Genomic DNA, 57,671 nt, shown 5'->3' with positions numbered 1-57,671 from the left:
TAAAGCATCAACGTCCAACCCTGAATCAGGCTCATCTAATAGTATCATTTCCGGTTCTAAAACAAGCATTTGCCAAATTTCGTTTTTCTTTCTCTCCCCTCCGGAAAACCCTTCGTTGATATTTCGTTGTAAGAAATGCTCAAAGGATGCAAATTCATAAGTCTCCGATACAGAAGACAATAACATATCGAATTCAACCTCTGCCATCTCTTCTTCTTGCCGAGAACGCCTACAAGCATTGTAGGCATCTTTTAGAAAAAGCCTATTATTCACCCCAGGAATTTCTGGAGGTTGTTGGAATCCTATAAACAATCCCATATGAGCTCGCTCTTCAGGAGCTTTTTCTAAAAGATCCTGACCCAATAAGCTTATTTCTCCAGAAATAATAGATAGACTATCATCTCCCGACAGCACTTTCGCGAAGGTAGATTTTCCTGCTCCATTAGGGCCCATAATTATATGTAATTCCCCCGGATGAATATGCAAATTTAAATAATCCAGGATTTTAACATCCTCACAACATACGTGTAAGTTTTGTATATGTAGCATTAACTACCCCACGCTATTTTCCAACTTAACAAACAATAATTTCGAAGCTTCTCGAGCAAACTCTAAAGGTAGCTGGTCGATAATTTCACGGCAAAAACCGTGAACTACTAAACTCACAGCCTCTTCAGTACTCAACCCCCTACTACGCAAATACATTAATTGATCTGCTCGCAATTTCGATGTTGTAGCCTCATGTTCAACAGACGATCGGGAGTTTTCTACAGAAATTTTAGGATCTGTATAAGCTCCACACTCCCGGCCAATTAGCATCGAATCACATTGTGTGTGATTACGACTTCCAACAGCTCCTTCAGAAATAGAAACAAGACTCCTAAAGGTGTTATGCGACTCCTCTGAAGAAATTCCTTTAGAAACTATTGTCGAAGTTGTTTTTTCCCCCACATGAATCATCTTCGTCCCAGTATCAGCTTGCATTTTTCCATTTGTTAAAGCGATAGAGTAAAACTCCCCTACACTTTCTTTCCCCCTCAAAATACAACTAGGATACTTCCAAGTAATTGCCGCTCCAACTTCAACTTGGGACCAAGAGATCTTTGATTTGTAACCCGCACACAACCCGCGCTTCGTTACAAAATTATAAATTCCACCCTTGCCAGTTCTCCTATCTCCAGAAAACCAATTTTGCACGGTAGAATAATGCACGACCGCTCGTTCATGCGCCACTAATTCTACAACAGCTGCATGCAGCTGATTCGAAGAATATGATGGAGCTGTACACCCTTCAAGATAACTCACATAAGAATCATCCTCAGCAATAATCAATGTACGCTCAAACTGACCCGATTCTTTGTCATTAATCCTAAAATACGTAGATATCTCCATGGGACAACGCACGCCCTTTGGAATATATACAAAAGAACCATCACTAAACACTGCAGCATTCAAAGCCGCGAAGTAGTTGTCCCTATAAGAAACAACCGAGCCTAAATATTTTTTTACTAACTCTGGATATTCTCGAATCGCCTCATTCATCGAGCAAAAAATCACACCCGCCTTATCCAAAGCTTCCTTAAATGTTGTTCCTATAGACACTGAATCAAAAACTAAATCTACAGCAACATTTTGAACGTTTAATAAACGCTTTTGCTCATCTAGAGGAATCCCCAATTTCTTAAAAGTTTCTAAAATTTCAGGATCAGCTTCTTCCAAACGCCCTAAAGGATTTTTTTGCTTTGGAGCAGAAAAATAGACTATGCTGTCATAATCTATCGGATGATAATTTAGTCTAGCCCACGCAGGCTCTTGTAGCTTTTTCCAATGTTGATAGGCTTTTAAACGGAAATCTAAAATGAAAGAAGGCTCATTGCGCAGCTGAGAGATTTTTATTATTGTTTCTTCACTCAGACCCCGAGTTAACCCCTCTGACTCTATAGGTGTGACGAAACCATAAGGATAGTCCTCATGATTATGTAAAAAATCTTCTATAGATTGGCTCATAATGCCCAGCCTCTGCGCTCGTAATATTATTGTGTAAAACTTCACAAGGGCTTAGCCAGATTAACAAATTTTCCATATTTTTCGAAGCATTAAAGAAAGCGTGAAGGAAAAAGCGAAGCTTTAACTTTCACGCTTGTTTAGAAAAGAATGTTCACAAAGACCATTCTTTTAGAGATCACACTACGTGCTAAACAAGACTTAAAGCCTTGAAGCACAAAACCATTGTAAGAATTCTTTGTTTTTATCCCAAAAGTTTCTGCTACTCTGTGATTTTTTCTATCTCAACAAGGTCCATCAGAATTAAAAAATATTTACTATAAGGCAGTTGAGTTTTTACGGAAAGACATCCAACTTAGGCTCAATTTGCCCAGAAGACACTGTTTTTTGTAGCAAAGGAGCGAATGTAGAGTCTTTTATAGTTAAAAAGGATAGTTCCTTTTCAGCTTTTTCAAACTGCCCTTCCATATGATAAAGATAGCCAAGAAGATAGTGTGAGCGCTCATGTTCTAGGTTAATACCAAGCGCACGATGGAAAGCATCGGATGCTTGGCGATTCTGCTTAAGATCCATATAGGCAAGTCCAACATAAAAGTGTGCGTCAGCATCTTCTTCATTTAAGAAAAGAGCCTCTTGGAAAGCTTTTAAAGCTAATCGTGTTTTATCTAAAGTGAGATAACATAAACCAAGATTATAATGACCGTCAGACAAATCAGGACGTAACTGCACAACTCTTTCGTAAGCTTCTGTGGCTTTATCCCACTGTTTGTGACACGAGAGTAAATACCCCAATTTTATCCAAGCTTTCCAATACAAAGGATTCTTACTTACCGTAGTCTCTAACAAAGCAATGGCTTCTTGCTCATTGTTCATATCTGTTAAAACAACAGCTTTATTATACAAACTTTGTGGGTTCCAAGGGTCTAACTCTAAGATTTTATCAAAACACTCTATAGCTTCAGTATACTTACCTAAACGATGATATACACCACCTAAGCTAAACCAACATTCTGCATCATCTGGATGTAAAACAATATAGGCACGATATTGCTCTACAGCTTCTTCACAACGATTATCACGATCTAAAGCCACCCCATAGCAATAACGTAAATAGCTATCCCCAGGTTCAGACTCTAATCCCTTTGTGCACCAGGTTAACGCCTCTGCAGTTCTTCCTGATTCTAAAGCAATAATACCCAAATAACAATAGGCTAGTGCTGCTGTAGGATCTAGCTCTAAAGTTTCTTTTAGCCTTTGTTCCGCCTGTTCGTATTCCCCGCTCAAAAAAAAGTTAATTCCTGAACAGAGAAATTCTTTCGCTAGATGTTTCGCAGCTTCTTCCATGAATCTTTCTCCTGGCACACAAGTTCGTTGACCTCGTGTTTTACAGGAGCAAAAAGCGTGCCAATCTTCAGTACATAGCTGAAAAATTTTCTTTTTTTCTTATTTTCTCCCACTTTTCGATCATCTTTACAGCTATGGGAGCCGCATCTCGTCCAAACTCCCCGAGGCGTAAATAGACAATAACAACAATATCCGGATGCATAAGTTCCTCATCTGAAAAACCAACTGCAGCAAACCACACGTGCTTCATTTTCATACTTCCGTATTGCCGATCTAAACCTACACGAACTATCGATTCTGCAGTGCTTGTCTTTCCAATGATGCGAGTTAATAATTCAGGGCTAAATTGATCACGAATACTTCGTGTTGTTCCATAATTTCCCCATATCACGTTATGCATACCTGATTTAAATAACTCCGTTATACACTCAGGCATAAATACATCTCTTTTCTTCATGGGAGGAGTCTGGGAAAACTCTTCACCATCCCATTCCCCTAAAACTAAACTAGGAACGTACAAAGTCCCTCCATTAACTAGGGCTGCCATCATGACAGCAGTTTGTAAAGGAGTCACAATAAGAGTATGCTGCCCTATAGCTGTGGCATACAATCCCGAACGATTGTACGCTACATCTTGTGGAACCGCTCCGGCATACTCTCCAAGCAAGCCTACCCCCGTTTTCTCCCCGAATCCAAATAAAGCAGCCGCATGGCATAAATCTTCAGGATCAGAGAGATACTCTCCCACAAGCAAAGAAAAATAAGGATTGCTGGACATTTCTAAAGCAGAAATAAGATCGATACGCCCACGACCAGAGTAATCATTCTTTGGTAAAATCCCTCCACGATAAAACGAAGGAATAGGCGTGCCATCTTTAAAAAAACCTACATGAGGCTTAGCACTAGTATACCCAAAAGACTTCCTGTCGATAATAACTAGCAATCGAGATAAATAATCCACATCGACATTACCCCGCATCACTTCTTGAGACAGAACAGAATAAGCAGAAACAAGTTTAAAAATAGATCCTAAAGTTGCTGCCTGCCCAAAAGCATGAGACCGCAAATACCCATAACCATAAGTAGGATAAAATGCTGCAGCAAGATCTTGTTCTTTTTGAGGAACATTCCTAGTAAGCATGGGGGCATAGTTGCCATATAGCGGCCTTTGCAACTCTGAAAACTCTCTAAAAGATAAAAACAAACGTAGCAAGTCTATAGAAGAATCTGAGAATTTTTGTTTCAAAAACTCGTAATGTTCATACCAAGGCAATGCCTGATGCGCACCATTTTCTAATTCTCTTTTCCATACAGAAAGAGCTTCATAGTAAGCTTTTTGGTGCTCTATATCTCCTTGTCCAGAAAGTAAATAAGCTAAAAACTTATCAAGATAACAACGACGAAAATCTCTATATTGCGCACGTTGTTCTTCCACCAAGTAATCCACATAAGGTGTGGGGTAACGCTGCTTTCTCTCGTTTTCTTCTTTACGTTTAACCTCTAAAAACTTAGCAAAATAGAGTTTCCGCCATTCTTTAAAATCTACTTCAGTGAAAATATCCTCTACTATCTTAGAAAATGCACTACGCAAAGCTACGTAATGTCCCTGACACTCGAAAAACTCTGATAAAGAAAAAGAAGCCACCGATGCAAGTAGCTCAGGATCAATTTTAGAAGGATCCACAACCATCTGAAAGAGGTCTACAAGTAAAAGTTTGTCGTAATTTGCCGAAAGTTCCGCAAAAAAGGGCTCTAGCTCTTGCTTAATCTCCTCTATTTCTTGTTCATGTGCCTTATGACAACGAGCTATCCATTGTTGCTGCTTTATAGAAATCACTCGCCCTACAGCGATATGCTCCTGCTCAATAGGAAACACTGCATCAAAAATAGAAGAACAAGAACAGTGCCCCTCAGAATAAGAAAATAAATCTAATAACCGTTCCATAGAATGCTGTATCTTAACAGCGTTATCCACAGTGCCATAACGTTTTATAACAGACTTAACCTCTGAGGTATTCGGCAAAATGAAATCTAAAAAATAATCAAAAGTAAGAGAAAGTTCCTCATCATAATACAAACCTGTAAGAGAACTTCTTCTTTCACGTCGCAAAGGCACTTTCCTATCATACACCTCTGCAATATGTTCGGTATTTTCCAACCAACGATATACCGCAGATCTAGCTTCAGAATCCGCATCCCGCATATCGATAAAATCGTTATTATGATACCTCGGAGAAGATGCCATAGCCAATATTTGGCCATTATTGGGATCTAAAGCGATAATCGCACCTCCCTTAATCCAAGGAAATAAAGGAGGTAGAAACTTTTGCTTTTTCAAAGACTGTGCCGAACGAAATTGTTCCGTTTTTTCATGATCTAAAAGCAATGCATCTGCGAATGCTTGTAACTCCGTAGATAAAGTCAGCTGTAACTTTTTGCCAGAAATTGCTTCTATCTCATTAAGACCTTGAATAAAATTGCCACGACGATCTACAAGAACCGTTTTTTTCCCTAATTGTCCTCTTAAACTCCCGTCGCAATAGGCTTCTATACCCACCTTCCCAACTAATGCATTTAAACTATAAGCATTGTTCTCCAAAGAATTTAATAAAGAACGCACTTGATCTATACTTGCTAAACCTTCAGGAAACTTCGGATTCTCACCCTCTTCATACGCTCGAACACATTCCCGCAACTTGCTTAACTCATGTGTCACTCTCTTATATTCTTGAGCACTAATCGGCCCTACATAACCTAAAATGTCTGATGCCGTCTTCCCCATAGGATAATACCGACGCACTGACGGTTCGACGTGTAAGCCCGGCCAATGTTTCATCATCATCTTCAATCTTAAATATGTACGCTCAGAAACATTTGCCTGAACTAAGTAGGGCACAGAACCTAATACAGAAGCTTTCGCATGAATATTATCTTCTATCGTATCTTTATCTAAATGTAACTCTTGAGCAAGAAGTTGTGCCAAACGTGCAATATAGTTTTTCCTAACAGGAATGAGCTCTCTAGTTCCATCTGCACGGGCATGCCATGCTCTAGCAGGCAAATCACGAATAGCACTATAAGCAACACTCACATCATATTGCATTTTATTTTCTGCTAATACTTTGCCGAAACGATCGCAAATAGTTGCACGTTCTATAAGCTCAGGAATCACCCTCTTCTGCGGTTTATAAGCCTCTTCTAACTTTTGATCATGTTGAACGACAGCAAGATGCCACAAACGCACAGATATTATCGCTAAAGCAACAATAATTCCTGACAATAGCCTGTTTGTCTTTTCTGGAACACTAAGGTAGGAACGACGTTTCTTCGGAGATTTCATAAAACAAATAGTAGGGTCTCACCCATTCTCTGGCAAGTGCTTCGACTGGTTAAAAACTGAGTTTTACAAGACTCAAATAAGCAGAAAAATAAACATGAATCTTGAAAACAGAAAATCATTACAAATAAAACATAGAAATGAAAAATACCAAAAACTTTAACGCTTTTTTAAACAATTTCGCTTTATCTTATTTACAAAAATAAAAAATAAGGCGTAATGATTCAAATATAAGAAAGCCTTTTTACACTCTTCTATGAGGGTAATTCCAACTTATTCTAAGTGGCATAAGAAATAAAAATGTGTACAAAAATCTAATAGCTCTCTTATTAGCAAACTATAAGGAGTTATTGCTTGAAATCTATGCCTGAAAACAGTCTTTTTTCTTATCGTCTTTACTATAATAAGAAAAGTTTGTTATGTTTTCGAATAATGAACTGTATGTTCATGCTTAAGGCTGTTTTCACTTGCAAGACACTCCTCAAAGCCATTAATTGCCTACAGGATATCTTGTCTGGCTTTAACTTGGACGTGGTGCCGCCAGAAGAGCAAATTAGAATAGCGAGCACAAAAAGAAAAGATACTAAGCATAATCTTTAGAGGTGAGTATGAAAAAACTCTTGAAATCGGCATTATTGTTTGCCGCTACGGGTTCCGCTCTCTCCTTACAAGCCTTGCCTGTAGGGAACCCAGCTGAACCAAGTTTATTAATCGATGGCACTATGTGGGAAGGTGCTTCTGGCGATCCTTGCGATCCTTGCTCTACTTGGTGTGATGCTATCAGCATCCGCGCAGGATACTACGGAGATTATGTTTTCGATCGTATTTTAAAAGTTGATGTGAATAAAACTTTTACCGGAATGGCAGCAACTCCTACACAACCTACAGGTAACGCAGCCAATACTGATAAGCCCGAAGCAAACGGCAGAGCGAATGTGGCGTACGGGAAGCATATGCAAGATGCAGAGTGGTTTTCAAATGCAGCCTTTCTAGCCTTAAACATTTGGGATCGCTTCGATATTTTCTGCACCTTAGGAGCATCCAATGGATACTTCAAAGCAAGTTCTGCTGCATTCAACTTGGTTGGGTTAATAGGGTTTTCAGCTACAAGCGCAGTTAATACCGATCTTCCAAAGCAACTTCCTAACGTAGCCATTACCCAAGGTGTTGTGGAATTTTATACAGACACATCATTTTCTTGGAGCGTAGGTGCCCGTGGAGCTTTATGGGAATGTGGTTGCGCGACTTTAGGAGCTGAGTTCCAATACGCTCAATCTAATCCTAAGATTGAAATGCTCAACGTAACTTCAAGCCCAGCACAATTTGTGATTCACAAACCAAGAGGCTATAAAGGAACCAGCTCGAATTTTCCTTTACCTATAACGGCTGGTACTGATGGTGCGACAGACACCAAATCAGCTACAATTAAATACCATGAATGGCAAGTAGGCCTCGCACTGTCTTACAGATTGAATATGCTTGTTCCATATATTGGTGTAAACTGGTCAAGAGCAACTTTTGATGCTGATACTATCCGCATTGCTCAACCTAAATTAAAATCAGAGATTCTCAACATTACTACATGGAACCCAAGCCTTATAGGATCAACCACTACTTTGCCCAATAATAGTGGTAAGGATGTTCTATCTGATGTCTTGCAAATTGCTTCGATTCAGATCAACAAAATGAAGTCTAGAAAAGCTTGTGGTGTAGCTGTTGGTGCAACGTTAATCGACGCTGATAAATGGTCCATCACTGGTGAAGCACGCTTAATCAATGAAAGAGCTGCTCACATGAACGCTCAATTCAGATTCTAAGGATTTAGTTTTATACTATCCTAACTTTTTGTCCCGCTATCAGAACCTAGGAGCCTCTGGGTTCTGATTTTTTTTGCCGCATTCTTTTTTAGAAGTTTCAAATCTCTTTTCTAAAATCCATTTGCACAAGCATTAACCCACTATCTAAAATTTTCTAGAAGCTTAAAACCTAGAGATTACAACCTTGCGTAAAAAGCTTTATTAAACTAACATCTCTATCTTTAGCACGCGCCCGTAGCTCAATGGTAGAGCTGTAGCCTTCCAAGCTACCGGTGTCAGTTCGATTCTGATCGGGCGCTTTCTGAACACCACCAAGACTGAAATCTTGACATCGGGTCAAGATGCCATTGTTAACATATTCAAGAAATAGAGGTACAAAGCTTGGAAGAACAACCGCTATGCAATCTTTCAGTTAAAGACTTAATGGAAGCGGGGGCTCATTTTGGGCACCAAACCCGAAGATGGAATCCAAAGATGAAACTTTACATCTTTGAAGAAAAAAACGGTCTTTACATCATCAATCTAGCAAAAACTCTTTATCAATTACGTAAAGCTCTCCCTCAAGTTTGTAAGGTTATTAAAGAAAATAAACCTATTCTCTTTGTGGGAACGAAAAAACAAGCCAAGTGTGTCATTAAAGAAGCTGCTATTGAAGCTGGCGAGTACTTTGTTGCTGAGCGTTGGTTAGGCGGCATGTTAACTAACATGACGACTATTAGGAACTCCATCAAAACATTGGATAAGATCGAAAAAGACCTTACTCAAAATAGTTCTTACCTTACGAAAAAAGAAATCGCCTTACTAGCTAAACGTCATCAAAAATTATTGAAGAACCTTGAAGGTATTCGCTACCTAAAGAAAGCTCCTGGTCTTGTTATCGTTGTTGACCCTAGTTATGAAAAGATTGCTGTTGCAGAAGCTAAAAAGCTCGGTATTCCCGTATTAGCTTTAGTAGACACTAACTGTGATCCAACTCCTATCGATTATGTTATTCCTTGCAATGACGATTCTTTAAAAAGCATTCGCTTAATCATTAGCGCCATTAAAGATAATATCATTGACACCAAGAAAAAACTTGGCATTGAGATTGTCTCTCCGATTAAAACTCTAAACGTACAAGATGGCGAAGATACAGACATCTATGCAACCGATGAGGACAATCGTCAAGAAGATCTATTAGCAAAAAAGTATGACAGTAATGAGGCTAACTAATGAGCAACTTTTCTATGGAAACCCTAAAACTCTTAAGACAGCAGACCGGTGTAGGGTTAACCAAATGTAAGGAAGCTTTAGCCGAGTGCAATGGAAATCTTGAAGAAGCTGTAGTTTACTTACGTAAACTAGGTCTTGCCTCAGCTAGTAAAAAAGAACATAGAGAAACAAGAGAAGGCGTGATCGCAGCAAAAAGCGATTCTTGTGGCACTGCTGTAGTTGAAGTTAACGTAGAAACGGACTTCGTAGCTAATAATGCAGTCTTTCGAACTTTCGTTGATAGTCTTGTTGAAGACGTCTTAAACCATAAAGTAGATAATGTTGATGCATTGCTACAACTTCCTTCATCGCAAGATGCTTCTCTTACAGTAGATGAGTTGCGTGCTGTAACTATGCAAACTGTTGGAGAGAATATCCGCATCAATAGAATTAAGTATTTGCCAAAAACAACTAATGAAAGTGTGGGCATTTACTCTCATGGTAATGGGAAAACCGTTTCTGTCACTATTCTTTCTGGAGTTTCTGATAAAGAAAGCCTCGCGAAAGATATTTCTATGCATATCGTAGCAGCTCAACCTCTGTTTTTAAATAAGGAAAGTGTTCCTGAAGATGCTCTAGCAAGAGAAAAAGAAGTCATTTCTTCTCAAATACAAGGAAAACCCCAAGCTGTTATTGATAAAATAATCAGTGGCAAGTTGGGAACATTCTTCCAAGATGTTTGTCTACTAGAACAAGCTTTCATTAAAAACCCTGATGTAACCATTCAAGGTTTGATTAATGAGGTCAGCAAAGCTAGCGGCAACTCCGTAGAAGTGAAGGAATTCATTTTATGGAAAATAGGAGCTTAATAAGCGAGAGGAAATATGTCTAAGCGAATAACACGAGTCTTATTTAAGATATCTGGAGAATCTCTCTCAACAGACAGCGGGAATCGAATTGATGAAGTTCGTTTATCCAGGTTAGTAGCGGAATTACGTGCTGTACGCAATTGTGATATTGAAACAGCTCTTGTTATAGGCGGAGGCAACATCCTTAGAGGACTTGCTCAACAAAAAGAGCTACAAATTAATCGAGTGTCTGCCGACCAAATGGGGATGTTAGCTACTTTAATCAACGGTATGGCTGTAGCAGATGCTTTAAAAGCTGATGATATTCCTTGTTTATTAACTTCTACACTGTCGTGCCCTCAACTAGCAGACCTATACACTCCTCAAAAGTCTGAAGAAGCTTTAAGCCAAGGTAAAATTGTAATTTGCACAACGGGAGCAGGATCTCCTTACCTAACAACTGATACAGGGGCAGCTTTGCGCGCTTGTGAGTTAAAAGCTGACATTCTGCTCAAAGCCACTATGCATGTTGATGGTGTATATGATAAAGATCCTCGGTCATTTAGCGATGCTGTAAAATACGATCGGATTAGCTTTAAAGATTTCCTATCTCAAGGATTAGGCGTTATGGACGCTTCTGCTGTATCTTTATGCATGGATTCTAATATTCCTATTCGTGTCTTTAGCTTTGTTAAACACTCTCTAGAGCAAGCTATTTTTGATGAGAATGTTGGAACATTAATTTGTGAGGAAGCTACACATGTCCATTCTAGCTGATACTGAAAAAAAAATGGTGGCTGCTTTAGAATTTTTCACTAAAGAAGTCCGTTCATTTAGGACAGGGAAAGCTAATCCCGCTTTAGTAGAAACAGTTACTGTAGATGTATACGGCACTACGATGAGGCTATCTGATTTAGCCTCTATTTCTGTAGCTGATACACGCCAATTAGTAATTTCTCCCTACGATGCTAATAACGTCTCTGCAATATCTAAAGGTATTATTGCTGCGAATTTAAATTTGCAGCCTGATGTAGAAGGCTCCATAGTACGTATTAAGATTCCTGAGCCTACTGCAGAATACCGAAATGAGGTTATTAAGCAGTTACGTCGTAAATCCGAAGAAGCGAAAGTAGCTATTCGCAATATCCGTAGGGAATCTAACGACAAGTTAAAAAAAGACTCTGATTTAACAGAAGACGCTGTTAAAGGAATGGAGAAAAAAATCCAGGAATTAACAGATAAGTTTTGTAAGCAGATCGACGAAATGTCCAAGCAAAAAGAAGCCGACCTTTCATCGATTTGATAAGCTTTACTTTTTATGAGTAGTCTTTATCTACTTCTCTTTCTTTGGTTTTTCATATAAAACTAGGAGAGGAAAAGATTGCTCTAAAGGAGTAGAACTAGTAATATTGTAGTTGTCTTGGCCCCATCGTCTAGCCTGGCCCAGGACATCGGATTTTCATTCCGGTAACAGGGGTTCGAATCCCCTTGGGGTCAAAATGTAAAATAACCAAGTAAACTTCGGGCCTTTAGCTCAGCGGTTAGAGCACCTCACTTTTAATGAGGGGGTCGAAGGTTCAAATCCTTCAAGGCCCAGTTGATTATTCCTAGTTCTTTTATATTTCTTAAAAAAACCTTTTTCTCCTTTGTCTCTTTTTTGTTATTGGTATCGGGTGTATTAGTATTTGGCTTTAATGGTTGATCTTCATGGCAACTTCTAAACCCCACCTGTGTTACCATTGTCAAAAGCCGGCAACAATTTGTTATACTGAGGTAGATAAGGATAAGGTCTTACGTTCTTATGTATGCGATTCTTGTCCGTGTCCTAGTCATTACTATAGTCGTGACAACATTGTATTAGGTTCTTCTGGGGCTTCTGTAACTTTAGAATGTGGCAATTGTAAAACCGCATGGAAACCGGCTGCTGATGAAAATCAGCTATTTGGTTGTCACTTATGTTATACAAACTTTAAAACACAACTTATAGCCAAGCTCATGCATACTAAAGCTATTTGTTCATCGGCAACTGCGGACAATAGTCGAGGTGGTTTGCATATTGGTCGTTCCCCAGGAGAAGCGGCGAGTATGAACCCCCTCCTTAAATTAATAGCGTTAAATGAGGCTCTTCAAGATACGCTAGCTCGTGAAGATTATGAGCAAGCTGCTGTAATACGAGACCAGATTAATCATTTAAAAAATCAGAATTCGCATGATTCTTCCCAATGACTTACTTCTTAATTTTGCTAGTAAGAAAGACGCTCCTCCTACAAATAAAACCTGGCCTATAACGACGTTCTCACTATCTAGGAATCTTTCCATAGCAAAGTTTCTTCCCTGCTTATCTAGGGAGAAAAAACAAGAAATTTTAGAGGTTATAGCTTCAAATTTTAACCATATTGAAGGTTTCGATGAGTTTCTAGTTTTACCTCTTAAAGATGCACCTTCCTGGCAAAAAGAGTTTCTTATTGAGCATTTTTTATTTCCCCATGATCTTACAGGCAACCCTGAAGGCGAAGCTCTTATTGTAAACCGCTCTGGAAATATTCTAGCAGCTATAAATTTCCGCGATCACTTAATTCTCCATGCTATAGATTTTACATCAGAACCCGAAAAAGCTTTAGATCAGCTTGTGCGGTTAGACAGTTATCTGAATGAAAAGTTAGCATTTGCTTTTTCCCCTGATTTTGGTTTTCTAACTACAAATCCTCGAGAATGTGGCACAGGATTAAAAAGTCAGAGTTTCTTACATGCTCCAGCATTGGTTTATTCTCGCGAATTGCCTGAGATTATTGACGAGGATACAGAGGTTGCTTGTTCTGGCATTTTACCAGGAACTCCGGAATATATTGGTAATATTGTAGTTTTATCGAATAAATGTTCTTTAGGGCTTACTGAAGAACAAATCTTATCATCGCTCAGAATCTGGTCTTCGAAAGTTGCTGCTGCCGAAGCTTCCGCAAAAAAGAAGTATGCTGAGCAAAATCCTGGAGAATTAAAAAATCATATTCTACGTGCTCTAGGATTGCTTACACACTCCTATCATTTAGATCTTCAAGAAACGTTAGATGCGTTGAGTTGGATCCAATTAGGGATTAGCTTAGGATGGATTCAAGGCTCCGATAACAGTTCCATTTGGAATCCTGTGTTCTGGCAGGCACGTCGTGGGCACTTAGCGCTTACAAAACAACCTGAAGATAATAAGAATTTACAAAAAGAAGTTATCTCACAGTTACGTGCAGATGTGTTAAAGAAACTTGCCGAAGGCTTATCTGCTAATGGATTTTAATACCCTCCTATAACCGCAATACGCAGCAAGGAGGGCAGCAAAACTTTTTCCCCTAAAGCCTAAAAATTAAAAGCACAGACTTTGCCTTTTAAAATTAATATAAAAAAGCTTTGAGGAGGTTCTTCCTTTAAACACCTCGCCTCTTAGGACATGTCAGCCTGTCCTTCCCCTATGTACGTGTTTTTGAAATGAATAAAGAAAATAAGGATTCCTCAGTGCACTTCATAAATAAAAGCTTTCTTTAAAGGGAAAGATTAAGAAATAGCCGTAAAATAAAGAGGGTGTGAATTTGATTCACATTATGAAATAGACCCGATCTTTATAAGTTCTTACTTCTTATACTTTTCCTTTAAGGAACAAAACAAGAGGTAAGCATTTGTTTTATTTTTATAAATACTTTTTACTATGTTTGCCCAAAGCCGGGATCGAACCGACGACCTACGCGTTACGAATGCGTTGCTCTACCAACTGAGCTATTTAGGCAAAAAACAAGGAAAATCAGTATAGAATTGGGGAACAAAAAAGCCAAGAAAACAACAATCATACGGCCGACGATGCCTTCTTGGCTTTCCCCCTGAAATACAACAGAGTGAGAAGCTATTCCATGGCGCAGAATATCATCTTACTTTTTCTATATAACATTTATTGGGCTTCTATTTCTAGCATTTTAAAATCACTTTCTACTTGCAGTGCAGGGGGGTGTTGACATTCAGGAGCATGTCGTGGCGCGACCTGCATCGAGCCTTCATCAGCTTCCCAATTGTATCTATAACCTTCTTTGTTGGTTAATTTTGTTCCCTCTTCAAAACTACTAATAACCTTAGGCTTAATGAACATCATTATGTTGCGTTTTTGCCTTTGATCTATTGTTCTGCTGAACAAACCTCGGATCAAAGGTATGGAGTTTAAAAGAGGTACTCCAGTAACAATTTTCGTAGTTTTATCTCTGATATGGCCACTCATGACTAAGAAACAACCGTCAGGGACTTGCAAACGTGTGGCAGCGTATGTTTTATCTGTTACCGGTGTAAGAGTTCCTTGAGCAGAGTGTAGCTCGGAAATGGTTTGTTCTATTTGTAAGGTAACAACGTTATTTGGTGCTATTGTTGAAGCAACAACAAGATTCACACCGATATCTTCATATTCGATATTTTGTGTAACTGTTCCTGTTTCTTGAATAATGGTACTGGTTGTTTGGAAAGGTATAGTCTGTCCAACAAAGAAAGATGCTTGTTGCGTATCCTGAGCCATAATTCTTGGGTTGAGAACTATAACAGTATCGCCATCTTGATCTAAGGCACTGAGAAGTCCCCCTAGGGTTAGAAAAGATTTTCCCTTATGGCTCAGCACGTTTCCTATGATCCCCAAACCAAATGCTGAAGATGCATACATCATATCGCTAATACCTGCTAGCTGACCAGGGGTAGGTAAAGGGATATCTCCTGGAGAAGGCTTTGCAGGAGGCACTGTAGATTTTGCAGGATTAGTAAGACCGGTATTGCTTAACAATCCTGAAGCATAAGCAACTTTCCCTTGTTCATCACCGAGAGCTACCCATTGAACTCCGAAATCCCAAGACTTTTCTAAACTTGTCTCTAAGATCAAAACTTCAATGTATACTTGCTTTGGAGGTAGATCCAAGCCATTTAGTAAGCTGACTACTTTATCTACGTTTGTTTGATTTCCAATAACAACGATAGAATTATTCACATCCAACCATTGAATACTATTCAATGTGTTGATGAAATCTTCATCCATAGCTGTTGTGACATAGAGATTATAACCGATGTCTTGAATTGCTTGAGCAATAGCTGCGCCATTTTGATACTTCAGCTTATACATGAAAAAGCGCAAGCTTTTAGGATTAGCAGCTCCTGATGTTCCGAGGGCAGCTGCAGGACTAGTTACATCATCTAATGTATGCGCCATTTCTGGAACATCTAATGATTTGAGCAGTTGTATTGCCTTGTTTGTTAAACGCGGGGAGGAAACTACAAAAATCTTATTTGTGCCTGGCTGTATGAAAATTTGAAAAGCTTCATCCTCTGCCATGGCGCCAAGAACATCTTGGCAATAGCTGACTAATGAAGCAGGATTTGCATAGCGGACTTCATACTCAGACATATCTACGGATGTACCGGGACTATCTAGAGCTGCTAGTAATTCTCCTACTTTCTCTACATTGCCAGCAATATCAGACACGATTACATGACGTGTTGCTTCTGAAGCGCTTACTATAGCATCATGGGAGAGCAAAGGCTGAATAATATTTACAGCTGATGTAGGATGTACACTATATAAACGGAATACACGAGTAACTACAACAGCTTCACAATTATCTTTTGCAGAACCATCAGTGACTACCGTGGACAACTTAGAAAGACGTGGGTTGCGATAAATAAGGACGTTATTTCCTTGTTCTACAACTTTCAAGTCATGCATTTTCAAAACTTGCAAAAGAATTGTAGAGAGATCGTCTACAGATGTAGGATCATGAGAAACAATCGTTACATTGAAATTTAGATCATTACTATCGAAAACAAAATTGGTTCCAGAAATCTTACTAACAAACTGTAATAGCTCAAGAACAGAAATGTCTTCAAAATTTACAGTATAACCATTGTCTTTTAGGTCTTCACAAGTAATTTGTTTCCCTTTTAATAGCGCAGGGGCTTCCTCTTCCTTTTTTGTTGAATCGGACTGTATGGCTATTTTATCAATAGAGGGTTGTTTATCTGGCGATTTCGTTTTTAATGAGTGCGGGGATCCAGAATTATGATCAACTTTAAAGCCTTCTTCCTGGGCACTCTTTTTTTCGCTTTCTTCCACCAGTTTTTTAACACTGAAGTTTATTGCATTTACAGCGCGTTTAGCGTAAGCACGCTTATCTTCCCAAATACGCTCTTCTTCGCTTTTCCTTTCAATAACTTCAGTTTTTTCTTCTTGTTTAGGAAGGAACCTAGGGATCTTTTTTGCCGCAGTTTGCGTGTAGTGATTATCCTGAAGGCGTTTTTTTACTTCAGGCTTAGCAAATGGTGAACCTTCAGAAAATCCTGGAGAAAACGTCTGTGTAGATTTTTTAAAATGCCGTGGTTGATTTGATGGGAAGTTTTTAACTACGGCCTGCTTATCAGATTTTTTTGCCGATGTTTTATTTACTATATTTTTAGGACAGGCAGCAATTTGGCTTTTCTCGTCAGTTTGGGAGTTTTTAACTCGAGATCTTGGTTCGTCGGTTGGGGGTTTTTGAGAATTCACACCAAGCAAAACCAGGTCAAAGAAAAACAGAATAGAAAGTACTCCAATTTTTCCTTTTTTCTTATTTATGACCTCTAAGATCTTTCTTCCAATGTTCGACGTCACTATTTTCACCGGATTCTTTTTAAGCTGATAAGTGTTGAGGGACAAAGATTTCCGTCATGATTTTCTAATATCCCGAACTGTACGCTCTCTATTGGGCAGAATATAGCTGTTTGTCCTCTATCTTTCAACTCTGTGAATAAAGGACTGTTTAAAGATGACATGGAATCGTCTGCCTGTAAGGTATGTAATACTGCTCCATCACCTATTTCCCATGCAACCTTGGTTTCCTGAATTTGTAAAGAACTAATTTTCCCTAAACCTAAGGATGAAGTAGTAAAATTCTGAGGAACCTTTCCTTGTTTTTTTAACCAGAAACTAGTTTTCCCACAAGCAATCCAAGAAAGTTCCTTTTTTTCTTTGGGAATAGTTACGCAAACTAAAGAAATTCCCGTTGTATCTATAGGAACATTGATCCGCATTAGCTCATTATGCATTTTTCGCATCGTAGTTCTAATGCTATCTTCATGACCCCATTGACTTACGAAGGTTTTTATAATAGTTAATACTAAAGTTGCATTTCCTGAAAGACTATAACAAAACCACAACCGGAAAGTATCCCGACTCATATAAGCTTCATAGTATACATGAGGATGTGTTGGGTATCCTTGCTCGTATATAGAAGCTGATATGAAGTCAGGGACAACAATTTCTGCAGGAGATAACCAAAATCTCTGCTGATACAGCTGCTCATTAACCTGTGCTGTATAATCTTTATTACGATAATCTTTCTGAAGATCTTGGCTGTACCGATATCGATGTAAATGACTAATGAATTCTTTCATAGATCCGTAACGATCTTTAGGAGAAGGTTGCAAGGCCTTCGCTAAAATCTTACTCACTCTATCCGGAATCAATGATAAAATGACCTTACCTAGGGCTAGGTTTCCCAAGATCAATTCATAAGCAATTAAACCTAAAGAGTAGATTTCTGATTTTTCAGAAACTTTATCTCCTTGACGTTGTTCAGGGCTCATATATGAAGGCGTTCCTAAACAAGCAGGATTAGAAGCATGTTCTGTAGAAGAACAAACAGCAAGTCCAAAATCTATGAGTTTGATTTTCCCTTGAGAATTAATAAGGATATTTTCGGGTTTAATATCCCTATGGAGTATACCACGGCTATGCAGATATTCTATAGCTTGGCCAATATGTAAAACTATATCAATAGCCCTGGATAAAGGAATCAGCTGGGTGAGGATATAATGTCTAAGAGACACTCCCTGTATATATTCCATGGCTATATATAGACCTTCTCTACACTGTCCATATTGATATAACTTAACAATATTGGGATGTGAGACTTGTTCAATAATTCGTGCTTCTTTTAAAAAGTTATGAACTCTGTGAGTATCAGCAACTAAAGGCGGTTCAAGCACTTTAATAGCTGTAGATTGTAGAGTTTCAGAATGCAAACCCTGGTACACCGCGGTTCCTTCTTTCTTACTCAGGATTTTCTTGATGTGGTAAGCACCTATTGCCTGATTCGGAGGAAGTATTTCGGATTGACAATCCATAAGAGACAATTATACGTTTAGACTTCTAGGACTCGAATTCCTAAAACATCTCCTAAAGATATTATTTCCCCTCTTCCAACTTTTGCGCCGTTGAGGATTAAATCCACGCCTCGAGAGGGATGGATCCCATTGAGATTTAGAATGCTACCTTGAGAGAGCTTTAAAAACTCTTCAACAGTTAATGAGTATCGAGAAGCTTCTGCTACTAACTTATAGTTGCCGGGCAAAGGTGCTGCAGGCAAAGCTTCCGGAGTTTCTTCCGTAGGTGCTTCTTGTTGCAAACTTGGATAGCTAGTGATTTTAAATTCTCCAGATGTTTGATCAATAAAACGACCACCAAAGAACTGATGTCCTTGGACACTAAGCAAGCCTCCGCTTTCTTCTGTATCAGGATCATACAAACAACTATCTAACAAGATAAAGCTCCCATGCTCAACTTGTTGCCATTCTTCCTGAGTTAATTGGCAATAGCCAATTTCTACAGACATAGTTAAAGGTGTAGGATTTAACTGATGAATATCAAAATTTTGATTCGAAGCTGAAAGGAAATCCTTACAGCTGTTACATGTTGCTTCTGGGAAAAGTAAACGAAAACCCATAGTTTTTCCGTCTAATCCGCAATTGACATCTACAGCCTGATACGAGCCTTGTAAGTCTTTAGTAGAAAACCGAGCATCGCCGACGACTCTAACAGATAAAGAAGGTATCCAAGCGAGCTCCTGGAGCAACTTACACAGCTCTGCAGAAAAATAGTAATGAAAACCTAAAAGCTTATCTTTCTCATAAAAGTAGGAAGCTAAGCTAGAATCATTAAACACGGCAACCATGAAAGACTGAAGATCAGCTTCAGAGGTAACAAAGAAAAACGTCCCTGATGTCAAGGGTTGGGCTAAGAAAGACTGTACTAAAAAGTGTGTTCCAAAATCTTGAACAGCTTGAGCAGCAGTTAGGGAACCTCGAGGTTGAATAGTAAGACTCGTATCTTCTAGACGGAATTTTTCTTTCAACCTATTTTGGCAAAGTTCTTTAGGAAACGGAGGAAGAGAAACCACTTCTTCCGTTTTCACTAGAGAACTTAGAAAATCGTGTCTAGATTTTAACCAACTCGCGCTAGGTTCCGCTGCTACTGTCATGAGAAATCACCTTTATAAACGTGCTTCTTCAACTTTATATTGGTTTTGTTCCTGATCCTGTTGCTGCTGATCTTTTCCTTCTTGATCCTTCTCTTTATCTCTTTGATGTATTGTCGCAGCAATCATATGTAAAGGTGTCTGCACTTCTTCGATAGTTGGCAATTGTACAATACTTGTTCCAACTGTTAATTCTGTCAAATTCAAACGAAGATTTTTTAATGCTTCTACCAAACCAGCAAGCTGAGAAGGACTATTCGCTATCAGATTCACTGCATCTGCCAGCTGAACATCATTTATAAAATTGGAAAATTTTACAGAAAGATCCGTCCCAGACTGTACTAAAGTTAAATTAGCGCCAGCAAAAACTTCAGGGACATTACCTTCAGCATCTAAAACTAATTCTACTAACTGCTGACCGTTCACATCAGCAACCATCATAGATTCTACAGTACTAGCAATCACATCTTGGACCCACTGCAAATCTGCACTAGCAACTGCCACTGTAGTGCTTTCCACAACAACCTCACTGGACACAGAAGGAGCAACATCTACGAATGCCATTCCTGCTGTAGGGTTATCATAAGCCATGAAACTTTGCCCCTCTTCTTTCTCTTCTTCTTTAGAAGATACTGTGGAGGTTTTCTCTTCTGCATGCTTATCATCAGCACCACGAGCTTCTTGACGAGAACCTTTGTTAACAGTTTTGTCCTGACGATCGCATTTCGATTGTTGGCGGCCTTCCAAAGAAAAGACTTTAACATCACGGTTATCTTTAGGCTCTGGGCCTACTTCTTGTTGTATTGAATGGCGATCTGTCTTGCAATTGTACAAAGACTCAGATGTTTTATTTAATTCCATGAACTAGATTCCCCCGATTCACGTTGTTTTTTGTTGCGCAGCTGATGAAGTAGCTGTCCCATTTCATCTTGCTCTTTTTCAATTTCTCGCGCTTCTTCTTTTAGAGCTTCTTTCATCCACTCTTCTTTATGTAAACGCGTCTTTTCTTCTTCTTTTCGCCGTTTGGCTAAATTAACTTCTGCTTTTTCCAGCTCTTTAGATGCCGCTAAAACGCTTTCTTTTTGCTTATTAACTTTTTCTTCTTCTTCAGCAAGCTGTACAGCAACAACTTTAATATAAGCTTTTCTTTGTAAAACTGCATCACTCGTTGTGCCTTCATCTAACAACTCTCTGAGTTGCTGAATTTTTTGCATATAGTGATTTTTTACTTTATCACGAGCAGCTTCGATTTCTCGCAATTTTTCTTGTTCTATTTCTAAAAGCCGTCGCTTTTCCTTAACGACTTTTTCTGCTCTATCAACACGATCTTTTTTAATCGCTAGAACAGGTTCTAACGGGTATTTAGGCACGGCATTTTACCCTTAATATCTTATCGGAAAATAGCCCGAAGTTGTTGCGAGGCTTCCTCGTAATTCGTTTTTTCATGAATATCTTGCTTTAAGAATCTGTTCAATTTATCGATGTGATCTATAGCAAAATCTACTTCACGATCGGACCCTCGGCGGTATTCTCCAATACGTATGAGCATTTCGTTTGCCTTATACTTTGCTAGCACCTCTCGGGCTTTTCCTATGATGCGTCTTTGTTCCTCAGGAACAATTGCTGTCAGCAGTCGGCTTATTGATGCTAAAACATCAATAGCGGGATAGTGATATGCCTGAGCTAAAGCATTAGACAAGACAATGTGACCATCAAGAATCGATTTAACTTCATCAGCGACAGGTTCATTCATATCATCCCCGGCAACAAGTACAGTGTAAAATGCTGTAATTGTTCCTTTATCAGAAGCTCCGGAACGTTCTAATAACCTAGGTAAAGTTGAAAATACAGAAGGTGTGTATCCTGCTCGAGCTGGAGGCTCACCGGCAGCCAAACCTACTTCCCTTAGAGCTCGGGCAAATCGGGTTACAGAATCCATCATCAAAACTACGGTTTTGCCCTGATCACGAAAATACTCTGCTATAGCAGTCCCTACATAAGCAGCATTTAACCGCAACTGTGATGATTGATCTGAAGTAGAGACAACGATCACCGATCGTTTCATTCCTTCTTCTCCAAGATCCCCCTCGATAAATTCACGAACCTCTCGGCCCCGCTCTCCTATGAGAGCAATCACATTGACATCCGCTTCTTCAGCGTTTCTAGCGATCATTCCCAAGAGAGACGATTTACCAACCCCAGCCCCAGCAAAAATTCCTATACGCTGACCTCTGGCGACTGTGAGCATACCGTCGATACACCGCACACCTGTGGATAAAATTGTCCTTAACTTTTCTCTATGCAATGGATCTGGAGGGGCACGAAAAATAGGATAGGTTTCGTTAACATCAACTAAAGGTCCTTTGGTTTCGGAGTCGATAGGCTCTCCCAAACCATTTAATACACGACCTAAAAGACCGTTACCTGCACGAATATGCAAAGGTAGACCTGTTGGAATAACCTCTGAAGAAGGGCTGACTCCAGTAAGTTCTCCTAATGGCGATAAGAAAGCAAAATTTTGTGTGAAGCCGACAACTTCAGTAACGAGCGGCTCCATACCATGACGTTTAACTAAGCATACCTCCCCAACGCGTACATTGGGAACGACTGCTTTAATTAACATACCGACGACTTCAGTTATACGACCGACAACGGTAGTCAAGTGCACGTCGTTCAATTGCGACATGAGGATATCGAAATCTGTCGTCAATTCGTCCATGTTAACCTAATTGTGTGGTCATTATCGTCTTTATACTACTTACCGTAGTTCCCACGATACTAGCAAAGAGTTCTGCTCTTTGCGTTGCTCTTTGAACAGCATACTGTACTTTTAAAAAATCTGCTAAATTTTCCCTTTCTCCATTCCTATCTGAGAAGTATAGAAGGGCTCTATTTAACACTTCTTCTCCAGAAGACACCCAATTGACCATCTTACGGGCAATGGACTCGTGTTCCTCTTCTGTTTTGTTTTGTAAGTTTTGTTGAGTATGCTCAGCTATATCATTCAGATCCTCATTGATTAAATCAATGATCACACTAACAGCTTCAAAATGTTCTTGTGATAGTTTATTCTGATCTTGTTGTAGGGTCGATTGTGCATCCCATAAACGCTCTTTTAAATTGTTTATTTGCTCTTTCAGCTCTTCCGAATCCAATGCCTCTTCTAATTCAGGATCGATAATGTTAGAATTTCTGTCTTGCATCATCGCCATAGGGTTAGGCTTTACATCCTCTATATTTTTATTCAAGGAGTCTGCTGCCATCCCTAAAGAAAATGCAGGAACTTCCTTATTTAACTCACTTGCTAAAGGAGTTCCTAATGGCTTCTGTATGGAAGCTGTTTCTTTCTCAGAGTCTAACTTTGGGAAAAGCTGCAAAGGATCTATCATAAGACAATAACCAGGCGTTTTTTTATATTTAGGACGGAATAAGGTTAACTTAAAGGTCCTCCGCTTTTAGCTACTAAGTTATCATGCCAGTCTAAAACAGATTGTGCTAGAATTCTTGTTGATTCTACTTCACAATTTTCCAACACTTGATCTGCTAACTTTAAGCAATTTTCCAAGCTTTCACGACGCACTTCGAAAGAGCTTCCTTGATGCAATACAATCATCATATGTGTTAGAGAAAGGAAAGACTTAATGCTCCAATTATCTACCTCTTTTTGTGCTAAAGCGTTTAATCGTTCTTCTGCAGCAAAAATTTCCATTTTATGTAGGTCTATCAATGCTAATCCTAATTCATAACCATAATGGTCAGGATTTAAAACTTGTAGAGATTGAAAAAGCTTTTTTGCACTTTCTTCGTCGCCTTGTTTAATGGCCAACATACCAGCTTCAAACAATAACGCAAAATCGGCTTTAAATAATTCCAAATCTGCCATGATCCTTCTCTTAATTTATTAACTTCCTTTAACAGCTCTTGCCATAGTGATCATCTCTGTGTTCACTGCTGTCAAGATATTGGATACAGCTTCCATATACTGCGATAAAATTTGCATACGGAATTGCAAATTAAACATAGTACCTAAGTCGACTGTACCTTGCGTTGAGGTCTCTAATTCCGTTAGATATTGTTGCACACCTTGGACGTACTTACATACGCCATTAAGCATGTCATTAAAGTTAAAAGCTGAGCAACTGCTACCACTACTCATAAATTCTCCACTTATCTAGTCTGTTAAACCATTTTGCGGTTGATCCGCCCGAGAACTTTCTGAAGGGCTAGATATCCTGCTAATAATATTTGTTGCTTCTCAAAAGAGGCTTTATCAGAACCTTCTCGAAGAGCAACATGCAATTTTTGCACTTTATCCTGTACATTAGCTTTGATCTCCTGAGCTTTGCTCAGATCCTGCATATCTTTCTCTAAATCAAATAGCTGATGAGAAGATCTATCTTCTTTAGCAGCTGTATTTTCCATATTAAACATAGTATTTCTTCCTAAATGCAATAGAATTAACAAGCCTTAACATTAGCTATTTATTGTACTCGATTTTATATTTCAACCCTTCCTTCTCTAAAAAGATACAGTGTGGTTGTATGCTTATGACCGTCATTCCATCGATAACATCACCACGGGTCAAAATCCTACCATTGACTACAACATTAATACTCACGTCACCATATTTTGAATATCCGGTTACGCGATAACGGCTAGGATACCGTAAATTTAAATCTATAATCCCTTCTTCAACAGGCAACAAAACCACAAAATTTTTCACCAAACGTACGCCGGGAAGCGTGGAGATCTCCTGAACAACAGAACGGAACTTGTCTCCATCCTCATGATTTACATAACCAGTAAGAACCACTTCACCATTAACAAAAGCGACTTGAATATTTGCAAAGCCTGCTTGCAAAAGTTGACCTGCGATCGCCTTCAACATTTGCGATTCTATAATTACCTTATTCTCAAGCAAAGAAAGATAGTTAAAATGTACATTAAGATAATCAGCGAGACAGACAGCCTGTTCTTCTGTTTTTAGATATCCCGTTATAACAAATTCTCCAGGTTCTGGAGAGTGCATGCTTACACCCTTGAACTCTGGTTTTTTAGACAACAATATATTGATTTCTTGCCAAACAGCTTCATCATCAATAACGTTGTCATCTATGGATTTGATGAAAGACAAAGCATCCATTTTATAGAGAAGCTCACTTTTATCAATACTATTTTTTACATGTCCTATCAAAAAGAGCTGGCCATTGTTTTTATTAAATGTGTAGCGGACCGTTGGGAAAGCATTAACCACGCGTTCTATATCTTCTTGATAATCTATATTTTCTATAGGAATGACTTCTTTCGTATGAAATAGAGATGCTGTGCCTATGCCGAACAGTATAGCAAGCCCTCCTATGAATAGTGTAAGAATAAACGAACCTGTAGGCAATGTAGCGCGCTTACGTTTTTCTTCTTCTTCTTGAGCTGCTTGCTGAGCAATTTCTTCAGCATCTTGAGGACGACCGAATAATCCGTAATCTTCCGGAGCAAATGATGCTATAATAGTATCAGCAGGGGCTAAATGGTCTATGAGTAAAAATAAAGTGGTTCCTAAAGCAATAACTTGATTGGCACTTAATGTGGAGCTATTCTCTATTTTCTTTCCTTCGATAATCACGCCATTTTTACTACCTAGATCTTCTAGCATGATAGAACCATCGTTGCTTACGATGATCTTTGCATGACGATGGGATACGCTAAGGTCATTAAAGACAATGTCTGCAGAGGCAGGATCACTTCCTAGAATATAAGATTTCCCAGTGTCTAAATGGAATTCCGCACCGATATTAGCTCCGGCTAAGACTTTTAATAAAAAGCGTGAAGGTTGAGAAAGGTCTACAGAAACATTTTTTTGCGCAATCTCATCTATTTCTGCAGGAAAAATACCCTGATCAAATCTAAAGAGATCTTGTACATTAAATGGAGACAAGACTTCAGCTTTTTCAGTTTTCTTGCCTTCCTGCTCCTCTTCTTCTTCGGACTGCTCTTCAGTTTCTTCTTCTGTGTCTGTTTTTTCTTTAGGAGCTTCTTGATCGTTATGGGATTGTTCTACATCCTGAACGTCTTCAGGTTTAGTTTCTTGAGGGCTTACTTCTTCGCCTTGGGAAATTCCCTCTTTTTCTTCTGACTGTTCTGCAGAAGTAGGAGTTTCTTTGACAGGCTCACCTTCTTTGGGCCGGTCACCTTTTGTAGATTGATCCTGTGTGGCAGGATCTGAATCTGGCAACGGCGGCTGATTTTGATTAGGCAAAGCTCCGTTTTCTTCCATAGTAGCATGCTGGGTTTCAGTATTTTTTACATCCGGCAATGAGGATGTTTTCTTTTTTGATCCGGTCTTTGGCAGCGTATCCATATCTAGTTTTTGGCCGGAAGTTTCCTTCTCTGACTTTGCAGAAGCTAGGAAAGCTTCAGCGAGTTCTTTATCGGTAGGAGAAGTATCGGAAGAATCTTGCTGTTCTGAAGAAGGTTGTTTTGCTTCATCCTTTGCAGGCTGACTTTTCTTCTTCGTTTTCTTTTTAGTATCGGCAGGCTCAGGAGAGACATTAGTCGTATTTTCTGAAGAAAAATCGAAATCGTAAACAACATCGTCAGGATCAAACTCATGCGTGAAAAAAGAATATTGATTACTTCCGAATGTTATGACATCCGCGTCATTTATCGGTGTTGCCTCTGTGATTTCTTTTCCATTTACAGTAACAGGACAGGACGTATCTAGATTTGTAATAAAGTAGTGGTCATCTTCTTTTGTGATAACGACCTGAGTATTTGCAAGCTTAGGATCCTCTAACTGAATATCGCTAGACGCTGCGTCCTTCCCTATCGACCAGCTTGTTCCTTGTTCAAAAACCAGAACAAATCCTGACAAAGGGCCTTTATCAATAATTAACCGTGCACTCATGCTTTTCTACCCCTGTTGCCTATTGTCCTTGTTGTGCTTTGTTTAGTCCCAAATCTTCTAGCCAGGTTTCAGAAAAATTCATGAAACTCTCTACGTAGCGCGCAAAGTCTTCATATGAAACTTCTTCGGGAATTCTACGTGTCATGACAATATGGCCTTCGGAATCCAATCCTAAAGCGCTACCTCCTGTTTCTCTACCAAACAAGTTCGCTACCATCATTTGCAAGTACGCTTTATTGGTATCCGAAGAAGGAGGTAATTCCCCTAAGAAAGCATTAAGTACAATTTCATTATCTGCATTTTGTAATACACGTATCTTGACGAGATCGCTTATAGGCAAGACATAGGCTCCATCCGCATCGAATTCGAGGGTTGACGTTATACCAATATACGTGGCAAAATTTTTTATCAATTTTTCCAACATGCACGCTCTTCCTAATACAGGAACGGCTGTCTCTTCTTCAAAAATTTAGACAACCTCTTTTCTAGACTTGGCTTTTTCAGCCTTTAAATCGAGTTATGCCAATACAAACTTTAAAAATAAAAACGATTTCTTGTTTTTATAAACAATCTCATGTTCGTTTTCTTGTTCATCTTTTTCACTATAAAGAACAAAAGACCTAAGAAAAATCGGGATGATTTTTATTACAATTGTTATCAACTACAATCTGCCAGTACTAGACCACACTTGCATACAAATTCATCGGAGTTAACGATGAAAGCCTAGAGTATTTTCGATAGCTGTATATGTCAAGAGATGAATTAGACGCTAAAGAATCAACAGCTTAGGACGAGAAGCTCGAACCTGACTCGAAGGTATATGTGAGCTCTTTTTTTCATAAACTTCCCATTGTTTTCTTGCTGCTAGAGCTAAAAATGGTTTTTCTTTATTTGTACATTGCTTACTAATTTGAAGTTTTTTCTGCACACGCTCGCTAATAAAATCCATATCCAAACATATGATATCTTTCGGACTTTCCGCCAAAGTAAAGGTACGCGGAACATTGAAATCAAAAATCACACGGCTGGGGATGCTTGCCAAACTTTCTAAAGATAACCCTGAAAAATCTTTAGCTGATTCCGATGATCCGAAGAAAATGACATCATAGGGTTCCCTAAAAGAAAGTTGACTACGAGCCACTGTGTCGTATGGTATGGAAATATTTTTTCGAGAGCAAAAAACTAGATTTCGGTAACCTTTCGCACTCAACCCCTTTGCGATCTTCCGATTAATATCGGAGTAACCGATAAATAAAAGTTTGTCTTTTGTTGATTTACCATGCAAGTCTAGAGTTTCTTCAACGACAGACTCAATCGTTACAACAGGATGAGACAAAGACACTTGGGAACGAAAATCCTTTCCTTCTTTTAAAGCCTTCTGAAATAAAAAATGTAGAGCAAAGGGTAATTCTCGATCTGTTTTTGCTTTTATATACGCTCGTTTCACTTGGCCTTGTATTTCGGTCTCTCCAGAAATTAAGCTATCCATGCCACTAGTCACGGTAAATAAGTGAGTGAAACACGCGAGTCCTTGATAACAATAAGGACGTGTTCCTAAAGAAGAAATCCGCGACAACAATTTTGATTGCACATGACGATTACTTTTAGAAAAATAGTAAATTTCCGCTCTATGACATGTTAGCAATAAAACGAAAGATCCATCACCACCGAAAAAACGCTGAGAAAAAAAAGAATTAGCTTCAAAATCCTTTAAGACATTAATTACTGCTTCCCTTTCTTTTAAAGCAGCCTCTCGATAGCTAATTCCAACAACTCCTAGGACCATAAGCACGTTGCAATAAGTTTTCCGCTTATCCTCTAAACATAAGAAAAATAATAGAGAATGGAGAACGAAAGTAATCTAGATGTATAGCCCAAGACAAAATTAGATGCTATCTATTTATCCACTCTCCCTCAGCATTTACTAGATAGATTAGAAAAATAAATAAACTTTGCATTAGTCTAAATGCAAGACGCAGAATATAGAGTTTCGTGCCCTCTATTGTGTTATTTTTGATCGATTAACAAATACAGCATTTCAGAAAATATAGTCTATCATCAAGACACTATCTTATTTAATGATTAAATTATAAAAATCACTCGAAAATATTAAAAATATAAACTTTAATCTAAAAATTATGTCTATCTTGATTGAGAAAAAGAAATGTCGTAATCTGGCAAATCCTCTGAGAGAAGGGCTTAGATCTCTGTGAGTTTAATAGCACGCAATGCCAGGGTTGAGAAATACTCGTAGCGCTGTTATGGCCAGCTATGACGTTTGAATACAAACATCACACAGAAGAATTCTAACACAACTCTTTTCCTCTAGAATATAGCAAGAAGAATAGAAAAATATGGCAACATATACTGAATCTAGTGTGGTTTCTCTAGCCTCCTTAGAACACATCCGCCTACGAGCTGGCATGTATATAGGAAGATTAGGAGACGGTTCTCAAATTGAAGATGGTATTTATACCTTATTTAAAGAGGTGGTAGATAACGCAATTGATGAATTCATCATGGGTTATGGGAAAACTATTTCCATTTTTAGTGATGACGCTACCATAACTGTACGTGATTCTGGACGAGGGATTCCCTTAGGGAAAATGATCGAATGTGTTTCGAAAATCAACACGGGGGCAAAGTATACGCAAGATGTTTTTCATTTTTCTGTAGGATTAAATGGTGTTGGGTTAAAAGCGGTAAATGCACTTTCAGAGAAATTTACCGTACGTTCTGTACGGAAGAAAAAATACCACTATGCTACCTTTTACAAGGGAATTTTGCAAGATTCGCGACAGGGATCTACAAAAGACCCTGATGGAACAGAAATCACCTTTTCTCCAGACCCAACGATTTTCACAAATTTTTCTTTCAATGATGAGTTCCTAAGAAAAAAAATTCGTCGTTACACCTACTTGCACCCTGGCCTTGAGATAATTTGTAATAACGAAGTTTTCATCTCACAACAAGGTCTTCTTGACCTATTTAAAGAAGAAATTCTAGAACAAACACTCTACCCCCCTATTGCTTTTCACAATTCTGAGTTGTCCTTTTTATTTTCACATTTAGACACACACACAGAGAGGTATTTTTCTTTTGTTAACGGTCAAGAAACTATAGATGGGGGGTCTCATTTAGCAGCTTTTAAAGAGGCCGTTGTTAAAGGCATCAATGAGTACTTTGGAAAGAATTTCACAAGCAATGATATCCGTGAAGGGATTGTAGGCTGTATTGCTATAAAAATTGCTTCGCCAATTTTTGAATCACAAACAAAAAACAAACTTGGAAATACACAAATTCGCTCAGGAATAATCAAAGAAGTCAAAAGTGCGATTATTCAAGAGCTTAAACAAAACAAATCTCGCTCAGATCTTCTTCTAGATAAGATTAAGCTAAATGAAAAAACGCGAAAAAATATCCAATTCATAAAGCAAGATCTTAAAGACAAGCAGAAGAAACTTCATTATAAAATTCCGAAACTTCGTGATTGTAAGTTCCACTATAATGAGCGTTCTCTTTATGGTGAGGCATCATCTATTTTTGTGACAGAAGGAGAGTCCGCTTCTGCATCTATTTTATCCTCAAGAAATCCGCTAACACAAGCTGTATTTTCTCTTCGAGGGAAACCTATGAACGTTTTTTCTTTAGAAGAAGAAAAAATGTACAAAAACGACGAGTTATTTTACCTAGCAACGGCATTAGGTATTACAAAAAATAGCACGCAACACTTGCGTTATAACAAAATCATCCTTGCCACCGACGCTGATGTAGATGGCATGCACATCCGGAATTTATTAATTACATTCTTTTTAAAAACTTTCTTGTCCGTTGTTGAAAACCAGCACCTGTTTATTTTAGAGACGCCTCTATTTAAAGTGCGTTATAAGGATACGACACTATATTGCTACTCAGATCAGGAAAAGACTCAGGCAATACAGAAATTAGGGAAAAAAGAAGCTCATTTAGAAGTCACGCGATTTAAAGGGTTAGGAGAAATCTCTCCTAGAGAATTTAAAACCTTTATTGGTGAGGACATGCGCCTGACCCCCGTAACAATTAGTTCATTAGAATCTTTAGAGTCCCTTTTACAATTTTACATGGGGAAAAACACTAAAGAACGGAAACAATTTATTATGAATAACCTGATTACCAACTTATAACTTATGCATGATGTTTCAGAGCTTTTTAAAACACATTTTATGCATTACGCATCTTATGTGATTTTAGAAAGAGCCATTCCTCATATCCTTGATGGCCTTAAACCCGTCCAACGACGCTTACTTTGGACATTGTTTTGTATGGACGACGGCAAAATGCACAAAGTTGCCAATATTGCCGGTAGAACTATGGCACTACATCCCCATGGGGATGCTCCAATTGTCGAAGCTCTTGTTGTGCTAGCAAATAAAGGTTACCTTATCGATATGCAAGGAAACTTCGGGAATCCTCTAACAGGTGACCCTCATGCAGCAGCGAGATATATCGAAGCACGTCTTAGCCCTCTAGCTAAAGAAATCTTGTTCAATACTGATTTGATGTCTTTTCATGATTCTTATGACGGAAGAGATAGGGAGCCTGATATCCTTCCTGCTAAACTTCCCTTACTTTTGTTACATGGTGTTGAAGGGATTGCTGTAGGGATGACTACAAAAATCTTCCCGCATAATTTTTGTGAGCTTATAGAAGCACAAATTGCTATTTTAAATAATCGTGCTTTTACCTTGCTGCCTGATTTCTATTCTGGAGGTGTTATGGATGCCTCAGAATATCAAGATGGCTTAGGCTCAATAACAATGCGCGCTTCTATTCAAACTGTTGATCAAAAAACCCTAATTATAAAAGAAATTTGCCCATCAACCACAACAGAAACCCTAATCCGCTCTATAGAAAACGCAGCTAAACGCGGTGTGATCAAAATTGATTCAATTCAAGATTTCTCAACAGACCAACCCCACATAGAAATAAAACTTCCTAAAGGAGTCTATGCTAAGGATATTATCGAATCTTTATTTCAACATACGGAATGTCAAGTCGTTTTAACCTCGAGACCCACAGCTATTTATAATAATAAACCTGTTGAGACTTCCGTCTCTGAAATTTTAAAACTCCATACAGAAGTCCTGGAAGGCTATCTCCAAAAAGAACTGCAGATACTCCATGATGGGTTAGCTCAAGAACATTACTATAAATCTCTGGAATATATTTTCATTAAACACCGTCTGTACGATACGGTCAGGGAAAACCTCTCTAAGTTAAAAAATAAGGTGTCTCAAGAAGATCTACATGAAGCCGTTTTGACTGCTTTAGAACCTTTTCTCTCTAACTTACCTGAAATTCCAAGTAAACAAGCAACAGGACAACTTGCTTCCTTAGCAATTAAGAAAATTCTCTGCTTTAATGAAAATAGCTATACCAAAGATCTCGCAACAATAGAGAAAAAACGAGCTGCTGTAAAAAAAGATCTCAGCAACATGAAAAAGTTCACTATCAAATATCTCAAAGGCCTTTTAGCAAAATATGGCGAACTCGGGAAAAGAAAGACTCAAGTTTTATCTTTTTCTAAACAAAAGAAATCCATTCTTAAACAACAAACTTTACTGTAATCAAAAACAATAAATTGCTATTTTTTGAAACTTTTTATTTTATGGTTATAGAAAATAAGTTCTCTCCTTAGTAAAATACATAATTAAGCTAGCCACCAAGGTCTATAGGATTATGGAACCACGTTACATCAACATCAAAAAGGCTGAGACTCAGGAAATTGCACCAGTAAAAGAGACGCCGACTCCTGAATATCTATCACCCACTAATACGACCTTCGAAGGTCCTGTACGCACCTTGGATCAGCTAAAATTAGCTCTTATTCAGAAAATGGGAGAAGAAAAAGGGAAAGAGATGTATGACCAGTTCATTCAATCTATTCTGATTTCTTCGTTTGGCAACATCCATAAAGAAATGGATCGTGCGCAAAAAGCCTCTAAAAAAATGCGTTCTGTTTATAAAGAGTAGTATGGGAATCTCCTACTTTTTAGCCCTGCCCTTAAGCGAAAAAGACCTCTCATATTTTCTAAACTCTGCGCAACGTTGGGCTCCATTTTTAAACCAGGATCTCTATCTTTCTCTCATTTCTTACAATGCTACTGCCTATCTAGCTAAAGAAATCTCTTCTTTCCCCTGTACTCTTGAACAATGGCAGAAAGCTGTGAATCACGTATCCAGCCTTCTTACCCATACATTCTTATGTTCATCCGTTGATTCCCTTGTTTTCCTGGCCTGTCCACAATTTAAACAAATTGAACTCACAGCTCCCGCCAACTAAAATTTAAATTTAAAAAGTAATTGAACTACAATCTTCTTGTTTCGCCATTAATCTCGATACAAAAATACCTGAAAACAACAACAGCCCAATTAAGTATTTTTTTAAGATGTATTTACAAGGATCTATTTTCGCTTTTCCCTAGAACCATAAGCTTTTTTATTTTAAAATGTTTTAATAAAAACCGCTCATTGCAATGAAATCAAATAACCCACTTCTTTTTATTGTTAATGAAACCAATCGAGATCGGTTAGATAAGTTTTTAGTTTCGCAAAACCCAAAATATTCTCGAGCTTTTTATCAACAGCACATTTTAGATAAACGGGTTACAATTAATGAGCAAATACAGACAAAAGTTTCCACACAATTGGCTCCTGGAGATACTGTCTCTATTACCATTGAAGAAAAAGAAGAACCTTCAGAACTATTACCCGAAGCCATCCCCCTAGAGAAAATCTATGAAGATGAAATGATTCTCGTTATAAATAAACCTAGGGACATGGTAGTACATCCAGCTCCTGGACACACTAGAGGCACGGTTGTTCATGCTCTACTTCATGAAATCGGAGAGCGTCTCAAACAAGAGTTCCCCGAAGAGCCCTGGAGACCAGGAATCATCCATAGATTAGACAAAGATACTTCAGGCTTACTCATCACTGCAAAAACCCGCCAAGCAAAAATGATTTATAGTGAATTATTTGCAACAAAACAGTTAAAAAAGAGCTATTTGGCGATTTGTGTGGGGAAACCATCAGCCTCTATAATTCATACAAAATTAGCCAGACATCATACTAAACGCAAAGAAATGGCTGTTTCCTCAATAGGGAAAGAAGCTGTTACTCGTTGCGAGGTACTCGCTTACAATGGGAAATTAAGTTTAGTTCTCCTGCATCCAGAAACAGGACGCACTCATCAACTTAGAGTTCATATGAAACATCTATCCACCCCAATTTTAGGCGACCCAGTTTATGGATTAGCTTCTGCCAACTCATGTTATGGTCTTGACAAACAACAATTACACGCCTATAGCGTGAATTTTACCCACCCCCAGACGCATAAACATTTAAACCTAACAACAGAACTGCCCCGAGATATGAAGATCTTGATAATAAAAGAGTTTCATAATAGTAAAACTGTTATTAACAAACAATTATTTGAATCAACCATAAAATAAATTTGATAATTAATTAAGTTTGATTATTTTAACAGACCAATTAAAATTAAATTAATTCGAGTTCGATTTTTTACTGTTCTCCAGCAGATAACGCGAATTTAGTTATAGGATTACTTTATGAAAGACTTTTTAAGTTACATTATCAAAAACCTTGTGGATCGCCCTGAGGAAGTACACATTAAAGAAGTGCAAGGGACTCACACCATTATTTACGAATTAACCGTTGCGAAACCTGATATTGGTAAAATTATCGGAAAAGAGGGCCGCACCATCAAAGCTATTCGTACTCTCTTGGTATCTGTAGCTAGTAGAAATAATGTAAAAGTTAGCTTAGAAATTATGGAAGATAAATAGTTTTAGAGTTTTCTCCCCTTAGATAGATTTTCTATAATATTTTTATACTTTCTAGATGTATACTGCTTCCGCCTGCGGAGACTCCGCAGGCAAAAAAGTGAGACTTTTCTTCTACTTGACAGCTTCTAACTTTAGGAAGTTCGGACCGAGCAGGATTCGAACCTGCGACCATTCGCTTAGAAGGCGAATGCTCTATCCACTGAGCTATCGGTCCAGATCTATTGAGAAACGCAAAACCTTGGCCAAAGACACTGACCTCAGCCTAGGTAAAGGGACAATTCAAGCTATAGTATAAATCTATATCTAAAAAAGTCAATTTAAGACTCGGCCCTTCTATTCCCTTGTGTTCCTCGAAGAGCTTTCTGTCCTTAAAATCGTGAGTAGACTTGTTTAAAATAAACCTCTATAGTGGCTTTTTAACCGAAAGAAAAAGAGCGCGTACGATGTTCTCAGATAAGATGATCCTGATAGCTGGACCTTGTGTAATAGAGGAAGAAGAAACTACGTTAGAAATCGCCTCAAAAATCCAAGAAATAGTAGCTCCCTATACCGATCACATACACTGGATTTTCAAAAGTAGCTACGACAAAGCAAATCGTTCTTCTATAAATTCTTATCGTGGTCCCGGATTAAAAGAGGGGTTGAGAATCTTATCCAAAGTTAAACAAACTTTTGGCATAGAAATCCTTACTGATGTGCACTCACCAGAAGAAGCACGTGCAGCAGCAGAGGTTTGTGATATTCTTCAAATCCCTGCATTTCTATGCCGCCAAACAGATCTTCTCGTTGCTGCTGCTAAAACAAATGCTATTATTAACATTAAAAAAGGGCAATTTCTCTCTCCCTGGGATATGCAAGGCCCTGTAGACAAAGTCCTTTCTACCGGAAATTCCAAGATTATTTTAACCGAACGAGGCTGCTCTTTTGGTTACAATAATCTTGTTTCAGATATGCGTTCTATTGCTGTTCTCTCAAGGATGGGCTTCCCCGTAGTTTTTGATGGGACTCATTCTGTACAGCTTCCTGGAGGGTTAAAAACCCATAGCGGTGGGCAAACAGAGTTTATACCGACATTAACACGAGCTGCACTAGCTGCAGGAGCGCATGGTTTATTCATAGAGACACATACTAACCCTTCTATAGCAAAAAGTGATGCGGCTTCTATGTTATCCTTAAAATCTTTTGAAGTTCTCCTTCCGATATGGAGTCAGCTGTATAAATGTGTGCGTTCATTTGAGATGGCTTCAGTATGACCAAATTTTTGTTCTATGGCTTGTTCTGCTCGTTAGGGATATTCGGCATTGCCTGCACAACAATAATTGCTATAATCAAAGTAGATAGCATTTGCGATGTCTCTTGCATGAATAAACATTTTGAAAAGGCTCCTCCTTTTCTAAAGATAAAAAAACTGGGGATACACAAACAGATAACTTCTCCTGAGCGGCAGTTTTTTAACTGCCACGTAGATAAATCTTGTATGGAATTGCATTTCTCTGATGCAAATTATGCCTGTAAAGAAGCTCTGTCTAAACTTTCAGGGCATATCCATACGCAAGATTTAGATAAACTTATGACATTTCAGGGCAACGGCGGTCTGTTAAATTACCAAGACTGCTCTTTAAATATTTATGATTGTCGCTTTCATGTAGATCCTATCCATCCTGATCCCAATGCTCCTGAAGAACGCGCTGTAGGAGGCATGAAAACTTTGTCCCTATCTTTATTGAGAAAATGAGTTTGTTATGCCGATACTTTCCGTCTGTAATTTAGTAAAAAAGTATAACAAAAAGCCAGTCACTAATGACGTCTCTTTTGAAGTAAATGCTGGGGAAGTGGTTGGTCTACTAGGTCCTAATGGCGCAGGAAAAACAACTGCATTTTATCTTACTGTAGGTTTAATCCGTCCCGATTCTGGGAAGATCATATTCAAAAATACGGATGTGACTAAAAGGACTATGGACTATCGAGCAAGATTAGGGATTGGTTATCTAGCTCAAGAGCCCACGGTATTTAAGGAGCTGACAGTAAAAGAAAACTTAATTTGCATTCTAGAAATTATCTATAAAGCAAGAAAACAACAATCCCATCTTCTAGATATATTGATAGATGATCTGCAACTAGCCTCGTGCATTAACAAAAAAGCCGGAACACTATCTGGGGGAGAACGACGGAGATTAGAAATCGCCTGCGTATTAGCTTTAAATCCTAGTGTTCTTTTACTTGACGAGCCATTTGCAAACGTCGATCCTCTCGTTATTCAAAATGTAAAATACCTAATCAAAATTCTTTCTAGTCGAGGTATTGGCATTCTTATTACAGACCATAACGCTAAAGAATTACTTTCCATAGCTGATCGGTGCTATCTAATTATTGACGGAAAGATCTTCTTCGAAGGTTCTTCCTCACAAATGATAGCCAACCCTATGGTAAAGCAACACTACCTTGGAGATTCATTCTCTTATTAATCTAATAAATCATCATCTGTAAGCACTTCTTTTGCTATAGCTTTGATAGTAGTTAATCCTTCAGGGAATCCTATATCACACAACAGCGTGTTGACATATTCTAGCTCTGTACGTAGCTGATCATTAATGAATTCTAAACGAGCTAATTCTTGTTGAATATGTGGCGTGGCCATAACTCCCCTCCTTCTATTTCTTGCTTTCACAAGAAAATAAGGAGCGAAAATCATGCCAAACACCGGTTGTCTATAAGAAAAATCTTATAATTTTAAACAAGCCTCTAGCCCATTAAACTTCTTGCTAAACTCAGATACATCTGATTTAACACCTGTAAAGACGTTGCTACAACAGTCCACTCTTGCTGCATAGACGTTAGGTGCATCTGTAAATCTAGCTGGTAGTTTTGTCCCATGTCTGCATAAGATTGCTGGTCTGATTGTATAGTAGCTTGTAGTGGGAACATTCCCCCACTGATGGCATTGCCCGATAACCCGGATACTAACGCATCTTCTAAAATCTCCAGTCGTGCTTGCCACTGTTCTTCTCCACCTGTAACTTGAAAAGTTCCTGCAACACTACCTTCGCTTACACTTAAAGGCGCTAGATAGTTTTGCAATAACACTAAAGATCCTGATATGGCATTTAAATTATCTCTATAGTTATTTAAAGAATCGATTATGCGTGTACGTTGCTCGTTGGAAATTTTGGGATCTTCGGTAACTTTTTTTACCTGTTCTTCCAGTACTGTCTCTGCATCTTGCGTACTTTTAAGATAGGCGGCTGCCTTTTGTCGTTCCGTTTCTAATTTATTTCTAGCGCTATCCGCAGTTCCAGGAAATACGTCTTTACCTTTCTCTCCTACAGCAGGCTGCTGACCTACATAACTTGCAAAATTGAAATACGTAGCAGCATTAACATATTCCGAAATAGCATCGATCATGGCGTTTCCAACAGATGATCCAAGGTTACTATAGTAAAGCTGATCGTAAATACCATTTAAAAAATCGACTTCTTTGGGCATATAGCGATCAATTAACACCGAAGCTACCGCTGACGGTAATGCCATAGCTTGCAGCTCATTAGATTGAGCATATAATTGATCCTTATATAGCTCTGCCTTTAGAGCTTGATAATTCTTGAGTTGACCCTGCGACTCCTCTACCTTAGATTGAAGTTGTGCTATTTGTACTCCAGCCAATCCTTTAAATTGGAAATAAGCTCGAGCCGTATTTTCTGCATTCTTGTTTGCGGTACTTGTTATTTGAGGTAAAAATCCTATACTCCCACGATTTAAAAGAAGCGGATTAATAGTTACTTTAGAGCTGCCTTGTTGTTGTGAATAAATCGTATAACTTTCTTCTACACCATTAACAGTATTACCCGGTTTAAACTGCCCTTGTGCATCAACAATGCTCCCCATTGTTTCCTTAATAGAAGCGGTTATACCAAGCTTAGAACCATCCATTTCTTTTGCTGCTTCTTTTATTACATTACCAACGTCAACCATCGATGCAGTTGTATTAGTAGCCAATACGGTTGAAGCCACAAAATACGCCCATATAGCACCTATATACTTAGGAGCTTTGAACTCTGATAGTTTGTTAAAAGCATCATTTACTAATTTTTGTTGTGCATCTGTTAAATCATTAAACCTAGAATTAATTGCACGGACAGTTTGCAATGCTCCAGCAATGGCAGCACTACTAATCTCCGTAGTTACTTGTCCTAAGTTGATAGGAGCAAATACCCCCATTAAGGAGGTTACTAAACTAGATATCTGATCAAAAATAGCCTCTTGGTGACTGTTTACGAAAATGGTTGCCTCAACAACAACATCAAAAGAATCTACAGCAGCTACTTGATCTTTATATAAATAGGAGATCTGCGCACATAAATCGATTTTATCGTTTCTCGATAAAGCAGATACATTAATTGTGTCTGCTAATTGGTCTCCTATTAGATCGATGCGATCAAATTTTTCTTGATCATAGGTTTGTACTGACGTTTGCAGACTTTCTAATTCTTTTTGTATTTCTAAGAAAATGCTGTACTCTTCTTCTGTTAACTTCCCTTTAACTACATTAAGAACATCTTTTAATCCCTCAATACGACCATCTGCAAAAATTTGAGCTAATTGATCTGCATTGCCATATTGTGTTGAGAGATCGTTTATAAAACCTGTCTTCTGACCACCTGTAAAAAGAGTAGATGTTTGAACTGTATCGAAAATCTGCTTCGGTAAGCTATATAGTGATTCAAAATCAGCGTTTGTTAAATTTGTACCAAGGTTAACCAAACGATTAACCTCTGTTTGGATTTTCAAAAGAGCTGCTTTATCTAATTCTGTTTGGGATTGTTCCTCTAATGTTCTTTCAACCTTTTCAATTGAAGATGTCACAGCCCCATCTCTTGGAATTAGGGTTGACTTACCAGCAAGTGCAGTTGCAGTTCCCACAATCTTATTAACTACATTTTGGACTTTTTTTAATAAGTTCTGGGCCCACTGTTGTTTAGTAGCATTATAGAAAGGATCTTCTGTGGATAAGTTACCACTTTCTACTTCAGTAGAAGTAGTAGCCACCACCGCAATCGACGCATGTAAATCTGACAAGGGTGTACGATGAACAGCTGGAGCTCTACTCTCCTTGTTGATCACGCGGTCTTCTATTTCAAACTTATGCAGTTTGTCTATTAACTGCCTGTACTTTTCATCAGCTTTCTGATCTAAAATACAGATCAATCTCTGGACTACATAACGCTCAAACTCAGTCTTTTCGTAATGAAAAATACTTTCCAATAACTGGTAGCGTTTTTGTATTGACTCTGAACAAGGTATTATTGGCAGTTTTTTATAATTTGCTGAAATAGAGTAACTATTGATGATATCCATACGGAGAATAGTCTTGTTAACTTTTATTTTTAATAAAATTAACATGAAAACTATTTTTATAATTAATCAAAAATAAATAGTTTTTCTTAAAAACAAAAACAACAAGACTATAAGAAAAATAAAAAAATTGAATCAAAAAGCAGAATAGAAAAAAAGTTTTTAAAATAAGAAAATAAAAGAAAAATTATACAAATAATTTCTATGTCTTCTTTTTATATACAAAACAGACCTAAAACAGTTTCAGGTGATGGTTTATTTAATATTAAATTGAACCATAAGTTTTCTAATTTTAATCCTAAAGCTCAGCCAGCTATAGACATAGAAACATTAAATTCTGGATTGTACGCCTTAAAACGTTTAGCATCGATTATAGAAGCAGGGAATATCCAGGCTTCTATGTTGTTAAATCCTAACAACACCATATTCCCCTCTCCTCCTATAGCACCTAAACCTCGTTCAGTAAACGCTAGAGGTTCAGCCAAAAACACTGAAGAAACCATTGCCGGTATTCAAGGAACAACAGCTTCGGCTCTTGTCCCTCTCATTCTTGATGGCTTACAAACTTTCATAGATTCTACTCCCGATGTTCATTTAGAACAGATGCCTTCGGTTATTCTAGCTATCGTATTAATCAAACCTCTAAAAGATAAACCCAGTCTAAGCCAGGAAGAGCAACAAAAGGTGTTTAATAATTGCTATCAACCTCAGAAGAAAGATATCCTGGCCCAAATCAAAAAAGAACAAGCCTCGGAAATTAAGAAAGGACAAGACATACTATCAGAAAAACTTACATCTGCAGGAGCAACACAAGAAGAAATTCAGAAAGCTCTTAAAGAATATGAGGATAAATTTACATCCGACTTTTTTGATGCTCACGTCAAGAAGCAACTCATGACCTACCGGTCCACCATTGGTGGAGCAACCTCCAAAATGATGAATGATATAAAAGCTCTGGCAGTATCAGTCCCTAAGCCTAATAAAGATAATGTTAATAGCGTTAATGGAATGGTAATGCTGCATGCTATTTTTAACGGTCTCACAGATGCTGTTAATAAAGAGCCTGCCCTTGGAGGGGAAGAAGAAGTAATTAAAACCCAACTAACTCTTAGTGGTTATCTCTCTAAAGAATCATTAACAGAAGAGGATTTACAAGTTATTTATACGGCATCGCAACTTCCTAGTAAAACAACTCTCGATATGTATTTAAAACCTAGGGATGCTGCTATATACCGGGAGAACATTACAGCCGCATATCAAGCTGCTGTACAAAATCTGACTTCAGTTCGTTCTGACATAGAAAATGAAAAACAGACTTTAGAAAATCAATTAGCAACATTTCAACAAGCGGTAAGCTGCTTTACATCCTGGGTAAATGGAGCTAAAACCATTTCTGGAGCCAAAGAATACACCTCTGAAATTATAACAGGAGCCATGGAAGCTAGCGCGGGTCTGAATAGTCTATCCCAAATGCAGGCAAATTTAAAAGATGACGAAAAACAGATTTTTAACACCCATATTCCTAACTATCTCAACCTTACTATAGGTAACGGAACCAACGTTACTAAATTTATTGCAAAGATAGACTCATTTCAAGCAATTTCAGAATACACTTTAAATAATGCTGTAACTAGTGAAGTAACAGTAAAAACAGTCCTACAAAATAAAGCCGACGCTATTAAAAAAAATCCTTTTTATTCGGAAGTTAGTCAACAAATTAAAACCATAGCCAATTCATTATCTAACTATATTCAAGCTAATGGTAGTTATCAAATTCCAAAATTTGATGCTTTTGTTCAGCAAGAATTAAAACCCGATACTACTAGTACAAATGGCTTCTCTGAGCAAGCGGCTACAGTATTACAAAACTTTAAAACAGCAGCCGATGCCCATATGACACAACTCCAACAACAAATTGCAGCTTTAGACAAACAATACACTGATTTAAACCCTGCAGACGCGAGTTTCACTGACGAACGCAAAGTAGCTGTTGAAAGTTGGTTAAATTCTGAGAGCTTGGGTTCTGCCTTTATTTATCTCATATTACACTCTCAATTACCAAAGCAGTCTGCTTTTTTAAACCCTTTAATCGAAGAGATTAATTTTAATAACCTTGCTGCAAATGCTATTAATGATCTCTTAAAAATCACGAATCACTTTTCTACAAGTTCTGTTTATTACAACCTTTCCTCATATCTCATTCAAAGTAAAGAAGGTAAGGATCTATTCTCCGGCGACTATTTTGAAACTTGCTTAGCCTTATCTAGGGAAAAAGAATATATTGCTCGTGATACAGATCGTTGTCGCCGAGCTCAAGCATTTGTGAATAGTTTACTTGATAAAATCAAAAAACTCCCTGGAATTTCTTCATCTCAACAATCGGAGATGCTTGATGCAACCTCAAACTACATGTACTTACTATCCATTACCTTTAATCAACTTAATGTTTTGAACGCCCTCTTATCAAATCTTCAAATTACACCTGAGAAAAAAGGTGATGCATACAAAAAAACCGTTTTTAAAATTACGGGCCCTAAAGATTGGATCCCAACTCTAGCTGCCTTAGAGGGATTTATTTCTAATGGCTTCCCTCACAGCTCACCTACCGGAGGATTAGGGCCTTTATTCACCCAAATTCAATCTGACCAACAAAACTATACTACTCAAGGTCAAACGCAGCAGTTAAACTTGCAAAATCAGATGACTAACGTACAACAAGAATGGACATTAGTGTCGACATCGATGCAAGTGCTAAACCAAATCCTTTCCAAGCTCGTAGGTGAAATCTACCCTAATTAGATAACTTATTGTAGTAGGGAACTTCGTAAGGAGGTACCCTACTTCTTTTTGTATACCCTGTTTTTAAAAATCTCCCCACCCTTCTCACAACGAAATTAAAAGACTTCTTTTGGTTAAATCTAAGCCTAAAAAAACCTGTTCCAAACAAGATAGAACAGGTGTTCGCAGAAAGAAACGTTCTTAGGAAATACTTAATTTTACTGTAAGTATCCGGAGAATAGAGAAGCTATGTTGACTAATACCTGCTGGATAAACAGAGATTGTTTTTCAAATGCAGCTTCTTTTGCTTCAGCAAGTCTTTTAGATCCCCTTGTAAATTCATCTTCTAGTTTTGCGATAAACTTCTGCGTTGCATCATTCGAAAGCTGGACATAAGGATAACCCGATTGCGGAGCCTTTGTAATAGCAGATGTAAGCTTTTGTTTGATCTCCTCTTCATTAGCTTGAGGATTACTTTGTAACACACCTAGTGCGGTTTGTAGTGCACTTACGGAAGCATAAACGTCCCCAAGAGTATGGCTATTACCAGCTATAGTTCTTGCAAAACGTTGCGCTGCAGTGTCATTACCACGAGGTTGTGTTTCTGTTCTAGATACTGTTTGGGTTAACGCTGGTGTAGCAGTACGATTTAAAACCTCACGGTTAGCAGCGCCACTGCGTGAATACACATCATTTAGAGACTGATAGGCTCCGTAACCAGCAGATAATGAATCCGCATAAGATTTAGAACTAGCGGATGCCGACCCTGTTTTGTAAAGCTGCTTTACAGCCGATCCACCCTGATTTGCAGATGCTATAGGAGTTCCTGTAGAAATCGAAGCCGCTGTTGTTATAGCGCCTAAAGCATTCGTCAAACCGTCTTGGCCTGAAATACCTTGAAGAGCTTCCTGTAAAGCTTGTTGTATTTCTTGTAGTTGGGTTGTAGCTTCTGCATCTGCAGGATTTACCTGAGTTGTTAAATCTGTTACTTGAGCCAGAACTTCTTCCAACGGTGCTGTAAAATCAGGATGCTGAGCATGGAAGTTGTCAATCATGTTTCTAAAACCTTTCATGATTATCGCTGCCGTCTCATTATCAACATCAGCAAGTAACATTGATATCCTAACTTCCCCTAAAGTAACACCGCGGTTCTGAGAAGTTCCCACACTACTAGGAGCTCCAGGTCCACCGATAGGAACATCACTACCACCACTCGGTTTAACTTTTTCAATGTCTGCTGCAGCCTTTTGTTGTTCTTTCTGAGCAGCTTTAACTATCGGTGAATTCGGAGCTAAAGCAAGAGCTGCATCTATAGCTGCCTGCGCCTCTGCAATTTTTTGCTTACAAGCTTCTATATTTGCAGGACTATTATTTGCTTGGGCTTGACCAACAGCAGCGGTACTATTTTTCCCAGCGCTATAGGCACCCATTATAGCTTCCGCTAATTTAGTGATTTCTGTTGAAGATGTGTTAATTTTAGCTTCAGTATCGCTTATCACAGGGTAGTTATCTCCTGTAACGCCTAATTTCTTCAACTCTTCAATAAGAGCTGCCGCAGCGGCTTTGTTAACTTCTACTTGCCCAGCAGCTCCTGTAACCTGATCGATAGATGAAGTAGTCTTTATTGCATCCAAAAGCTTTTGGTTTTCTTCAAGAATCCCTCCGAGCTTATTGATTGTATCAATAACAGTCTGTTGCTCTGCTAGCGCTGTTTTTAATGTTGCCACCTCAGTTCTTTGTTCATCAGTAGAAGCAAGTTGGTCCATGTACTTGACAGCGTCTTGGAGTTGTTGTAGCGCTGTTTTAAACTGATCATAGGTTGTCGCTGCTTTTAGAGCATTCTGAGCATTCGTTGCCTGAGTCTTGGCCTCTTCAAAACTCTGAGGAACAGACTTTCCTGTGAACAGAGCAGAAATCTTATTAAAAAAGTTTACCAAAGCATTTTTTGCTGAAGATAAAAAACTCAGTCGTCCCAGGGTGCTTACCGAAGGCTGAGATGGTATATTTTTACCGTCAGCTCCGGATATCGATTCTGCTTCTGAGCTGCGGTTTGCTGCGCTAGCCTGCATACCTAAGGTAGATAAATCTGCAGGAGCAATATTTTTGGATTCGTCTATAGGACCAACAGGATTAACCATAATAAAAAAACTTATAAAATCTTTTCTTTATTATAAAAGATAAAAAAAAAGCCCACATCTTTTAATTAGATATGAGCTATTTTTAAAGATTTTATTAAAATATGGTTAAAATGCGGAAATTAACCCAAGATCGAATTTCCTATAGGTGAAGTCACTACCCAAGCGGCTATCCGCAGGTCTGGAATAAGCTCCATAAGCTCTGAAAGATAAAGAATCTGTGATTCCGTACATAAAAAGGTAAGAAGCACCTTTATAATTCGTAAATCCATTAGCTTCTTTAGGATCGTAATTTCCAGCTATAGCTTGAGCAAACCAATACTTCAGCTGATTTCCTCGGCCGATACCAGATACATCGATTTCAGGAACTGCTAAAGCTTCGACATATTCGTATCGTATTGTTGCTGACCAATCCCCAGCTTTTCTTAGTCTACCGAGAGTTCCTCCTAAGAACCAAGCTTTGTTTTGCTTTTCATTTAAAGTTGTTGCGGTTGCTTTTGCTAGAGTATTGGTTAAATAAGCACCGTAAACATACAAAGGTTTTTTCTTTCCGTGGAACCAAGGTAAATCGGAGTACTTTCCTACTAACCATTGCCAGACACAGTATTTATATTTCAGATTAGCAGCGACCGGTCCTGCTGCTGTTTTTGCAGGATCAGGAGCTTCTGAAGGAGAGAAGGAGTTCCAATCTATAACGCTACATTTTACAGAAAAGTTTCCTGGAAGTTTATTAACAATTCCTTCAACAACCCAGGCATAATGTTTTTTAGCCATGTTGACCACGAAAGGTCCGCCGTGAATAATCACATTATAGGGGAAACGTTCGCTCAAGCGGCGTGCTGCGTAAAGATGGAGACCATCAAAGTTACTATTAAACTGTACTTCTGATTCAAAAATACTGCCTAAAGAAGAACGACCCACTTCTGTGAAGATGTCAGTACGAGTTTCAGTATCTCGGTAGAAACGATAACCCAAGAATGCTCTATCTATGTCCATACCAGCTGCTGAAGATTCTCCACCAGCAATTGCTGCCCAACTCATTTCTGATGTTAGCCAAGTTTTATCAGCATTGTAATCTACATAAAGTTTAAATTCGCTACGATAGCGGTTTACTGGTAAGGGCTTATACTTATCTGGTTGAGTAGGAGGTATTTTTATATCTTCCCTAGCATGGATCCACTTAGCACGCACATCTCCGGCTAATCTTAAGACTCCTCCTCGTTTTCTTGTTTCTACGAAACCTCGAGTATCTAAATATGCCTTCACATCTTCTAAACTAATAAATGTTTGAGAATTGTTCTTTCTTTGCATACTAGAAGGTGTATTTGCAAACCCTTGAGACACTATTGTCGACAGGATCAAGCACACCAACCATGGATAAATATATTTTTTCATAGTTTCCTTAGCGTCGATTTAATTATTCAATGTAAGAAGATCGAAAAAATGGTTACTTGGACAACCCTAACGAAACAGTTGCAAATGAGAAAGGAGGAAACAACTCGCTAATTTTGACTATCTTGCACAACGGAAGAGCTATGCAAAGAGCTTCGGTGTCCTTTCCAATATTGAAAAGATGTTAAGTTTACAAGATCTTCTACCCGAAGCAGTTTTGCAAAACTAAACAAAAAAGCCAAGAAAATGACACTTTCAGAGAAAAAAGCAGCACTTTGCGCTACAAAAGATGACAACGACCAGGCTAGTGGTGTGTAGGGCTCAAGGAAAACCACATAAGTAGTATGCGTAAGAATATTAGTCCCTAGGGTAACTATGAAGGCTAAACTAGTGACACCAACAACCTTTATAGAACGCTTAAAAGTAATCCACATTAAACCCGAATACGCGGGATGTTTTTTTGATGCACATTGCCAAAGGAAATATAACTGAACCCATGAAATAAGAGATGTGGCGTAGGCTAGACCTGAAACATGTTTTATCAACCAACAACCGAAAATTACATTGAGCACCATGTTTGCTATAGCAGCAAAGATACCTATGACCAAGGGTATGGTGTAATGACGACGTGCATAAAAGAGTACAGAGATCAACGGTATTAGAGCCATAGGGATGATACTACCGCTATAGCCACGTAACACTTGCACAATAGCGTGCACAGCACTTGTTGGGAACAAACCGTGTTCATACAACACACGCACGCCAGGAAGAGCAAGAAGCAACAAACCTAAAGTCATGATGACCATCACAGATACAGTCAGATTCAAAGCGAACTTCATGAGTTCGTAGCCTTCTTCATTATTATCTTCTTGAACACAACGAGAAATAGAAGGCAAGAGAACAGTAAAGACTCCAAGACCAAACAAATGTACGGGCAATTGCTGGATGCGTATTGAGTACATTAAGTATAACGGACCGACTTCATTTATATAGCGTGCTAGACACATATCGGTTAAAAGATTGATCTGAAACACACCCATGGAAAGCAATCCCAAAGACAATGGTGCGATCAAAGCTTTTATACTATCACGTTCCTTGGGCGGGGTTGTTGCTGTCCCTAGAAACTTATTCACGCCAGGTAGGGTGACAGACCACTCTAAAACAAACCCGACAACAAGGACAACAGATAGTCCTATAATCCGTTGTCTTGGATCACTATGTCTTGCGAGAAATACAGTAAGGATCCACAGCACATTAACAACAGCAGGAGCTAAACCAACACTGAGAAACCTTTTCTCACAATGAAGTAAGGCAGAATTTACCGTATACATCATCAAAAAGATCCCTGATGGCAGAAGAATCATAGTTAACAGTAGGGCGTCAGCAAGATTCCCTTGGACATGATATAACCATATCCCTAAGCCTATTTCTATAATTAATGTGAAAGCACAAGCATTATAACAGAAAAATCGTGAGAAGCTCTTAAAGAAAAATGCGGCACGGCTTGTATCTTGTGCCCTTAGAAATTCAAAGTGGGGAATAAAAGCTAGTCCTAAAATGGGTCCTCCGAGGATTTTTCTTAAAAAGAAAATCGTTCTGAAGGCCAACCAGAAAGCTGCCACTAAAGGATCTGCTCCAAAATACGCTGCCATAACAATTTCGCGTAACATTCCTGTTACACGACTAAAAAAGGTTCCTGACAATAAATTAAAAAGTGAGCTGGCTACTGATCCCTGGCCGTCTTTTTTATTCATTAAAAAGTCTTACTCCCTTAATACTTAATTTATCCATAGCAGATAGAGATTTTTGGAGCATTAAAATGCAGGTATCTCCGCCTCCCCAAGTCCCTTTATTAGGTGCGCATACATCCACCGCTGGAGGGCTTCAAAACGCCATTTACGAAGGGCATGAAATTGGGGCTTCGACCGTTCAAATGTTTACTGCCAATCAAAGACAGTGGCGTAGACGCCCTCTCACTGATGGTTTGATAAATTCATTCAAAACAGCTCTTGAAGAGACCTCTCTATCTTATATTATGAGCCACGCTGGCTATTTAATTAATCCTGGGGCTCCTAATCCAGAAATCCTAGAAAAAAGCCGCATCTGCATACAGCAAGAGATCCAAGATTGTCTATCTTTAGGAATTACCTTTGTTAACTTCCATCCAGGAGCAGCTGTCAATGATACTAAAGAAGCTTGCTTAGATAGGATTGTTTCAAGTTTTTCGTTGGTTGAGCCTCTATTCGAAGACTCTCCGCCTCTTGTTGTTCTTTTTGAAACTACTGCGGGACAAGGTACACTTGTCGGCAGTACTTTTGAAGAACTTGGTTACCTCATAGACAAACTTAAGCATAAAATCCCGGTAGGAGTTTGCATAGATACTTGTCATATCTTTGCTGCTGGTTATGATATTACCTCTCCAGGGTCTTGGAAGCAAGTGCTCAAAAATTTTGATGATGCGATAGGCTTATCATATTTAAGAGCCTTTCATCTTAATGATTCCATGTTTCCTCTAGGAAAACACAAAGATCGTCACGCGCCTCTTGGAGAAGGAGATATAGGGATGGAAAGTTTTAAATTTCTTATGACTCACGAACAAACACGGATGATCCCCAAATATTTAGAAACTCCTGGAGGCCCAGACTTATGGACAAAGGAAATTCGGCAGTTGAAAAGCTTTCAGAAATAAAAAACTAAAAGCGCCAACTATAAGAGAATAGTTGACGCCTCTCTTTTTGGAAGAAAGAAACTTTCTTTTATGTTCTATGAGATAGGAACTCACAAACAACAGAAATATCTACAGGCAGAGGAAGTTGTGCCTCTATTTGATCTTGCTCTGGAGAAATTAAAAGTTCGCCCTTAAAATTGCTTTTATCCACGGAGATGTAAGAAGGGAAAGAACTTTCGTCTTTATTTTCCAAAGACTCTTTAACCGACTGTAACTTTCTTGATTTTTCTTTTAAAGAAACCTGCATTCCAGGACGTAGGAAAAAAGATCTTCTATCTACTTTTTTCCCATTCACCAATACATGACCATGAGCAACCAATTGCTGAGCCGCAAAAATAGTTTTTGCAAACCCCATACGATAAACCATGTTGTCGAGACGGCACTCAAATCTTTCTAAGAACATCTTGGTGACGCTGCCCTGCTTATTTACAACTTCCTTGAAAGCTTTGACTAGTTGCTTTTCTAAGATCATGCCATAACAAGCTTTTAGCTTTTGCTTTTCCTCAAGTTGAAGACCGTAGTCAGATTTTTTCTTTCTCTGCATACCGTGCTGACCTGGAGGATGGGGCTTTTTGAGCAGAGGGTTTCGGCTTCTTCCAAAAATATTCGCTCCAAAACGCCTTGCTATTCTATTTTTAGGGCCACAATATCGAGCCATGTATTTTAGTCCTTTATTTAGTCCTTAGAAATTATTCACGCCTCCCTGGCCTTTTTTAGACAAAGGCAGCGGCTCTGCTTTCGGTATAACCTGGAAGATTTTCCTCGCTAATAAAGAAAACGATTACTCATCCACTTGACAAAATACCAAACAGCATTTTAGTTCCAATCCTAATTTTCTACAATGGAATTATTTCCGAGAATATGCTAGGGTATTTCTCATGAAAAAGAATTATTACGCTTTAGCTTATTACTATTTGACTCGTGTAGATAATCCTCAACAGGAAATTGCTTTGCACAAGGAACTATTTAAAAATTTGGATGTTTCTTGTCGTATCTACATATCCGAACAAGGGATTAATGGTCAGTTTAGCGGCTATCAACCCGACGCAGAGTACTACATGAAATGGCTAAGACAGCGCCCTGGATTTTCAAATGTAAAATTTAAAATTCATCACATTGAAGAAAATATTTTCCCTCGTGTAACTGTGAAATATCGCAAAGAGCTTGTAGCTCTTGGTTGCGACGTTGATTTATCTAATCAAGGGAAGCATATTTCTCCGCAAGAGTGGCATGAAAAGCTCGAGGAGAATCGCTGTCTAGTTTTAGATGTAAGAAATAATTACGAATGGAAAATAGGGCATTTTGAAAATGCTGTTCTTCCAGACATTCGGACTTTTCGAGAATTCCCTGATTATGCTGAACAGCTATCTAAAGAGCACGACCCAGCGACCACCCCTGTGATGATGTATTGTACTGGTGGAATACGTTGTGAATTGTACTCTTCCCTCCTTTTAGAAAAAGGTTTTAAAGAAGTGTATCAACTTGATGGTGGTGTTATCGCTTATGGTCAGGCTGTAGGCACCGGTAAATGGCGAGGCAAGTTATTCGTATTTGATGATCGTTTAGCTATACCTATTGATGAAGCAGATATAGACGTTGCTCCCATCGCCTCGTGCTCACATTGTGAGACTCCCTGTGACACCTACTACAACTGCGCGAATACAGACTGTAATAACTTATTCATCTGCTGCAAGAATTGTATCGATTCAACAAAAGGATGTTGTTCTCAAGAGTGTTCTCAAGCACCTCGAATTCGCTCCTTCACCCCCTGTAGAGGAAACAAGCCTTTCCGCCGTATGCATCTATGTGAAGCAAAGAAAGAGAAGGAAGCATCTGCTAGCTGCTGCTGTTTACGTTAGGATGCGCCAAATACTTTCCTTGAACTAAGTTTCATCGGCTTGGTTCAAGGATAGACTATACTTATTCCTTCGGTAAGATACTTTCTTGGATGTCAACTTAATATTTCTCATACTAATTCCCTGTTCCAACAAAACCTTAGAAAATATTTCAATATTATCTTCTTTACCTAAACATATCACACACAAATCTGGTTGCTTTTTCAACAACATGTGCAAGCGTTTAGCTTGCAAAACTGCCCAAGCCTCTTTCATACTCCGATCACTTGTTTCATTAAGATCACATATGACTGTAGGAACACAGTAAGAAATTAATCTAGTTGTCCAACCAGGTTGTAGTTTTTGATCTAGTATCACAACAGTAGTGCGTACAGTTTTTGGTAGCATGGCTAATACACGCCGGACTTCTCGATAAGAGTGGGTGGGCACCAAATAGCAAACAGGTATTAGTGATTTTGGAAGCTTAAGATAGTTTCCTAGTTGTTTTATTAATACTGCACTGAGTACTAAACGATATACCAGCTCTTTCCAAATCCATAGAATCCACAATCCGAGACAGAAAATGATCATTCCCATGTATAGGAAGCTTATCTCTGGTGGCAAACTCAAGCCAGATCCCAAAATCCTGACAACTGCTGCTGCGATTAACACACCGACGAAATCCAAGAAATTATTTACTGCAAGAATTTGCCCGCGTTTATGCTCAGGACTCGCATATTGTATATAGGCATGTAAAGGAACTTGATATACCCCACCTAAGAATCCTAACAGCAATAGGAAGAACATCACTCCAACTAGAGAACAGGAAACAGCATAAAGTCCCATAAATGCAAGGCCTAAGCCTAAAGTCATGACAGGCACATACCCTAACTTAATATCTTTTCCCGAAATCCATCCTGTAATACAAGAGCCTACTCCAACTCCCAAAGCTACAATAGGAAACAGGTAACCTCCGTAATGCTTAGGATAACCTAAAGTAAACTCTACAAAAGGAATGATTTCGACTTGTACATAAGCTCCAACCAAAAGAAAAAGAGCTACTAAGAAAATAGAGAGGGTTAGGTAATGTACATGATGTGTATCTTTAAAGATTTCCCAGAGATCTTTAAAGCTGACATAAGTAATTTTTTGACTACGATTTTTAAAGTTACTTGAACGTATGCCTAAAGACACAAAAGTACTTACGATCGAAGAAACAACGCAAAATGACGTTGAAAGAACATAACAGTTAATTGGAAGGTTCTTTGTAAGATCGACAAGTAAAGGAGCAAAACAAGATCCTAAGATACTCCCGGTATAAGTTACTGCGGTCATTACTCCATTAGCTCTAGATAAATAATCTAGAGGTAACATCTCTGGGAGAATCCCCATCTTTGCAGGACCAAAAATAGCCGTATGACTAGCCATGAGGATCAAAACTATATATCCGCCGACGACAGAATGAATATAGAAAAAGTATAAACCCAGTGAAGTACATACAATTTCAATAAGACGTGTGGCTAAGATAATGTTTCGTTTCTGATATCTATCTGATAAACTTCCTGCTAAAGGTGCTAGCAAAAGAAAAGGTAAAGCAAAACACAAACTTACGTAAGATAATATCTTCGCATTTTCTGTTAAACTTTTTCCTTCAAGCAGGAAAAAGACTAAAAGAAACTTATAAAGATTATCATTTAATATCGTAAGAAAATGCGTTATTACTAAGGAACGAAAAGATTTTTTCTGTATTGATATATCCATGAATGCGACCAAACATAGTCAAGCAATTTTTAGCAACTCCCCCATTCATCTATTAGCTAAACTTGCAGAAGATCTATTTTCTACTTATCAACAGCCATTTACTAAAAGGTGGATTCTTGTTGCCAATACAGAAATAGGGCACTGGCTACGTAGAGAACTTACTAATGCTACGAGTAACCACATTTTCATGGGGTCGACCATTTTCTCTTCTTCTGACTCCCTTGTCAAACATTTATTCACTGAAGTTTGTCATGAAAAACCTTTAATTCCTGACTATATAACACTTCCTCTATTTATACACGAGCTACTAAAGACTTCTGAAGCAACTCCTGATATTTTACAAAACACATCTTTTCTTTCAGAGCCTTCTTATAGCTCAACAAAACATCTGGCAGCTATTTTTAAAAAATTCTATACATTCTCGCAATCGCCTTCGGAAAATAATCGTTATCATAAAGATCTTTTTTCTCAGCTAGAGAAGCACTTTACGCCTATGGGAAAGGTATTCGCTTCAATACTATCTTCTATAAAAGCTACAAAACAAAACCGTTCCTTGCATATCTTTGGTTATTCTCATTTACCAAGGCATTTTGCGACTTTTTTTACCGAATTGAGTTATTTTTTCCCTGTATATTTTTACTGTTTTTCACCAAGTCGCGAATATTTTGGTGATTTATTATCAGACAAATCGATTGATTTCTTATGGCGTCAACTTATAGATCAACCCAACAGAGATGCTTGGCAACACTATGTTTTAGCGGATAGGCAAGCATTGCTTGCCAATCTTTCTCACAAATCTCAAGCATCTCAAAATTTCTTTTTAGACAAGGAAATACATTATTCCGAGGTTTTCATTCCTCCTCAAGAAACAACATCTTTAGGAGTTGTGCAAAGTAACCTATTTCACTTAAAACCAAATTCTCATGAAAACATTGTAGACAAAAAGCAAACGATAACTATTAGCAAAGCCTTAAGTCCATCTAGGGAGGTACAAGAAGCGTTCTCAAAAATCTCTACATTATTGCATCAAGGTGTGCGCCCAGAAGAAATTTTTATTTTATTTTCTCAACTAGAAATCTATGAGGTGTATTTAAAGGCAGTGTTTTCACCCCATTTACCTCTATACTTCTGCAATAGCTCCTCTTCACATGCTGAAGACTTAAAGGAAAAACTCTTACTCTTATCATCTATTTTACAAACACAGGGCAATCTATACCGTCTATTACAACTTCTCACACACCCCCAACTACAAAATCCTATAGATCCGAGTAAAACTCCCTATCTTTTGAAAAAACTCTCCAGTGAGTGGGAAAAACTGTATAAAGGGGATGGAACACATTTACAACATCTGGGAGATAACATTTTGAATGCCTATCCCTTTGTTGAAGAGTGTGGTCAAGTAAGTCAGGTAGAACTTTGGGAGCGCATTCTTCCTCTACTGTACGATCTACAGAAATTCTTAAATCTTTATGCATCCACCACGATTAAATCTTATGAAGAACACTGTAATCACATTCTATCTTTCCTTGAATCCATATTTATCCTATCTCCAGAAGAGTTATCTTTTATAACGTCTCTTAGAAATGCTCTCTTCCCCACCTTTTCTTCTTCAGAATGCTCTTTAAATTTTTTTACAGACTTTTGTTTGGATTTCTTCTCTCACTTTTGTGCTAATAGCCCCGTTTATGATAAGCCTGGCCCTTATGTCGGAACATTAGGAGATTTAAGTCTTATACCTAAAGGCTACACGTTTATCCTCGGAGCAAATAAGCGGAAACAAGCCATTGATTTACTAGATCTAGTTGATGCCTCAACTGAAGAAGAACTAGTGTTTTCGTCTTCTGAAGATGAAGAAAACTTTCATTTCCTTCAGGCTATAGTTTCTACTAAATACGAACTTCATATTAGTTATTTATCCTCTGCTCACAATCCTGCGTTGCCCAGCCCTTATATTAATTATCTTCAAGAAGCTCTACAGCTATCCGTTTCTCATCTGCCTACAAAAGCTTATACACCTTCGTTATTTGCCAACAAAACCCTTGTACACACCTCTCAAGAGCATTACTACAAGTTAGCGCAAGCATTTTGTTCTAAGAAATCCCCCCTACCTTCTTTGTTTCAAACTCCAGATGCTACGCCAAACCTTCCCGACCATTTATCTGTTTCTCAAATTATAAAAGCAATTTTCTCTCCCTTAGACTTCTTCTTAAAATCTAATTACCAGATTTCTCTAAGATCTCCCACTATACTAGAATCTAGAGAGAAGCTATTTCCTACAAAAAAACAAATCATGCTATTTTGGGAAAATCAACTCTCTAATACATCCCAAGATAACACGTATAATTACCTATCTTCCTTTTCTAAGGCCATTTTCACTTACTATGACGATCTAATAGCCCAGTGGCTGAACAAGGTTCGCTTAAATTCTCTCACAGCACCATATACCGTGCTTTTTTCTTCATCATTATTTCATGATCACCTTGAGGATCAAGACAAGGTTTTGTCGCCTGTTTCAATAACTTTGAACAACTCTGAACTTTACCTACACGGGAATTTTTCTGGAGTATTCTCCAAAGGTATATATCTCTGTTCCATTGACCCTACAGCTAAGACAAGAAAAACTGTAAGGAAAACAAAATCTATTCTAGAGAACTCTTCTGACATGAAAAATTACTTAAAGGCCTACATTGCTATAGCAATGTTACAAAAATCTGGCGTGCTTTCAGAATGCGCTGTTATCAGAAATATCCTCTCTCAAGATGTCTTTGAAGATCTTCCCCTTCCTTTTTCTAATCCTGACAACTACCTGCATCAGGTTCTTCGAGTATACCAAATGATGAGAGATTTTCCGATTCCTTTAATTTCTTCTGATTGTTGGAAGTTTTTAGACAATTCCGAAAAGTTTCATGAAGCTATACGCACAGCTATTGAATCTGATGCCAATAATCCCTCTTTATCAACTTTTTGGAAATTTCATAACCGAGATTACAAAGAACAATTCGCAGTAAGTGAAGAACAACGTCTACAGATTCTTTCTTTGTTTAAGGGCACGCATGAAACCGTTTGATATTTTTAATCCTCAAACATCTATCCAAGGGAAATATTTTTTAGAAGCTTCTGCGGGTACTGGAAAGACATTTACCATCGAACAAATTGTTTTACGCGCTCTTTTAGAAGGTTCTGTTTCCCATGTTGAAAATATTCTTGTTGTAACATTTACAAACGCCGCTACTAATGAATTAAAACTTAGGATTCAAGAGAATCTCAAACAAGCTGCATCGCAGTTAAAATCTGCTATTACAGACCCCGAGCAACCTTTGCCTCCTTATTTACACCACCCATGTGATGTAAAGCAGCTTTACATGCAGGTGCGTAATGCTTTAGCTTCGATAGATCGTATGGCAATTTTTACCATCCATGGGTTTTGTAATTACGTTTTACAACAGCATTTTCCGCAAATGCAAATCTCGCAAAAAAACTCTGCTCTTACGCACTCACAAGCGGTTTTACATCACATTCGCAAGTATTTATCCCAAGATCTTTGGGAGAACGTCTTATTTCCTGAACAATTTTACTTACTTGCGGCACGCTATAACTCTAATTCCAAATACACATCTTTTTTGACAGATAAGCTACTTTCAAGTTACACAGTACAGACTTTTGATCACCTACCATCTAAAAGCACCACTGCATCCTTACTAAACACTTGGCACAGTTCTATTCGATCTAAAATCAAAGATATCCCTAAAGAAAAATTCTTAGAACAAGCTCTTAAATATACGGAGAGTTTCAAAAAACAGCCTTTCTCTCTAACTGAGGACCTTCTATCTTTTGTAGATCATTTGTATGCTTCAGAAACATCAGTGCGCCTGTTTTCTTTTTCTAAAATAGCAGAAACTTTTCATCCAAAAAATCGTTTAGCACGTTATCAACCTTGTCGCGCTTTTAGCTATATAGAAGAAACGTCATGGTTTCAAGATACCGAGCAGTTTTGCAATGTAGACATTATTTTCAATACCTTGCTTCACGATTTACAATTATATTTAAAACATCACTACACTTGGTGGCTATCTCCAGATGAAAGCATTATAACACTAGAAGATCTGCTTCGCTCTTCTAAAGCTGAAGAAGTTATAAAATCATTAAGAAAGCGATTCCAGCTCATATTAATCGATGAATTTCAAGATACGGATAGGAAACAATGGAATATTTTTGCAAAACTATTTTCTCACAATGATTTTTCTGGATCCCTATTTTTAATAGGCGATCCAAAACAATCGATTTATGAGTGGAGAAATGCCGATCTCGTTACATATTTAAAAGCAAAATCTACATTTCCTAAAACATCACAGCTGCATCTTATTAACAACTACCGTTCTACACCACAGTTGATGCAGGCCATCAATATTCTCTTCTGTAAATGTTCTCCTTTTCTAGAAATTCCTGGTTATGAACCTATAGAATATCATCCCTTAACACCTCAGAGTTTAGAATATTTTGATAACACCCAACATGCGCCTATTCACTTTTTTTCTTATGAAAATGTTCTTGACCAAGCTGCGTGGATCTCTCAAACAGCTTCGTATTTACAAGCTACTCATGGGATCTCTTTTGGACGCATGGCAATTTTAGTATCGGATTCGACTCAAGCATTCGATTTAATAACCCACTGTAGTATTCCTGTATCATTTTCTAAAAATAAATCGATATTTCATCTTACTGAAACATATCTATTAACCATAGCTTGGCTAGAAGCTATCCTCTATCCAGAAAACTATGAAAAAATACAAAGAGTCTTACTGAGCAGCTTGTTTCGACATGACCTCACTGATATTCTAGAGAAAAAAGAACACTACTCCTCTTATTTTTTTTCCCTACGCAGTTATATTTTTGATCATGGGCTTTTAGCTACATTTTATCATTTCATGACTCTTCATGGCGAAGCTTTACTAAAAACTCCTCAAGGAGACCTTACTTTCCAAGAAATGGAAAGGCTTTGTGCATACTTAGGAACGATTTCTTCACAACCTCAACACCAACTTCTCTATTTGCAGTATTTCTCAGAGACAGGACGTTGGGAAGAAAACCTATCGTTTTCTTCATATTCCGAA

General features: G+C 38.3%; 45 protein-coding genes and 5 tRNA genes (2 of these 50 only partly in view). 24 read left to right on the top strand and 26 right to left on the bottom strand.

Features of this window, described 5'->3' with window-relative positions; genetic code table 11:
* From sufC to E1N70_RS02250, 4 genes are all read right to left on the bottom strand, one after another.
* Positions 1-549: the 5' portion of a Fe-S cluster assembly ATPase SufC gene (sufC, locus tag E1N70_RS02265; protein ID WP_131743942.1), read on the bottom strand. 219 nt of this gene lie to the left of the window's left edge; the window shows 549 of its 768 coding nt (coding positions 1-549); it begins with the start codon at positions 547-549; its stop codon lies off the left edge, out of view.
* A gap of 3 nt (positions 550-552) precedes the next feature.
* The gene (gene sufB, locus E1N70_RS02260; protein ID WP_131743941.1) at positions 553-2,007 is read right to left on the bottom strand and encodes a Fe-S cluster assembly protein SufB; all 1,455 of its coding nucleotides are present in this window, start codon (positions 2,005-2,007) and stop codon (positions 553-555) included.
* A 333-nt stretch (positions 2,008-2,340) separates the two neighbouring features.
* Positions 2,341-3,348, bottom strand: a complete 1,008-nt coding sequence (locus E1N70_RS02255) for a tetratricopeptide repeat protein (protein WP_131743940.1) — start codon at positions 3,346-3,348, stop codon at positions 2,341-2,343.
* 67 nt (positions 3,349-3,415) lie between these two features.
* The gene (locus E1N70_RS02250) at positions 3,416-6,688 is read right to left on the bottom strand and encodes a penicillin-binding transpeptidase domain-containing protein (protein ID WP_131743939.1); all 3,273 of its coding nucleotides are present in this window, start codon (positions 6,686-6,688) and stop codon (positions 3,416-3,418) included.
* A gap of 605 nt (positions 6,689-7,293) precedes the next feature.
* Between E1N70_RS02250 and E1N70_RS02245 the strand changes: the two genes are divergently transcribed.
* The 10 genes from E1N70_RS02245 to E1N70_RS02200 all read left to right on the top strand — a co-directional run bounded on the left by E1N70_RS02245 (position 7,294) and on the right by E1N70_RS02200 (position 13,827).
* Positions 7,294-8,502, top strand: a complete 1,209-nt coding sequence (locus E1N70_RS02245; RefSeq protein WP_131743938.1) for a porin — start codon at positions 7,294-7,296, stop codon at positions 8,500-8,502.
* 228 nt (positions 8,503-8,730) lie between these two features.
* Positions 8,731-8,801: transfer RNA gene (locus E1N70_RS02240), tRNA-Gly, on the top strand.
* Between the two features lie 82 nt (positions 8,802-8,883).
* Positions 8,884-9,714: a 30S ribosomal protein S2 gene (gene rpsB, locus E1N70_RS02235; RefSeq protein WP_041460186.1), complete on the top strand. Its 831-nt coding sequence runs from the start codon at positions 8,884-8,886 to the stop codon at positions 9,712-9,714.
* Entirely contained in the window at positions 9,714-10,562 is an 849-nt protein-coding gene (gene tsf, locus E1N70_RS02230; protein WP_131743937.1) for a translation elongation factor Ts, read from the top strand. Before rpsB ends, tsf begins: the two co-directional genes overlap by 1 nt.
* 15 nt (positions 10,563-10,577) lie before the next feature.
* Positions 10,578-11,318: a UMP kinase gene (gene pyrH, locus E1N70_RS02225; protein ID WP_131743936.1), complete on the top strand. Its 741-nt coding sequence runs from the start codon at positions 10,578-10,580 to the stop codon at positions 11,316-11,318.
* A complete protein-coding gene (gene frr, locus E1N70_RS02220; RefSeq protein ID WP_131743935.1) occupies positions 11,302-11,844 on the top strand; it encodes a ribosome recycling factor in 543 nt (180 codons plus the stop codon). Before pyrH ends, frr begins: the two co-directional genes overlap by 17 nt.
* Positions 11,845-11,963: 119 nt before the next feature.
* Positions 11,964-12,038, top strand: a tRNA-Glu gene (locus tag E1N70_RS02215).
* Between the two features lie 26 nt (positions 12,039-12,064).
* Positions 12,065-12,137: transfer RNA gene (locus E1N70_RS02210), tRNA-Lys, on the top strand.
* A gap of 111 nt (positions 12,138-12,248) precedes the next feature.
* Positions 12,249-12,767, top strand: a complete 519-nt coding sequence (locus E1N70_RS02205) for a UvrB/UvrC motif-containing protein (RefSeq protein ID WP_131743934.1) — start codon at positions 12,249-12,251, stop codon at positions 12,765-12,767.
* Positions 12,751-13,827 (top strand): protein arginine kinase, encoded by a 1,077-nt coding sequence (locus tag E1N70_RS02200; protein ID WP_131743933.1) that lies wholly within the window; start codon positions 12,751-12,753, stop codon positions 13,825-13,827. Before E1N70_RS02205 ends, E1N70_RS02200 begins: the two co-directional genes overlap by 17 nt.
* Before the next feature lie 410 nt (positions 13,828-14,237).
* Here E1N70_RS02200 and E1N70_RS02195 read toward each other — a convergent pair.
* From E1N70_RS02195 to E1N70_RS02130, 14 genes are all read right to left on the bottom strand, one after another.
* Positions 14,238-14,310 (bottom strand) — tRNA-Thr (locus tag E1N70_RS02195).
* 159 nt (positions 14,311-14,469) lie between these two features.
* A complete protein-coding gene (locus tag E1N70_RS02190) occupies positions 14,470-17,199 on the bottom strand; it encodes a secretin N-terminal domain-containing protein (RefSeq protein ID WP_131743932.1) in 2,730 nt (909 codons plus the stop codon).
* A complete protein-coding gene (locus E1N70_RS02185) occupies positions 17,196-18,704 on the bottom strand; it encodes a serine/threonine protein kinase (RefSeq protein WP_131743931.1) in 1,509 nt (502 codons plus the stop codon). The genes E1N70_RS02190 and E1N70_RS02185 overlap by 4 nt, the downstream gene beginning before the upstream one ends.
* Positions 18,705-18,721: 17 nt before the next feature.
* Complete coding sequence (gene sctQ / locus E1N70_RS02180; RefSeq protein WP_131743930.1) at positions 18,722-19,837, bottom strand: type III secretion system cytoplasmic ring protein SctQ; 1,116 nt, start codon at positions 19,835-19,837, stop codon at positions 18,722-18,724.
* Positions 19,838-19,849: 12 nt separating this feature from the next.
* Positions 19,850-20,695 carry a DUF5421 family protein gene (locus tag E1N70_RS02175; protein WP_131743929.1) on the bottom strand — a complete coding sequence of 282 codons (846 nt, stop codon included), beginning with the start codon at positions 20,693-20,695 and terminating at the stop codon, positions 19,850-19,852.
* A complete protein-coding gene (locus E1N70_RS02170) occupies positions 20,686-21,204 on the bottom strand; it encodes a type III secretion T3S chaperone (protein ID WP_131743928.1) in 519 nt (172 codons plus the stop codon). The genes E1N70_RS02175 and E1N70_RS02170 overlap by 10 nt, the downstream gene beginning before the upstream one ends.
* Positions 21,205-21,224: 20 nt before the next feature.
* The gene (gene sctN / locus E1N70_RS02165; RefSeq protein ID WP_131743927.1) at positions 21,225-22,553 is read right to left on the bottom strand and encodes a type III secretion system ATPase SctN; all 1,329 of its coding nucleotides are present in this window, start codon (positions 22,551-22,553) and stop codon (positions 21,225-21,227) included.
* A 1-nt stretch (position 22,554) separates the two neighbouring features.
* Complete coding sequence (locus E1N70_RS02160) at positions 22,555-23,223, bottom strand: CT668 family type III secretion system protein (RefSeq protein ID WP_131743926.1); 669 nt, start codon at positions 23,221-23,223, stop codon at positions 22,555-22,557.
* Between the two features lie 44 nt (positions 23,224-23,267).
* A complete protein-coding gene (locus E1N70_RS02155; RefSeq protein WP_006342708.1) occupies positions 23,268-23,717 on the bottom strand; it encodes a CdsG family type III secretion system protein in 450 nt (149 codons plus the stop codon).
* Between the two features lie 18 nt (positions 23,718-23,735).
* Entirely contained in the window at positions 23,736-23,990 is a 255-nt protein-coding gene (gene cdsF, locus E1N70_RS02150; RefSeq protein WP_006343709.1) for a type III secretion system protein CdsF, read from the bottom strand.
* A 23-nt stretch (positions 23,991-24,013) separates the two neighbouring features.
* Entirely contained in the window at positions 24,014-24,265 is a 252-nt protein-coding gene (locus tag E1N70_RS02145) for a DUF5398 family protein (protein ID WP_131743925.1), read from the bottom strand.
* A 46-nt stretch (positions 24,266-24,311) separates the two neighbouring features.
* Positions 24,312-26,735: a type III secretion system inner membrane ring subunit SctD gene (gene sctD, locus E1N70_RS02140; RefSeq protein ID WP_131743924.1), complete on the bottom strand. Its 2,424-nt coding sequence runs from the start codon at positions 26,733-26,735 to the stop codon at positions 24,312-24,314.
* 19 nt (positions 26,736-26,754) lie between these two features.
* Positions 26,755-27,159 (bottom strand): CesT family type III secretion system chaperone, encoded by a 405-nt coding sequence (locus E1N70_RS02135; RefSeq protein ID WP_014943617.1) that lies wholly within the window; start codon positions 27,157-27,159, stop codon positions 26,755-26,757.
* Between the two features lie 345 nt (positions 27,160-27,504).
* Positions 27,505-28,521, bottom strand: a complete 1,017-nt coding sequence (locus E1N70_RS02130; RefSeq protein WP_131743923.1) for a glutamyl-tRNA reductase — start codon at positions 28,519-28,521, stop codon at positions 27,505-27,507.
* A 568-nt stretch (positions 28,522-29,089) separates the two neighbouring features.
* On the opposite strand from E1N70_RS02130, the gene E1N70_RS02125 reads away from it, so the two are divergent.
* From E1N70_RS02125 to E1N70_RS02100, 6 genes are all read left to right on the top strand, one after another.
* Complete coding sequence (locus E1N70_RS02125) at positions 29,090-30,898, top strand: DNA topoisomerase IV subunit B (RefSeq protein ID WP_131743922.1); 1,809 nt, start codon at positions 29,090-29,092, stop codon at positions 30,896-30,898.
* A 3-nt stretch (positions 30,899-30,901) separates the two neighbouring features.
* On the top strand, positions 30,902-32,341 hold the full coding sequence (locus E1N70_RS02120; protein ID WP_131743921.1) for a DNA gyrase subunit A: 1,440 nt from the start codon (positions 30,902-30,904) through the stop codon (positions 32,339-32,341).
* A gap of 112 nt (positions 32,342-32,453) precedes the next feature.
* Entirely contained in the window at positions 32,454-32,747 is a 294-nt protein-coding gene (locus tag E1N70_RS02115) for a CT656 family putative T3SS effector (RefSeq protein WP_131743920.1), read from the top strand.
* Between the two features lies 1 nt (position 32,748).
* The gene (locus E1N70_RS02110; RefSeq protein ID WP_131743919.1) at positions 32,749-33,057 is read left to right on the top strand and encodes a hypothetical protein; all 309 of its coding nucleotides are present in this window, start codon (positions 32,749-32,751) and stop codon (positions 33,055-33,057) included.
* 193 nt (positions 33,058-33,250) lie between these two features.
* Positions 33,251-34,228 carry an RluA family pseudouridine synthase gene (locus E1N70_RS02105; RefSeq protein WP_131743918.1) on the top strand — a complete coding sequence of 326 codons (978 nt, stop codon included), beginning with the start codon at positions 33,251-33,253 and terminating at the stop codon, positions 34,226-34,228.
* Positions 34,229-34,345: 117 nt separating this feature from the next.
* Complete coding sequence (locus tag E1N70_RS02100; protein ID WP_006342697.1) at positions 34,346-34,582, top strand: KH domain-containing protein; 237 nt, start codon at positions 34,346-34,348, stop codon at positions 34,580-34,582.
* A 141-nt stretch (positions 34,583-34,723) separates the two neighbouring features.
* Here E1N70_RS02100 and E1N70_RS02095 read toward each other — a convergent pair.
* A tRNA-Arg gene (locus E1N70_RS02095) sits at positions 34,724-34,796 on the bottom strand.
* A 229-nt stretch (positions 34,797-35,025) separates the two neighbouring features.
* On the opposite strand from E1N70_RS02095, the gene kdsA reads away from it, so the two are divergent.
* The 3 genes from kdsA to lptB are packed head-to-tail and all read left to right on the top strand — an operon-like array spanning position 35,026 to position 37,047.
* Positions 35,026-35,835, top strand: coding sequence for a 3-deoxy-8-phosphooctulonate synthase (kdsA, locus tag E1N70_RS02090; protein ID WP_131743917.1), 810 nt, complete (start codon positions 35,026-35,028; stop codon positions 35,833-35,835).
* A complete protein-coding gene (locus E1N70_RS02085) occupies positions 35,832-36,317 on the top strand; it encodes a DUF1137 domain-containing protein (RefSeq protein WP_131743916.1) in 486 nt (161 codons plus the stop codon). Before kdsA ends, E1N70_RS02085 begins: the two co-directional genes overlap by 4 nt.
* 7 nt (positions 36,318-36,324) lie before the next feature.
* Positions 36,325-37,047: an LPS export ABC transporter ATP-binding protein gene (lptB, locus tag E1N70_RS02080; protein WP_131743915.1), complete on the top strand. Its 723-nt coding sequence runs from the start codon at positions 36,325-36,327 to the stop codon at positions 37,045-37,047.
* Here lptB and E1N70_RS02075 read toward each other — a convergent pair.
* Entirely contained in the window at positions 37,044-37,220 is a 177-nt protein-coding gene (locus E1N70_RS02075; RefSeq protein WP_014944649.1) for a hypothetical protein, read from the bottom strand. The genes lptB and E1N70_RS02075 overlap by 4 nt on opposite strands.
* Positions 37,221-37,324: 104 nt before the next feature.
* On the bottom strand, positions 37,325-39,934 hold the full coding sequence (locus tag E1N70_RS02070) for a CT620/CT621 family type III secretion system effector (RefSeq protein ID WP_208638301.1): 2,610 nt from the start codon (positions 39,932-39,934) through the stop codon (positions 37,325-37,327).
* A gap of 201 nt (positions 39,935-40,135) precedes the next feature.
* On the opposite strand from E1N70_RS02070, the gene E1N70_RS02060 reads away from it, so the two are divergent.
* The gene (locus E1N70_RS02060) at positions 40,136-42,730 is read left to right on the top strand and encodes a CT620/CT621 family type III secretion system effector (RefSeq protein WP_131743912.1); all 2,595 of its coding nucleotides are present in this window, start codon (positions 40,136-40,138) and stop codon (positions 42,728-42,730) included.
* A gap of 197 nt (positions 42,731-42,927) precedes the next feature.
* Here E1N70_RS02060 and E1N70_RS02055 read toward each other — a convergent pair whose 3' ends face one another.
* The 3 genes from E1N70_RS02055 to E1N70_RS02045 form a co-directional block, all read right to left on the bottom strand.
* A complete protein-coding gene (locus tag E1N70_RS02055; protein ID WP_131743911.1) occupies positions 42,928-44,847 on the bottom strand; it encodes a cell surface protein in 1,920 nt (639 codons plus the stop codon).
* A 105-nt stretch (positions 44,848-44,952) separates the two neighbouring features.
* On the bottom strand, positions 44,953-46,239 hold the full coding sequence (locus tag E1N70_RS02050; protein ID WP_131743910.1) for a hypothetical protein: 1,287 nt from the start codon (positions 46,237-46,239) through the stop codon (positions 44,953-44,955).
* A gap of 107 nt (positions 46,240-46,346) precedes the next feature.
* The gene (locus E1N70_RS02045) at positions 46,347-47,990 is read right to left on the bottom strand and encodes a lipid II flippase MurJ (RefSeq protein WP_131743909.1); all 1,644 of its coding nucleotides are present in this window, start codon (positions 47,988-47,990) and stop codon (positions 46,347-46,349) included.
* Between the two features lie 65 nt (positions 47,991-48,055).
* On the opposite strand from E1N70_RS02045, the gene E1N70_RS02040 reads away from it, so the two are divergent.
* A complete protein-coding gene (locus E1N70_RS02040) occupies positions 48,056-48,925 on the top strand; it encodes a deoxyribonuclease IV (protein ID WP_131743908.1) in 870 nt (289 codons plus the stop codon).
* A 67-nt stretch (positions 48,926-48,992) separates the two neighbouring features.
* Here E1N70_RS02040 and rpsD read toward each other — a convergent pair whose 3' ends face one another.
* Positions 48,993-49,622, bottom strand: a complete 630-nt coding sequence (gene rpsD, locus E1N70_RS02035; protein ID WP_131743907.1) for a 30S ribosomal protein S4 — start codon at positions 49,620-49,622, stop codon at positions 48,993-48,995.
* 220 nt (positions 49,623-49,842) lie between these two features.
* On the opposite strand from rpsD, the gene trhO reads away from it, so the two are divergent.
* A complete protein-coding gene (trhO, locus tag E1N70_RS02030) occupies positions 49,843-50,823 on the top strand; it encodes an oxygen-dependent tRNA uridine(34) hydroxylase TrhO (protein ID WP_131743906.1) in 981 nt (326 codons plus the stop codon).
* Positions 50,824-50,847: 24 nt separating this feature from the next.
* Here trhO and E1N70_RS02025 read toward each other — a convergent pair whose 3' ends face one another.
* A complete protein-coding gene (locus E1N70_RS02025; RefSeq protein WP_131743905.1) occupies positions 50,848-52,560 on the bottom strand; it encodes an MFS transporter in 1,713 nt (570 codons plus the stop codon).
* Between E1N70_RS02025 and E1N70_RS02020 the strand changes: the two genes are divergently transcribed.
* Positions 52,559-55,627 (top strand): exodeoxyribonuclease V subunit gamma, encoded by a 3,069-nt coding sequence (locus tag E1N70_RS02020; protein WP_131743904.1) that lies wholly within the window; start codon positions 52,559-52,561, stop codon positions 55,625-55,627. The genes E1N70_RS02025 and E1N70_RS02020 overlap by 2 nt on opposite strands.
* On the top strand, positions 55,614-57,671 hold the 5' portion of the coding sequence (gene recB, locus E1N70_RS02015) for an exodeoxyribonuclease V subunit beta (protein WP_131743903.1). 1,080 nt of this gene lie beyond the right edge of the window; the window shows 2,058 of its 3,138 coding nt (coding positions 1-2,058); its start codon is at positions 55,614-55,616; its stop codon lies off the right edge, out of view. Before E1N70_RS02020 ends, recB begins: the two co-directional genes overlap by 14 nt.

Source organism: Chlamydia buteonis (genome assembly GCF_900634605.1).
Lineage (GTDB): Bacteria > Chlamydiota > Chlamydiia > Chlamydiales > Chlamydiaceae > Chlamydia > Chlamydia buteonis.
The sequence above is the reverse complement of the archived record's forward strand: the minus strand, read 5'-3'. Positions and strand labels throughout refer to the sequence as shown.

What these genes read in the sequence shown, in the direction of transcription:
- E1N70_RS02070 (WP_208638301.1), bottom strand. Translation starts at nt 39,934, where the DNA reads ATGGATATCATCAATAGTTACTCTATTTCAGCAAATTATAAAAAACTG.
- frr (WP_131743935.1), top strand. Translation starts at nt 11,302, where the DNA reads ATGTCCATTCTAGCTGATACTGAAAAAAAAATGGTGGCTGCTTTAGAA.
- E1N70_RS02050 (WP_131743910.1), bottom strand. Translation starts at nt 46,239, where the DNA reads ATGAAAAAATATATTTATCCATGGTTGGTGTGCTTGATCCTGTCGACA.
- E1N70_RS02020 (WP_131743904.1), top strand. Translation starts at nt 52,559, where the DNA reads ATGAATGCGACCAAACATAGTCAAGCAATTTTTAGCAACTCCCCCATT.
- E1N70_RS02205 (WP_131743934.1), top strand. Translation starts at nt 12,249, where the DNA reads ATGGCAACTTCTAAACCCCACCTGTGTTACCATTGTCAAAAGCCGGCA.
- tsf (WP_131743937.1), top strand. Translation starts at nt 9,714, where the DNA reads ATGAGCAACTTTTCTATGGAAACCCTAAAACTCTTAAGACAGCAGACC.
- E1N70_RS02245 (WP_131743938.1), top strand. Translation starts at nt 7,294, where the DNA reads ATGAAAAAACTCTTGAAATCGGCATTATTGTTTGCCGCTACGGGTTCC.
- E1N70_RS02115 (WP_131743920.1), top strand. Translation starts at nt 32,454, where the DNA reads ATGGAACCACGTTACATCAACATCAAAAAGGCTGAGACTCAGGAAATT.
- E1N70_RS02200 (WP_131743933.1), top strand. Translation starts at nt 12,751, where the DNA reads ATGATTCTTCCCAATGACTTACTTCTTAATTTTGCTAGTAAGAAAGAC.
- E1N70_RS02075 (WP_014944649.1), bottom strand. Translation starts at nt 37,220, where the DNA reads ATGGCCACGCCACATATTCAACAAGAATTAGCTCGTTTAGAATTCATT.
- E1N70_RS02125 (WP_131743922.1), top strand. Translation starts at nt 29,090, where the DNA reads ATGGCAACATATACTGAATCTAGTGTGGTTTCTCTAGCCTCCTTAGAA.
- E1N70_RS02175 (WP_131743929.1), bottom strand. Translation starts at nt 20,695, where the DNA reads ATGGAATTAAATAAAACATCTGAGTCTTTGTACAATTGCAAGACAGAT.
- E1N70_RS02250 (WP_131743939.1), bottom strand. Translation starts at nt 6,688, where the DNA reads ATGAAATCTCCGAAGAAACGTCGTTCCTACCTTAGTGTTCCAGAAAAG.
- E1N70_RS02040 (WP_131743908.1), top strand. Translation starts at nt 48,056, where the DNA reads ATGCAGGTATCTCCGCCTCCCCAAGTCCCTTTATTAGGTGCGCATACA.
- pyrH (WP_131743936.1), top strand. Translation starts at nt 10,578, where the DNA reads ATGTCTAAGCGAATAACACGAGTCTTATTTAAGATATCTGGAGAATCT.
- E1N70_RS02105 (WP_131743918.1), top strand. Translation starts at nt 33,251, where the DNA reads ATGAAATCAAATAACCCACTTCTTTTTATTGTTAATGAAACCAATCGA.
- cdsF (WP_006343709.1), bottom strand. Translation starts at nt 23,990, where the DNA reads ATGAGTAGTGGTAGCAGTTGCTCAGCTTTTAACTTTAATGACATGCTT.
- rpsD (WP_131743907.1), bottom strand. Translation starts at nt 49,622, where the DNA reads ATGGCTCGATATTGTGGCCCTAAAAATAGAATAGCAAGGCGTTTTGGA.
- sufB (WP_131743941.1), bottom strand. Translation starts at nt 2,007, where the DNA reads ATGAGCCAATCTATAGAAGATTTTTTACATAATCATGAGGACTATCCT.
- lptB (WP_131743915.1), top strand. Translation starts at nt 36,325, where the DNA reads ATGCCGATACTTTCCGTCTGTAATTTAGTAAAAAAGTATAACAAAAAG.
- E1N70_RS02130 (WP_131743923.1), bottom strand. Translation starts at nt 28,521, where the DNA reads ATGGTCCTAGGAGTTGTTGGAATTAGCTATCGAGAGGCTGCTTTAAAA.
- E1N70_RS02155 (WP_006342708.1), bottom strand. Translation starts at nt 23,717, where the DNA reads ATGGCAGATTTGGAATTATTTAAAGCCGATTTTGCGTTATTGTTTGAA.
- E1N70_RS02120 (WP_131743921.1), top strand. Translation starts at nt 30,902, where the DNA reads ATGCATGATGTTTCAGAGCTTTTTAAAACACATTTTATGCATTACGCA.
- E1N70_RS02255 (WP_131743940.1), bottom strand. Translation starts at nt 3,348, where the DNA reads ATGGAAGAAGCTGCGAAACATCTAGCGAAAGAATTTCTCTGTTCAGGA.
- E1N70_RS02100 (WP_006342697.1), top strand. Translation starts at nt 34,346, where the DNA reads ATGAAAGACTTTTTAAGTTACATTATCAAAAACCTTGTGGATCGCCCT.
- E1N70_RS02085 (WP_131743916.1), top strand. Translation starts at nt 35,832, where the DNA reads ATGACCAAATTTTTGTTCTATGGCTTGTTCTGCTCGTTAGGGATATTC.
- sctN (WP_131743927.1), bottom strand. Translation starts at nt 22,553, where the DNA reads ATGGACGAATTGACGACAGATTTCGATATCCTCATGTCGCAATTGAAC.
- E1N70_RS02045 (WP_131743909.1), bottom strand. Translation starts at nt 47,990, where the DNA reads ATGAATAAAAAAGACGGCCAGGGATCAGTAGCCAGCTCACTTTTTAAT.
- E1N70_RS02135 (WP_014943617.1), bottom strand. Translation starts at nt 27,159, where the DNA reads ATGTTGGAAAAATTGATAAAAAATTTTGCCACGTATATTGGTATAACG.
- E1N70_RS02055 (WP_131743911.1), bottom strand. Translation starts at nt 44,847, where the DNA reads ATGGTTAATCCTGTTGGTCCTATAGACGAATCCAAAAATATTGCTCCT.
- E1N70_RS02145 (WP_131743925.1), bottom strand. Translation starts at nt 24,265, where the DNA reads ATGTTTAATATGGAAAATACAGCTGCTAAAGAAGATAGATCTTCTCAT.
- trhO (WP_131743906.1), top strand. Translation starts at nt 49,843, where the DNA reads ATGAAAAAGAATTATTACGCTTTAGCTTATTACTATTTGACTCGTGTA.
- E1N70_RS02060 (WP_131743912.1), top strand. Translation starts at nt 40,136, where the DNA reads ATGTCTTCTTTTTATATACAAAACAGACCTAAAACAGTTTCAGGTGAT.
- E1N70_RS02110 (WP_131743919.1), top strand. Translation starts at nt 32,749, where the DNA reads ATGGGAATCTCCTACTTTTTAGCCCTGCCCTTAAGCGAAAAAGACCTC.
- E1N70_RS02185 (WP_131743931.1), bottom strand. Translation starts at nt 18,704, where the DNA reads ATGGATTGTCAATCCGAAATACTTCCTCCGAATCAGGCAATAGGTGCT.
- sctD (WP_131743924.1), bottom strand. Translation starts at nt 26,735, where the DNA reads ATGAGTGCACGGTTAATTATTGATAAAGGCCCTTTGTCAGGATTTGTT.
- sctQ (WP_131743930.1), bottom strand. Translation starts at nt 19,837, where the DNA reads ATGACAGTAGCAGCGGAACCTAGCGCGAGTTGGTTAAAATCTAGACAC.
- kdsA (WP_131743917.1), top strand. Translation starts at nt 35,026, where the DNA reads ATGTTCTCAGATAAGATGATCCTGATAGCTGGACCTTGTGTAATAGAG.
- E1N70_RS02025 (WP_131743905.1), bottom strand. Translation starts at nt 52,560, where the DNA reads ATGGATATATCAATACAGAAAAAATCTTTTCGTTCCTTAGTAATAACG.
- E1N70_RS02160 (WP_131743926.1), bottom strand. Translation starts at nt 23,223, where the DNA reads ATGATAGATCCTTTGCAGCTTTTCCCAAAGTTAGACTCTGAGAAAGAA.